Origin of the sequence: Variovorax rhizosphaerae, from assembly GCF_037889975.1 — a bacterium.
Classification (GTDB): domain Bacteria; phylum Pseudomonadota; class Gammaproteobacteria; order Burkholderiales; family Burkholderiaceae_C; genus Variovorax; species Variovorax rhizosphaerae.
This window is the reverse complement of sequence record NZ_JBBKZT010000002.1, coordinates 567,511-615,297: the sequence shown is the minus strand read 5'-3', so window position 1 is coordinate 615,297 and position 47,787 is coordinate 567,511. Positions and strand designations below refer to the sequence as shown.

At 66.1% G+C, this 47,787-nt stretch carries 34 protein-coding genes (1 of these 34 only partly in view); 12 read left to right on the top strand and 22 right to left on the bottom strand.

Annotated elements, in window-relative coordinates; all coding sequences use genetic code 11:
* Positions 1 to 164 precede the first annotated feature (164 nt).
* Both nirD and nirB read right to left on the bottom strand, forming a co-directional pair.
* The gene (gene nirD, locus WKW82_RS06630) at positions 165 to 590 is read right to left on the bottom strand and encodes a nitrite reductase small subunit NirD (protein ID WP_340341451.1); all 426 of its coding nucleotides are present in this window, start codon (positions 588 to 590) and stop codon (positions 165 to 167) included.
* 31 nt (positions 591 to 621) lie between these two features.
* On the bottom strand, positions 622 to 3,075 hold the full coding sequence (gene nirB, locus WKW82_RS06625) for a nitrite reductase large subunit NirB (RefSeq protein ID WP_340341450.1): 2,454 nt from the start codon (positions 3,073 to 3,075) through the stop codon (positions 622 to 624).
* A gap of 65 nt (positions 3,076 to 3,140) precedes the next feature.
* Between nirB and WKW82_RS06620 the strand changes: the two genes are divergently transcribed.
* The gene (locus WKW82_RS06620) at positions 3,141 to 4,850 is read left to right on the top strand and encodes a bifunctional protein-serine/threonine kinase/phosphatase (RefSeq protein WP_340341449.1); all 1,710 of its coding nucleotides are present in this window, start codon (positions 3,141 to 3,143) and stop codon (positions 4,848 to 4,850) included.
* Between the two features lie 26 nt (positions 4,851 to 4,876).
* Here the strand turns inward: WKW82_RS06620 and WKW82_RS06615 are convergent, their stop codons facing one another.
* Complete coding sequence (locus tag WKW82_RS06615; RefSeq protein ID WP_340341448.1) at positions 4,877 to 6,142, bottom strand: MFS transporter; 1,266 nt, start codon at positions 6,140 to 6,142, stop codon at positions 4,877 to 4,879.
* Between the two features lie 227 nt (positions 6,143 to 6,369).
* Between WKW82_RS06615 and WKW82_RS06610 the strand changes: the two genes are divergently transcribed.
* Both WKW82_RS06610 and WKW82_RS06605 read left to right on the top strand, forming a co-directional pair.
* A complete protein-coding gene (locus WKW82_RS06610; RefSeq protein ID WP_340341447.1) occupies positions 6,370 to 7,656 on the top strand; it encodes a type IV pili methyl-accepting chemotaxis transducer N-terminal domain-containing protein in 1,287 nt (428 codons plus the stop codon).
* A gap of 296 nt (positions 7,657 to 7,952) precedes the next feature.
* Entirely contained in the window at positions 7,953 to 9,239 is a 1,287-nt protein-coding gene (locus WKW82_RS06605; protein WP_340341446.1) for a porin, read from the top strand.
* Positions 9,240 to 9,258: 19 nt separating this feature from the next.
* Here WKW82_RS06605 and WKW82_RS06600 read toward each other — a convergent pair whose 3' ends face one another.
* From WKW82_RS06600 to WKW82_RS06565, 8 genes are all read right to left on the bottom strand, one after another.
* A complete protein-coding gene (locus WKW82_RS06600; RefSeq protein ID WP_340341445.1) occupies positions 9,259 to 10,266 on the bottom strand; it encodes a dienelactone hydrolase family protein in 1,008 nt (335 codons plus the stop codon).
* The gene (locus WKW82_RS06595) at positions 10,263 to 12,242 is read right to left on the bottom strand and encodes a tetratricopeptide repeat protein (RefSeq protein WP_340341444.1); all 1,980 of its coding nucleotides are present in this window, start codon (positions 12,240 to 12,242) and stop codon (positions 10,263 to 10,265) included. Before WKW82_RS06595 ends, WKW82_RS06600 begins: the two co-directional genes overlap by 4 nt.
* 171 nt (positions 12,243 to 12,413) lie before the next feature.
* The gene (locus tag WKW82_RS06590; RefSeq protein WP_340341443.1) at positions 12,414 to 15,158 is read right to left on the bottom strand and encodes a winged helix-turn-helix domain-containing protein; all 2,745 of its coding nucleotides are present in this window, start codon (positions 15,156 to 15,158) and stop codon (positions 12,414 to 12,416) included.
* Positions 15,159 to 15,447: 289 nt separating this feature from the next.
* Complete coding sequence (locus WKW82_RS06585) at positions 15,448 to 17,334, bottom strand: acyl-CoA synthetase (protein ID WP_340341442.1); 1,887 nt, start codon at positions 17,332 to 17,334, stop codon at positions 15,448 to 15,450.
* 12 nt (positions 17,335 to 17,346) lie between these two features.
* Positions 17,347 to 18,486, bottom strand: a complete 1,140-nt coding sequence (locus WKW82_RS06580) for a DUF5938 domain-containing protein (RefSeq protein ID WP_340341441.1) — start codon at positions 18,484 to 18,486, stop codon at positions 17,347 to 17,349.
* A gap of 36 nt (positions 18,487 to 18,522) precedes the next feature.
* A complete protein-coding gene (locus WKW82_RS06575) occupies positions 18,523 to 19,290 on the bottom strand; it encodes an SDR family NAD(P)-dependent oxidoreductase (RefSeq protein ID WP_340341440.1) in 768 nt (255 codons plus the stop codon).
* A 58-nt stretch (positions 19,291 to 19,348) separates the two neighbouring features.
* Positions 19,349 to 20,110 (bottom strand): SDR family NAD(P)-dependent oxidoreductase, encoded by a 762-nt coding sequence (locus WKW82_RS06570; RefSeq protein WP_340341439.1) that lies wholly within the window; start codon positions 20,108 to 20,110, stop codon positions 19,349 to 19,351.
* A gap of 209 nt (positions 20,111 to 20,319) precedes the next feature.
* Positions 20,320 to 20,844: a nucleoside deaminase gene (locus WKW82_RS06565; protein ID WP_340341438.1), complete on the bottom strand. Its 525-nt coding sequence runs from the start codon at positions 20,842 to 20,844 to the stop codon at positions 20,320 to 20,322.
* Between the two features lie 868 nt (positions 20,845 to 21,712).
* Between WKW82_RS06565 and WKW82_RS06560 the strand changes: the two genes are divergently transcribed.
* Positions 21,713 to 22,339, top strand: coding sequence for a hypothetical protein (locus WKW82_RS06560; protein ID WP_340341437.1), 627 nt, complete (start codon positions 21,713 to 21,715; stop codon positions 22,337 to 22,339).
* Positions 22,340 to 22,367: 28 nt separating this feature from the next.
* Here the strand turns inward: WKW82_RS06560 and WKW82_RS06555 are convergent, their stop codons facing one another.
* From WKW82_RS06555 to bglX, 3 genes are all read right to left on the bottom strand, one after another.
* Entirely contained in the window at positions 22,368 to 26,216 is a 3,849-nt protein-coding gene (locus WKW82_RS06555; RefSeq protein WP_340341436.1) for a COR domain-containing protein, read from the bottom strand.
* Positions 26,217 to 26,322: 106 nt separating this feature from the next.
* Entirely contained in the window at positions 26,323 to 26,958 is a 636-nt protein-coding gene (locus WKW82_RS06550; RefSeq protein WP_340341435.1) for a DNA-3-methyladenine glycosylase I, read from the bottom strand.
* The gene (bglX, locus tag WKW82_RS06545; protein ID WP_340341434.1) at positions 26,955 to 29,255 is read right to left on the bottom strand and encodes a beta-glucosidase BglX; all 2,301 of its coding nucleotides are present in this window, start codon (positions 29,253 to 29,255) and stop codon (positions 26,955 to 26,957) included. The genes WKW82_RS06550 and bglX overlap by 4 nt, the downstream gene beginning before the upstream one ends.
* 263 nt (positions 29,256 to 29,518) lie before the next feature.
* Between bglX and WKW82_RS06540 the strand changes: the two genes are divergently transcribed.
* The 6 genes from WKW82_RS06540 (at position 29,519) to WKW82_RS06515 (ending at position 35,400) form a co-directional block, all read left to right on the top strand.
* A complete protein-coding gene (locus WKW82_RS06540) occupies positions 29,519 to 31,195 on the top strand; it encodes a glucan biosynthesis protein G (protein ID WP_340341481.1) in 1,677 nt (558 codons plus the stop codon).
* A gap of 14 nt (positions 31,196 to 31,209) precedes the next feature.
* Complete coding sequence (locus WKW82_RS06535; protein ID WP_340341433.1) at positions 31,210 to 31,818, top strand: sulfite oxidase-like oxidoreductase; 609 nt, start codon at positions 31,210 to 31,212, stop codon at positions 31,816 to 31,818.
* Positions 31,815 to 32,576 (top strand): FAD-binding oxidoreductase, encoded by a 762-nt coding sequence (locus WKW82_RS06530; RefSeq protein ID WP_340341432.1) that lies wholly within the window; start codon positions 31,815 to 31,817, stop codon positions 32,574 to 32,576. Before WKW82_RS06535 ends, WKW82_RS06530 begins: the two co-directional genes overlap by 4 nt.
* 26 nt (positions 32,577 to 32,602) lie before the next feature.
* The gene (locus tag WKW82_RS06525) at positions 32,603 to 33,001 is read left to right on the top strand and encodes an OsmC family protein (RefSeq protein ID WP_340341431.1); all 399 of its coding nucleotides are present in this window, start codon (positions 32,603 to 32,605) and stop codon (positions 32,999 to 33,001) included.
* 29 nt (positions 33,002 to 33,030) lie between these two features.
* The gene (locus WKW82_RS06520) at positions 33,031 to 34,179 is read left to right on the top strand and encodes an aromatic ring-hydroxylating oxygenase subunit alpha (RefSeq protein WP_340341430.1); all 1,149 of its coding nucleotides are present in this window, start codon (positions 33,031 to 33,033) and stop codon (positions 34,177 to 34,179) included.
* 153 nt (positions 34,180 to 34,332) lie between these two features.
* A complete protein-coding gene (locus tag WKW82_RS06515; protein ID WP_340341429.1) occupies positions 34,333 to 35,400 on the top strand; it encodes a hypothetical protein in 1,068 nt (355 codons plus the stop codon).
* 92 nt (positions 35,401 to 35,492) lie between these two features.
* On the opposite strand, the gene WKW82_RS06510 is transcribed toward WKW82_RS06515, so the two are convergent.
* From WKW82_RS06510 to WKW82_RS06495, 4 genes are all read right to left on the bottom strand, one after another.
* Positions 35,493 to 35,981: a nucleoside deaminase gene (locus WKW82_RS06510; RefSeq protein WP_340341428.1), complete on the bottom strand. Its 489-nt coding sequence runs from the start codon at positions 35,979 to 35,981 to the stop codon at positions 35,493 to 35,495.
* A gap of 131 nt (positions 35,982 to 36,112) precedes the next feature.
* Positions 36,113 to 36,877 carry an ABC transporter permease gene (locus WKW82_RS06505; RefSeq protein ID WP_340341427.1) on the bottom strand — a complete coding sequence of 255 codons (765 nt, stop codon included), beginning with the start codon at positions 36,875 to 36,877 and terminating at the stop codon, positions 36,113 to 36,115.
* On the bottom strand, positions 36,874 to 37,737 hold the full coding sequence (locus WKW82_RS06500; RefSeq protein WP_340341426.1) for an ABC transporter ATP-binding protein: 864 nt from the start codon (positions 37,735 to 37,737) through the stop codon (positions 36,874 to 36,876). The genes WKW82_RS06505 and WKW82_RS06500 overlap by 4 nt, the downstream gene beginning before the upstream one ends.
* Positions 37,737 to 38,771 carry an ABC transporter substrate-binding protein gene (locus WKW82_RS06495; protein ID WP_340341425.1) on the bottom strand — a complete coding sequence of 345 codons (1,035 nt, stop codon included), beginning with the start codon at positions 38,769 to 38,771 and terminating at the stop codon, positions 37,737 to 37,739. Before WKW82_RS06495 ends, WKW82_RS06500 begins: the two co-directional genes overlap by 1 nt.
* A 246-nt stretch (positions 38,772 to 39,017) precedes the next feature.
* On the opposite strand from WKW82_RS06495, the gene WKW82_RS06490 reads away from it, so the two are divergent.
* Positions 39,018 to 40,076 carry an alpha/beta fold hydrolase gene (locus WKW82_RS06490; protein WP_340341424.1) on the top strand — a complete coding sequence of 353 codons (1,059 nt, stop codon included), beginning with the start codon at positions 39,018 to 39,020 and terminating at the stop codon, positions 40,074 to 40,076.
* A 173-nt stretch (positions 40,077 to 40,249) separates the two neighbouring features.
* Here the strand turns inward: WKW82_RS06490 and WKW82_RS06485 are convergent, their stop codons facing one another.
* Together WKW82_RS06485 and WKW82_RS06480 are read right to left on the bottom strand one after the other, a co-directional pair.
* Positions 40,250 to 41,365, bottom strand: a complete 1,116-nt coding sequence (locus WKW82_RS06485) for a zinc-binding metallopeptidase family protein (RefSeq protein WP_340341423.1) — start codon at positions 41,363 to 41,365, stop codon at positions 40,250 to 40,252.
* A gap of 296 nt (positions 41,366 to 41,661) precedes the next feature.
* A complete protein-coding gene (locus WKW82_RS06480) occupies positions 41,662 to 43,962 on the bottom strand; it encodes an NADP-dependent malic enzyme (protein ID WP_340341422.1) in 2,301 nt (766 codons plus the stop codon).
* 176 nt (positions 43,963 to 44,138) lie between these two features.
* On the opposite strand from WKW82_RS06480, the gene WKW82_RS06475 reads away from it, so the two are divergent.
* Positions 44,139 to 45,509, top strand: coding sequence for an NAD(P)/FAD-dependent oxidoreductase (locus tag WKW82_RS06475; protein ID WP_340341421.1), 1,371 nt, complete (start codon positions 44,139 to 44,141; stop codon positions 45,507 to 45,509).
* Positions 45,510 to 45,568: 59 nt separating this feature from the next.
* Here the strand turns inward: WKW82_RS06475 and WKW82_RS06470 are convergent, their stop codons facing one another.
* On the bottom strand, positions 45,569 to 47,338 hold the full coding sequence (locus WKW82_RS06470) for a CocE/NonD family hydrolase (protein ID WP_340341420.1): 1,770 nt from the start codon (positions 47,336 to 47,338) through the stop codon (positions 45,569 to 45,571).
* Between the two features lie 79 nt (positions 47,339 to 47,417).
* Positions 47,418 to 47,787: the end of a Bug family tripartite tricarboxylate transporter substrate binding protein gene (locus WKW82_RS06465; protein ID WP_340341419.1), read on the bottom strand. The gene runs 584 nt beyond the window's last position; the window shows 370 of its 954 coding nt (coding positions 585-954); the start codon falls outside the window, past its right edge — the gene reads right to left on this strand; its stop codon occupies positions 47,418 to 47,420.

Here is a 47,787-nt window from a genome sequence, read left to right as displayed (position 1 = left end):
GCTGTTTGAGCGAAGCGAGTTCATGTGGACCCCGCCGAACGCGAGCACTGCAGGGGAGTCGCGAAGCGACCTGCGCAGTAGGGTCGGCCGGCCCGTACCGCATGCCGCCCGCCGACGCGCCCCCGGCCACGGATGCATCAGACGCCCTAGCCACAGTGACCGGATCAAGCACCATGCGGCGCCTGCACATCAAAAGTCTCATCGCCGATCGCCCCCGCGGTCGCTGCACCGGGTCCTGCACGCGGCGCAACGAGATCCAACGCATGCGTCGCCAACTCGTGCGCATCGAGCAACACATGCCCACCTTCGACTCGACATGCAAACCTCGGCGTGCACCCTTCGTCGGGTTGCTTCGCGCATCCGTCCTCCAGCCCGATCGTCCAGTTGTGCAACGGACAAGCCACGCTGTTGCCGAACACGATCCCCTGCGACAGCGGCCCACCCTTGTGCGGGCAGCGGTCGAGCAAAGCGAACACCTCGTCCTGGCTGTTGCGGAACACCGCCACGGCCACGCCCACCGGACGCGCCACGCGGCGCGAACCGAGCACGGGAATTTCATCGACGCGGCAAATCTTTTTCCATTCAGTCATATGGCAATTCCTTGTTGCGCTGCGGATCGGATCAGGTGGTGACCTCGGCCACGGGCGTGAACTGGCGAACGTCCACGGACGCCTGCACCGATTCGAACCACGGATCGGGCTCGCCATCGAGAGCGAACTGCAGGCGCTCCCACAACGCCTTGCGCCCGGCAACGTCTTGCAGGATCTTCTTCTTCACGTAGTCCAGCCCCACTCGCGAGATGTAGTGCACCGTGCGCTCCAGGTACCAGCCTTCCTCGCGGTACAGCTGCAGAAACGCGCCTGCGTACTCCATCACTTCCTCGCTCGTCTTCAGCTTCACGAGGAACTGCGCCACCTCCGTCTTGATGCCGCCATTGCCGCCGACGTACACCTCCCACCCCGAGTCCACGCCGATCACACCCACATCCTTGATCCCGGCCTCGGCGCAGTTGCGCGGGCAGCCCGAGACGGCCAGCTTCACCTTGTGCGGCGAATACATCGCCCACAGCGCATGTTCCAGGTCCTTGCCCATCTGCGTCGAGTCCTGCGTGCCGAAGCGGCACCACTCGCTGCCCACGCAGGTCTTCACCGTGCGCAGCGACTTGCCATAGGCGAAGCCAGAAGGCATGCCGATGTCCTTCCACACATCCTGCAGGTCTTCCTTCTTCACGCCCAACAGGTCGATGCGCTGCCCGCCCGTGATCTTGACCGTCGGGATCTTGTACTTGTCCGCCGCGTCGGCAATGCGGCGCAGTTCGTCCGGCGTCGTGTGCCCGCCCCACATGCGAGGGATCACCGAATACGTCCCGTCCTTCTGGATGTTCGCGTGGCTGCGTTCGTTGATGAAGCGGCTCTGCGGATCGTCCTTCGCCTCCTTCGGCCAGGTGCTGATCAGGTAGTAATTGACGGCCGGGCGGCAGCTGGCGCAACCGTTCGGCGTGGTCCATCCCAGGCCCGCATACACGTCCGCATGCGTGAGGTACTTCTCCTTGCGGATTGCGTCGCGCACGTTCTGGTGGCTCGCGTCAGTGCAGCCGCACATGGCCTTCTTCTTCGGTGCGGCCGAATAGTCGCCGCCGGCCGTGAACATCAGGATCTGCTCGACCAATCCTGTGCAAGAGCCGCATGAAGCACTCGCCTTGGTGTGCTTCTTCACCTCGTCCAGCGTGAACAGGCCCTTGTCCTTGATCGCCTTGCAGATCGTTCCCTTGTTCACACCGTTGCAGCCGCAGACCTCGGCCTCATCGGGCATCGTCGCCGCGCTGTTGTGGCCTTCATGGCCGGTGTCGCCGATGTTCGACTCGCCGAACATCAGCTTCTCCCGGATGTCGTGCACGCTGCGGCCGTCGCGCAGCAGCTTGAAGTACCAGCTTCCATCCACCGTGTCGCCGTACAGGCAAGCGCCTACCAGCTTGTCGTCCTTGATCACCAGCTTCTTGTAGACCCCGCCGAAGGGGTCGCTCATCACGATCTCCTCGGTGCCTTCGCCGCCCATGAACTCGCCCGCGCTGAACAGGTCGATGCCCGTGACCTTGAGCTTGGTCGACGTCAGCGAACCTTGGTAGCGCCCGATTCCGAACTGCGCCAAATGATTCGCCGCGACCTTGGCCTGCTCGAACAACGGCGCCACCAGCCCATAGGCAATGCCGCGATGCGCCGCGCATTCGCCCACCGAGTAGATGCGCGCATCGGTCACCGTCTGCATCGTGTCGTTGACCACGATGCCGCGGTTGCAATGCAGGCGCATCGACTCGGCCAGTGTGGTGTTCGGGCGGATGCCCACCGCCATCACGACCAGGTCGGCCGCTACCTCGCTGCCGTCCTTGAAGCTGATCGCCTTCACGCGGCCATCGTCACCGCCGATCAAGGCCTGCGTCTGCGCACCGATCAGGAACTTCAAGCCACGGTCTTCCAGCGACTTCTGCAGCAGCTTGCCCGCCACGTTGTCGAGCTGGCGCTCCATCAGCCAGGGCATCACGTGCACCACCGTCACGCTCATGCCGCGCAGCATCAGGCCGTTGGCCGCTTCGAGGCCGAGCAGCCCGCCACCGATCACGACCGCATGCTTGTGCGTCCTGGCGGTCTCGATCATGTAGTCGGTGTCGGCGATGTCGCGGTAGGCGATCACGCCCTTCAGGTCCTTGCCCGGCACCGGCAGGATGAAGGGGTTGGAGCCGGTGCACAACAACAGCCGGTCGTACGCGGCTTCGACGATGCTGCCGTCGGCGCCCTCGGCACGCACGATGCGCTTGACCCGATCCACCTCGGTCACCATCTTGCCGGCGTGCAGCGTGATGTTGTTTTCCGCGTACCACTCCCAGCTGTTGAGCACGATCTCCTCGACGGTCTGCTCGCCGGCCAGCACGGGCGAGAGCAGGATGCGGTTGTAGTTCGGATGCGGCTCGGCGCCGAACACGGTGATGTCGTACATCTCGGGTGCGAGCTTGATGAGTTCCTCGACCGCCCGCACGCCGGCCATGCCGTTGCCTACCAGCACCAGTTTCATCTTTTTCATGACGCGAAGACCTTTCGTGGAATCAAGCAAACGTGTTGCGCATGCCGCGTATGGAGAATCGGGCCATGAGCTTTGAAGTGGATATCGGCTTCAGCAGCCAGCGCGGGCCGCGCGAGGCGAACGAGGATTTCGCCGGTGCGGTGCATGCGCCCCGCGGGGAAGAGGCGCGCGGCCTGATCGCCGCCATCTCCGACGGCGTGTCCACCGGCGGCGGCGGCCGCGAGGCGGCGCAGACCACGGTCATGGGGCTGCTGTCCGACTACTTCGCAACGCCCGACACCTGGGAACCGACCGTTGCGCTGGACCGCCTGATCAGTGCCCAGAACACCTGGCTGGCGTCGCAGAACCAGCGACGCCACGGCGCCGTGACCGGCCTCGCCACCCTGACGGCGCTGGCCCTGCACGGCCACCGCTACACGCTCGCGCATGTGGGCGACACGCGCGCCTGGCGTGTGCGGGCCGACGGTGCGCCCGCGGTGCCGCTGACGCACGACCATGCGCTGGACCATCCCGACCTCAAGGCGCAATTGACGCGCGCCGTCGGCCTGGACGACCAGGTGCGCGTCGACTACGAGCAGGGCGAAGTGCAGGTGGGCGACTGTTTCGTGCTGACCACCGACGGTGTCCATGGCGTGCTCAAGCCCGCCCAGATCGCCGAGCTGGCCCTTGCGGGCAGCGCGGGGCAGGCCAGCGATGCGATGGTGCAGGCCGCGCTCACCGCGGGCACCCGTGACAACGCGACGGCACTGGTGTTGCGCGTGGTCGGCCTCGATGCCCGGCAACTCGCCGATGAACTGTTCGATGGCCGCCGGCTGGCGCCGCCCCCCGCGCTGAAGGTGGGCGACAAGCTCGACGGCTACGTGATCACCGCGCGCGTGGCCGACACCGGCGTGCACCTGCTCTACCAGGCGCGCGATGCCGCCACCCGCGCATTGGTGGCGCTCAAGACGCTGCATCCCTCGCGCGCCAGCGATGTGCAGGAGCGCGCCATGCTGGCCCACGAGGCCTGGCTCGGCCTGCGTGTCAGCGCGCGCGGCGAGCCGGGCTTCGTGCGCGTGCACGAACGCGACCCCGGTGCGACCGCCCTCTACACCGTGTTCGACTGGCATGGCGGACGCACGCTGGAGCAGATGCGCAGCGCCAACTTGCTCACGCCGGTCGCCGACACCGTGGCCGCGGCCATCGAATGGACGCGTGCGCTCGGTCGCCTGCACCGGCACGGCGTGGTGCATCGCGACATCAAGCCCGGCAACCTGCACTGCGGCGACGATGGCCACTGGCGCATCCTCGACCTCGGCGTGGCGCTGTCCGGCCGCGAAGACCCGGCCGCGCGCGAACTGCATGCCGGCACGCCCAGCTACATCAATCCGGAACAGTGGGAGGGCGCGCCGGCCGATGCCGGCAGCGACCTGTTCGCGCTCGGCGTCACGCTGTACCAATGGCTCACCACCCGACTGCCCTACGGCGAAATCGAGCCCTATCAAGCGGCCCGCTACCGGCGCGACCCGGTGGCCTTGTCGCGCATCCGGCCCGACGTGCCGATGTGGCTCGACAACCTCGTGCGCAAGGCCGTGGCCCGCGATCCCCGGCAGCGCTTCGAAACGGCGGAGGAACTTTTGCTGGCGCTCGAACGTGGTGCGTCGCGCCCCATTGCCGCGCCGCCCGCCACGCCCCTGATCCAGCGCGACCGCGCCTTGCTCATGCGCATCGCGCTGGTCGTGTCGCTGCTGTTCAACGCGGTGCTGCTCGTGTGGCTGCTGTTCCTGCCGCGTTGAGGCAGCCCCGGCGGGGCGCGCCGTGTTCATGGACGGGCGGCCTTGCGGGCGGTGTTGAATGCCGGTGCGGCTGCATGCGGGGTCGTCCGTGCACGGCCGCCTTTTTCAGCCCAGGTGCGCGTCCACCGGATCTGCATCACACGCATCACGCCGAGCATGATCACCGACAGCATCGCGAAGAAGACGAAGCCCCAGAGATAGCTGCCCAGGTACTGCTTGGAAAGGCCCATGGCATTGGGCACCAGCCCGCCGCCGAGGGCGCCGATCTCGCCGATCATCGAGCCCGCGACTGCCGTGCTGGCCGGCCAGCGCAGCGGCACCAGTTGGAACAGCGCGCCATTGCCGGCGCCCAGCGCCGCGAAGCACACGATCAGCAGCAGCGTGGTCAACGCGAGCGACGAGGAGCTCAATCCGACCAGCGTCAGGCCGACGGCCACCACCACCAGCACCAGCGTCAGCGTGTTGACGCCGCCCCAGCGGTCCGAGATCCAGCCGCCCACGATGCGCACCGCGGCGCCCATGAACGCGGCCAGCATCGTGAGCTGGCCGGCCTGCACCTTGCTGACGCCGAACTGGTCGTAGTAGTAGGAGGGCAGGAAGGTCGTGAGGCCGATGAAGCCGCCGAAGGTCACGCCGTAGATCAGGCTGAACACCCAGCCGTCCTTCTCGAACAGGCAGGCCACGTGCTCGCGAAAGCTGGCGTGGCTGTCGACGTCCGGCGGTTCTTTCGCGAACACGACCATCACCACCATCGGGATCAGGATGGCGACGGCAGCCACGCCATACACGCTCTGCCATCCGAGCCACTGGGCCAGCGGCGGCGCCACCAGCACCGACACGGCCGTGCCCACGTTGCCCGCGCCCACCAGGCCCATGGCCAGGCCCTTGTGCTGCGGCGGAAACCAGCCCGAGCCCAGCGACAGCGCCACGCCGAAGCTCGCACCGGCAATGCCCAGCAGCACGCCCATGGCGATCAACTCGCTGAAGCTGTGCACGAAGAAGAAGCCGAACAGCATGGCCACCGCGATGAGGCCCATCTCGACCAGCGTGGCATTCTTGCGGCCGATGTATTGCGACAGGATGCCCAGCGGAAAACGCATCAGCGCGCCCGCGATGATGGGCACCGACAGCATCAGGCCCTTCTCGGCCGGCGTCAGGTTGAAGGTCTCGCCGATGAAGGGCGCCATCGCGCCGTTCAGCACCCAGATGCAGCACGAGAACGCGAAGTACAGGAAGGCGGAGAACAACGTGGGCGAATGGCCCGATTTCAGGAAGCTCTTGAAAGTCGACATGGCAAGAACCAATGCAAATGCGGCAACGCAGCCATGGCGGGGGCCGCATCGTCGTGGGGTTTACAGGGAGGTTGCCGGCGGCGGTGCCAGCGGACGGGTGTCATGCGCGCACTGCGCCATGAAGCCGCGGGAACCGCGGAGAATCACACCAATGCGGTGCTTCGTTACACCGCTTGCTTCCACCCATGCACAGACCGTGCCAGCTTGACCGACGCCACGCCCATCCGATGATTCGCCTGCACGTCGTCCTGCTTGATCCACCCGGTGCGCCCGCCTTGTCGGAAGCCGTGCGGGGCGCGCTGCAGGGGCCTGAAATAGACCTGGTCGTCCATGCCAGCCTGGCCGCAGCCGCTGCACATGAACTGGCAGGGCCGGGCGCGGAGCAGCTTCTGGTGTGCACCACGACGGCGAGCATCGATGCGAACGCGCTGGCGCCGCTCGCGATGCTGTCGGGCCTCCCGCGCTGGCCGGTGAGTGTGTTGAGCCGCCCACTCGATGCCTCGACCCACGCCGACCTGGTGAACGCCGGTGTCCATGCCTGGGGCGACATCGATTCGGTGGACGCGATCGGCCTGCTTGCATTGCTGGCCCGTGCGAACGCCCGCTGGCAACGCGAAAGCGCGCTGAAGTCGGAACTGGTCCAACTGCAGAAGCAGATGGACGAGCGCAAGTGGGTCGACAAGGCCAAGGGCCTGCTGATGATGGCGCGCGGCATGGGCGAGGACGAAGCCTTCGCGTTGCTGCGGCGCACGTCGATGCATGCCAACCTGCGCCTCGGCGAAGTCTCGCGCTCCGTCGTCGATGCGGCGCAATGGGCCGAGGCCATCAACCGGGCCGGTCAACTGCGGATGCAGGCGCAACGGCTCGGCCGGCTTGCCGCGCAAACGCTTGCGGGCGTCGACGTGCCGCGCAGCCGCACGCAGCGCAAGCAATCCTCCGAACGGGTTCAAGCCAACCTAGGCTACCTGGCCGGCCTCGATCTCGATGAAGCGGCGGCCGCGGAACTCGACCGTACGAAGGCCGCCTGGCAATCCTTGTCCGATGCGTGGACGCCGCGCGTGACCCGCGAGGCGATGACCGCGATCGATGCCGCTGCCGAAGTGCTGCTGGCGAGCGCCGAGGCGCTCACGCTGTCGCTTGAAAGCGCGAGCGGACGCAGGGCGCTGAAGATCATCAACCTGTGCGGGCGACAACGCATGCTGTCGGAGCGGCTGGCCAAGGAGGCGCTGCTTGCCTTGGCGCTTCCGGCCAGCAGCGCGCCGGCGCTGGCCTCGACGGCGGACGAGTTCGAGAAGGCCCTGCTGGAACTGGAGCGCGCGCCGCTGACCTCCCCCGAGATCCGCGAGGCGCTGGCGGGCGCCCGCGACGAGTGGCTGCGCTTCGCACGCGGCGTGCAGGGAATCAGGCAGCCTCGCGGCAGCGTGGCGGTCGTGCGCTCCGCCGAGGCGCTGGTGGACACGTTCGACCAGCTCGCCGCGCAGTACGAGCACAGTCTTCAGGTCATCATGTCTTGAGTCGACGTCGCAATCCAACGCATCACTGCGTTGGATCTCGAGCGCCGACGCGACGAACATGCCACCGGGCCGACGCCACTCTCTCCTGGCATGAGCGCGCCTGCGAGGTGTGGCTCCCCCGCAAAGGGCCTCGATGTGTCCGTAAAACGTCGGCTGGCAGGCGATTGGAAAGATTTCTTTTGCCCACATGCGGCACGTCTGGTGCAATGGCGCAGCTGCCCGACAGAGGTTGGCTGGGTTCCGGTGGGAGCAAAAGAAAGTGCCAGTCACGGTGCTTTGACCTCGGAGGAGCTTGCATGAAAAGGTCCATCGTTGCCCTTGCTACCCTTGCTACCCTTGCTGTTGCAGGTGCGGCTTCGGCTCAGTCGTCCGTGACCTTGTTCGGTGTGGTCGACGCGGCCGTCGCCTACATCCAGACGACGAGCTCATTCGTTGGCATACCCGGTACGCCAGGTCTCAACTTCATTGGCGCGCGCGACCTGAAGCAGAGCCAGTGGTCCATGACCAACTCGGGCTACCACGCGAGCCGCCTCGGCTTCCGTGGGACGGAAGACCTCGGCGGTGGCCTGGCTGTCGCCTTCTGGCTCGAAGCCGGCATCTCGAATGACGACGGTGCTGCCGGCCTTGCGTCCATCGAACGTCGTTCGACGGTGAGCTTGTTGAGCAACTACGGGGAGATCCGCCTGGGCCGCGACTTCGTGCCGACGTTCTGGAACGACACCGTGTTCGATCCGTTCGGCACCAATGGCGTTGGCGACAGCCTGATCTACCGGATGAACTCCGGTCCCCGCACCACCAATTTCGGTGCCTCGAACCGTGGCCTGTTCGGCAACAGCAACGCCGTTCGTGCGTCGAACAGCATCGGCTACTTCCTGCCGTCGCAGCTCGGTGGTTTCTACGGTCAGCTCATGTATGCGTTCAACGAGGCCGTCAAGTACGACCCGGGCAGCACAACCCCGGTGGCACCCAACAGCCAACGCACTGGCCGCTACGTCGGCGGCCGCTTCGGTTATGCCTTCGGCCCGCTGGATATTGCGGCCTCCTATGGCGAGAGCACCACCGGCGACAACTATCAACAGGGCATCACCACCAAGGTCGAGATTGCCAACCTGGGCGCGTCCTATGACTTCGGCGCCGTCAAGCTCTTCGGTGAGATTTCACGCACCCGGAACACGAACGACTATGTGATCCCGCCCCTCATCGGCACGGGCGACTTCAAGGGTGACGGCTATCTGCTCGGCGCCACCGTGCCGGTTGGCGTTGGCCTGATCCGCCTGGCCTACTCGCGCGTCAAGGTGAACTACACCTCACCGCCGACGGGTGTGGCTGCGGTCCTGAGCGCGGCGTCACCGGACCCATCGGCTGGCAAGTTCGCCGTCGGCTATGTGCATAACCTGTCGATGCGCACGGCGCTCTACGCGACGGCTGCCTACGTCAAGGAGAAGAACGGTGCTTCGTTCCTCATGTTCGGCGGCAATGCCGGGCCGCCGCCTGCCTTCTTCAACAACTACTTCACCACGGGTTCCGGTTACAAGGCCGATCACGTCATGGGCTACAACTTCGGCATCCGTCACGCTTTCTGATGCAGCGCTGGCGTTGTCGCTAGTGGCGGAAGTTGGCGTCCAGGAACTCGATCAGATCGAAGGTCACCGCTGCCTTCTGCGTGAGGTCGGTCCAGCCGGATCCGCCGCGCTTGATGCATGACTTGCGCATTTCCCCGATGAGCGCGGCCGTGTCGCTTTCGGCGAAAAACTTGCCGTTGTACGAGGATCGTCCATCCGGTTCCACCGCAACACTGCAATTCACGAAGGTCTCCATGAAGGGATCCCTGGTGACTCTCTGGACGTCAGGGTGGCCGTCGAAGCCGCTGGACGCACCCGGGTACACCTTGGCGTCGATGCGTCCGCCGGCGTTTGCGAAATCGCTCGCAAAATCCTTGCAGGGCTGGACCCCGGCGACGTCGTCCTTGGCGCCGATCGCGATGAACACCCTGGATGCGGGCTTGGGTGTCTTCGGACGGAAGATGCAACTCGCGCTGATCGCCATCGCCGCCGCGAAGCGTTCGCTTTCGTTCTGGACGAATGTCCGGTCAGCGACGAGGAGGGCGATCGTTCCACCCCGGCCCGTGCCCATGACTGCCATCCGATCCGCTGGATAGCCAGTGGAAACCAGATACCTTCGCGCCGCGAGCGCATCGCGCGCTTGCGCAAGGGTTCCCAATCTCGCATTGTCTGTCTGGGTCCCCGCAATGCCGCGCGGACCATAGGTGTCGATCGTGAGCACGGCGTACCCGGCCGAGCTCAAGGCCCTGGCGTACTGGCCCTCCCGAAAGTCGCTCCAGCCCGGCGCCGCATTGACGATGACCACGGCGCCCCGCGCCGCGGTCTCGGGCTTGTAGAGCACTGCATTGATGGAGAGATCGGGGGCATCCGTCTGAGGTGACATGAACGTCACATGCTTGCCCCCTTGGGGCTGCTCGTTGGTGGGTACCGTCACGCCAGGACGCGCGCCGATGGGTGGTGGAAGCTGCGGCTGGCCATGCAAAGTGGTTGTCAGAAGCACCGCCAGGAGCGCGACGGCGGTCGATTTCAGTGTTGTCGTGCTCGTCATTTGTCTCCCTCCGGCAGCCCCGCCGTGCGCAGAGCGCCGACCAACCTCTCACGCTGAGTCAGAAAGCCAGGGTTGGTCGACGGGTAGGTCAGGACCACATAGGAGACGGTGCTGAGCGGCAGCATCTGGCGGTGTCTCGCCATGTTGGCCGCGGCCTCGGCGTCGCGACCCCGCAGGACATCGATCGCTGCCATCATCAGGTAAGGCTTGCCGTTGTTGGGGAACTCGGCGGTCCAGTTCCTGAGGATCTCGTAGGCTTCATCGTCACGACCTTGCGAGAACGCAGCATCGGCAAGGCCCTGGAACAGTAGCTGCTGCCGACGCATCTGGTAGGGGCGCAGGTCTGTGACGCGTGCGAGATGGACGCGAGCATCCGCCAGTCGGCCCTGGTTGATCAGTCCGCTTGCCATGCGAACGTGTGCATTCTGGGAGTCCGGTGCGATTTCAAGTGCCTTGCGCCAGACCCTCAGGGCGTCTTCCGGCCGCTGCCGCAGGAAAAGGATGTCCGCCCAGGCGACCAGACTCTGCGGACTGTCCGGTGCCAGGTCCAGCGCTCGCCGAACGGCTTTTTCAGCCACATCGAGCTTTTCGCGCGGCGAATCGCTGCACAGGCAATAGAACTGCGCGAGATGCGCCAGGCCCAGGCCGGTGGATGCCGCCACCGAGTTCGAATCGGCATTCACGGCGAACTCGAATTGATTGCGCGCGCGTTCCAGTTCTTCCCGCGTGTTCGCTCGATCCAGATCCCGCCAAGCCAGGGCGAGTACGTCGACGGGATCCTTTTCATGACCCGGCAGCCTGGCTCGCACGGTCTCGATGTCGTAGAAGCGCGCGTTGAGCGCGCGCGCCACCGCACTTCCGTAGCCGGAGCGCATGGCTTCCTCCTCGCTCTTGAATTCGTCTTCATGCAACCTGAAGACGGCACCCGATGCGATCTCGGTGAGGTAGGCGTCGACCTGGATGCTGTCGGACTCGCGTCGGATGCGGCCGGCCAGTACGAAGCGCACATGCTGCTCCTGGCCGATGCGAACGAAGTCGGGCGCAGACGAGTCCTGGTGCATCGTCGCCGCACGCCCGATCACGCGCTGTCCGTCCCGAAGCAGGCGGGCGGCGACCGCGTCGGCCAGGTCATCGCCCAGCGTGGAACTTGACTTCGCCCCCTGCTTGTCGACGAAGGCGAGCACCGCGGTCGCGCGCCTGATCATGATCTCCTGGTCGATGTTCACGATCGATACGAGGCTCGCGGGCGGCGGTTTCGCGCCATCGGACCGGAAGCCTTGCGCGACCAGCAAGGCGCCCGCGACGATGCACGCACCAATCAGACCCGACAACCAGACCCGCCATCGCTTCAACGATGCGAATTTCCCTGGCCGGTTGGCATCGCTCCCGTGCCCGGCATCTTGGGTCGGGTCGGTCCTGCGTTCCTTGCCGTCCGCATTGACGGGAATGTCTCGCAGACGGACCAGGCGAAACGCACGGACGGGCTTGGCGATGTTCTTGACGCGCTGCTGGCCAATGTCCTCGAAGGCAGCGCCCAGGTGATCCGCACACGTATCCTGGATGGACTGGGACACGATCACGCCGCCCGGCTCCGCAATTGCCTGCAAGCGCGCGGCGATGTTCACGCCGTCGCCATAGACGGTGCCGTCCGCCTTTTCGATGACATCGCCCAGATGGATGCCGATTCGAAAGCGCAGCGAGAGGCCCGTCGAATCGTTGTGCGCCTGCGAGAGGCGGTGCTGGATGGCTGCTGCAGCGCGTACGGCGCCAATGGCCGTTTCAAAGACCAGGAGCACGGAATCGCCGGCCGTGTCGACAACCCGCCCGTCGCTTTCCTCGGCCTCCGTCCTGAAAACCTGTCGCGCAATGTCCAATGCGCTCAGTGTCGCGAGGTCGTCCACGGACATCCAGCGCGAGTAACTCGCGGCGTCCGCGGCCAGGATGGCCAGAAGTCGATGTCTGACGCCAGGGGACACCGCGACCTTTCGCTACGCAGCCTTGCGAATCGCTGCACGTTGTGCAAAGTTGGAAACGGCAGGCGAGAGCTTGCCGAAGGATTATCTGCCGCAATCCGGCCTGCGGTTTCTCGATTTTCAAAGGCGCCAGGGTTGCCGTCCAGAGTCTTTGGGGTGCGCCCCCACGGTGGGCTACAGCAATGAGATTTCCTGCGCCCGCGCCAACGCACTGGTCCGGTTCTTCACGCCGAGCTTGGTGAAGATGTTGTGCAGGTGCCATTTCACCGTGGCCTCCGACAGGAACAGGCTCTGCGCGAGTTCGCGATTGCCGAGGCCGGCCTTGAGCAGGCGCAGGATCTTCATTTCGCGCTCGGTCAGTTCCTCGGTTTCGGTGCGTGCGGCGGCGGCCCGTTGCGGCAGCGGCTTGGCGCGGCCGGCGGCTTGCAATAGTTGCTCGATGTAGGCGAGGGGCACCAGCTTGTCGCCGCCCGTGCTGCGCAGGTCGCCGCGGCTGGCGTGGATCGTCTCCGCCATGTCGAGCAGCAGTGCATCGCCGTCGAGCCAACTCCGGAGCAGGCCGCAGCGGGCGCCGAGTGCCAGTGCCTCGTCGAGCGTGCGCAGTGCTTGCGTGCGGTCGAGCGCGCGGTGCTGGTGCATGGCCTTCAATGCCAGCAGCCGCGCGAGCTGGGCCTGGTGGCCGTCGCGCTGAGCCCGCCGGATCGCATCGTTGAGCGCACCCGTGGCGCCCGCGCCTTGCTGGGTCGCGAGCCGCAGCCGCAGCGTGAACAGGCAGACGCTGTCGTCTTCATCGACCGCCACGATGGCGGTGGGGCCGACCAGCCCGTAGGACTGCGCGAGCTTCAGCGCCTCGTCGAGCGCACCGGCCTGCAGGCGAAGGGTGCAGCGCTCCGCCGCGAGGATGCGTGCCAGTCGCGGCAACTTGAGACGATGGCCGAGCGATTCACCTTCGAGCAAGCAGGCATCGGCCGCGGCCAGGTCACCGGCTAGCCGCGACAGCCGTGCCCGCGTCAGGTAGCCGGCGGTCGTCATCTCCACCAACCCATGCTCGTCGATGAAAGGCAAGCCCAGGTCGACGAAACGTCGGGCCTGCTCCAAGTCGCCTTGCTCATGGCAGACCTCCGCGGCCAGCAGCGTGAGCATGGAGCCGGCGTACGAGGCGAGGCCCAGGCTGCGCTCCACGGTCGCGATGCCGATGCGGGCCTGCGCCATCGCATCGTTGTAGTCGCCGCGGCGCATCGCCAGCATCATGGCCAGCGCCGAGGCCCAGGCCAGGCCGTAGTCGGCATCGCATTCCTCGAAGGCACGGCGCGCGATGGCGAGCGCCTGTTGGCCTTGTTCGAAGGCATCGGAGGCGCAGCAGCCGCTGGCCAGCACGTTGGCCACCACGCCGGTGCGGAAGGCGTTGGCCGATGGCCGGGACTTGAGCCAGGTCTCGCTGCGCGACTTGGCCAGCAGGGGCTCCCCAGTGTGTGCCCAGTAGACGCAGCGAATCATCTCGACCACGCAGCGCAAGTCATCGTCACCGTCTTCGGCACAGGCGCTTTCGAGCGCGCGCAGTTCCTGCTCGGCCTCCGGGTAGCGTCGGGTCAGCACCAGCGACCACGCATGGCCGGTGCGGATCTTCGGCCGCCCCTGCACCAGCGACTGCGGCAGGCGTGTGAGCCAGGCCAGCAGGGTCGCGTGCTCGCCCCGGTGCTGCACCAGTTCGGCCGAGAAGTCGGCGACCAGGTCGGCCGCGCGCTCCAGGTCCTGCCCCTCGAAGGCATAGCGCACGGCCTCGTGCGGCAACCGATGGCGCTGGAACCAATGGCTCGCGCGCAGGCTGATGGCGCGCGCCGCATCGCCTGCGCGCTCGCGGCTGCGGCCACGCAGGTAGTCGGCGAACAGGTGGTGGTAACGGAACCAGGTGCGCGAGCGGTCCAGGCCCGAGAGGAACAGGTTGCGGCTCTGCACCTCGGCCAGCATCGCGCGGCTGTCGTTGCGGCCCAGGACATCGTCGCAGAGCTCGGCGCAGAAGCGTTCAAGGCCCGCGGTGTCGAGGAGGAAGTCGCGCAGGTCGGGCCGCAGGCTGTCGAGCACCTGCTCGCCCAGGTAGTCGGTGATGTCGCGGTCGGTGCCGGAAAAGTCGGCGAGGAAGGCGCCGCGGTCGTCGCTCTCGCGCAGGGCGAGCGAGGCCAGTTGCAGGCCGGCGATCCAGCCTTCGGTGAGGTCATGCAATGTCTTTACTTGCGCCCGGTCCATCGGCGCGCCGCTGACGCGCCCGACGAAATCCGCGGCTTCATCGAGGCCGAGGCCGAAGTGCGCGGCATCCAGTTCGAGCAGCTCGCCGCGCAGGCGCAACTGGCTCACCTGCAAGGGCAAGCGTGTGCGGCTGGCGATCACCATGCAGACGTTCTGCGGCAGGTGTGCCAGCAGCCATTCGAGCTTCCGGTGGACCGCCTGCTGCTGCACGAGGTGGAAGTCGTCCAGCACCAGCAGCAGGCGCCGATCGTGGCCGACCAGGTCGTGCAGCAGCGAGGCCACGATGGCATCGGGCGAGGCCATGCTGCCGCCATCGGCCTGGGCGATTGCGTGACGGCCGAGGCGCGCGTCGGCATGGTGCAGCGCGGCGGCCAGGTAGCGCAGGAAACGCAGTGGGTCGTTGTCCTCGGCATCGAGGCTGAGCCATGCGGTGGTGATGCCGTGCGCATCGAGCTGCGAAACGAACTGTGCGAGCGCAGTGGTCTTGCCGTAGCCGGCCGGCGCGGTGACGCTCAGCAGGCGGCGCGTAAGGCCGGCATGCAGCAAGGCGGAGAGCTGCGAACGTGCGAGAAGCCTCAACGAAAGTTGCGGCGGCGCCAGTCGCGATTCGACCAGCACCGCGGCCGATGCCTCGGCGGCGCCTGTGTTGCCTGTCGCGCTGCTGCCTGGCGCCATGCGTGGTTTGTCTCTTGGTTGAGCTGATGCTTGGTCAGCGTTGGAACGTGGAGTTTGCAGGTGTTCGCCGGTTCCTGGAATGCGGACTTGACCGTACGCGAAGGACGCGAAGGTTCCGCGAAGGACGCAAAAGGAATACCAAGAAATCCTCTCCGATTTTCTTTCTGACTTCTTTGACTTCCTGACTTTTTCGCGTCCTTCGCGAAACCTTCGCGTCCTCTGCGTATGCCAAGTCCGATCCCGTATTCCGAACCTCGGATCGATAGCGCCGTATCGCGAGCGCCGACCGTTACCTCACCTTCCAGTGCATGGTCCAACGCACCGGCAGGCGACCCAATTCGGCCTCGGCCTGTTTCATGACCTTCTCGCTGTCAGCACCTGCGGGGCGGGGCGCGACGATCTGCGCCTCCAGTCCATGCTTGGGATGCGGCGCCACCGCGACCTCCACATCCACATCGCCACACACCTTGCGCAGCGTTTCGCGCAGCGCCTTCTCGATCGCCAGTTCCCGCAACTTCGGCTTGAAGATCTTGTTCACCGCGGTGAGCGGCAGCGCATCGAGCACCACCACGTCCACCGGCACGGCAGCACGCTCGGTGATCACCGAACGCGCATGTGCCAGCAGTTCAGCTGCATCGCAGCTCGCGCCCTTGCGCAAGGTCACATACGCCATCGGCAGTTCACCCGCATGGCCATCAGGCTTGCCGACCGCCGCCGCCAACTCGACAGCAGGATGCCGCATCAGCCCTTCCTCGATCATTGCGGGATCGATGTTGTGCCCGCCACGAATGATCAGGTCCTTGGCCCGTCCGGTCAGCCAGAAATAGCCTTGCGCATCCTGCCGCCCGAGGTCGCCGGTATTCAGCCAGCTATCGGCCAGGCAGATTCCCTTGTTGTCGCTCTCCTTCACGTAGCCGGAGAACACATACGGCCCGCGCAGCAGGATGGTGCCGATCTCGTCCGTGGCCGCCTCTCGCTGCACGTTGCCATCGGCGCCAAGCTGCACCACCTTCATCTGCTGGTAGGGCAGGCGCAGGCCGATCGAACCGATCGCACGATGCCCATCGCGCGGGTTCAGCGAACTCACGCAGGTTGCCTCGGTCATGCCGTAGCCTTCGAGCAGCTTGAGCCCGGTCGCCGCCTCGAATCGGTTGAACAACTCGATCGACAGCGGCGCAGCGCCGCACACCGCGAAGCGCAACGAGCTCACATCGACGCCCTCGCGCGGCACGTTGAGCAACGCCGACAGCACCGTCGGCACGGAGCTGAACAGCGTCGCCTTGTAGCGTTCCACCGAGCGCCAGAAGCCGCCGATGGTGCGCGCATCCCGGTAGCCCGCGCTCGACAGCATCACCACATGGGCACCGACGCTGAAGGGTGCGAGCCCGGTGATCAACATCGCGTTGGAATGGAACAGCGGCAGGCCGCACAGCAGCGTGTCCTGCGGGCCCATGGAGAGCGCCGTCGATACGGCCCAGGCATTGGCCGCCTCGTTGAAGTGCGTGCGGCGCGCGAGCTTGGGCGTTCCTGTCGTGCCGCCGGTGTGGAAGTACGAGGCCACGTCATCGCCCTGCGGCGGCGCGGTGCCCACCAGCGCGTCGCCGGGTTGCTGCGACAGCAGCGCGTCGAAGTCCAGCGCCCAGGGTGGGCAGGGGCCATTGCCGCCCACACGCACGACGGCACGCAGCGTCGGCACGCGGTCGCGCAGGGCTTCGACCTTTTCCCAGATGCCCGGCTGCTCCTGCCGCCCGAGCGCAACGATCACGACCGTCGCCGCCGCGTTCAGGATGCCGACCATGTGATCGACTTCGAGGAAGGGATTCACCGGGTTCACGATGCCCGCCGCCTCCGCACCCCAGAGCGCGAAATGCGTCTCCGGCAGGTTCGGCAGCAGGTAGGAGACGACGTCCCTGCGACCCACGCCCAGGCCGATGAAGGCATTGGCCGCCTGCGTGATGCGGCGGTACAGCGTGGCGTAGTCGTAGCGTGTTTCCCCGTCGGCCGCGTCGCCGGTCGGCACGAAGGTCAGCGCCGGCGCATCGGGCGTAGCCTCGGCCTGCCGCGCGATGGCGGCATGGCTGGAGACTGGTTGCTCCAGCCGGGTCTCGATCGGCAACTGCTCCAGCGCCTCGACATCGGCCAGCGTGCGCAGCGGCGCGTGCGCGCTTGTGCTCATCGATGCACGCCTTCAGTTCTGCACGGTCAGCTCGGGCTTGGCCACGAGGCCGAAGCTGCGCAGCACGCCCAGCAATTCATGGTGCCCGAAGGCCTGGCAGCCCGATGCAAAGCCGACCCGTTTCGGCGGCTGTTGAAGCAGCGAATGCGCCGCATAGGCCTGCAGCAAACCGGTCTGCTTGTAGTTGCAGTTGCCGAAGATCACGCAGTGCGCGCGGCCCAGCGGCCCGGTCGCATGCACCGAGTCGACCGACTTGTTGAGGCGCGGGTTCTCGCGCGGCGGCATGCTGTTCATCACGCTCGCCGCCGTCTGCGCCAAGGCGGCATAGCGGTCATCGGGGTTCATGCCTTCGGTAGCCTTGAGCGCCGCGGCGACGATCTGCGGCACGCCCAGCATCAGCGGCTTGTTGAACACGCCGCCCAGCACCTTGACGTTGGACACGCGCGGGTCCTTCTTGAACCACACCGGGTGCGAGGTGCCGCCCCAGGGCAGCGCCAATGCCATCTCGTGCTGGCCCGGGATCGCCAGGCTGTAGAGGCCCGCATCGGGCTGCCATTCGACGTACTGGTTCTGGTAGAGATGGAAGGCCTTCGACGTGGCCGCGTTGACGAGGATGGTCTGCGTCGACGCGATGGTCGGGCTGCCGCCCCAGAACACGGCGATGTCCAGAGTGTCCAGGCCCGGCGTCTCCAGGCAGAGCTGCGCGGCAATCTCGCCGGTGGTGTACATCTGCGCGAGGCCAGGCGACAGCAGCAGACCGGCCTGTGCGAACTTGACGCCGTACTGTGCTTCGAGTGTGATGAGCCAGTCCTGCTCGCCGGTGGTGTCGGTGTAGTGGCACTTCGCGGCCAGGCAGGCGTCCACCACCTCGGGGCCGAACTTGGCGAAAGGGCCCACGGTGTTCAGCACCACGGAGGCACCGGTGAAGAGGGCGGTCAGCGCCTCCACCGTGTGCGCCACTTCGACCACTTCATACGTCGCCGTTTCGATGCCTGCCACGTTGGACTTCATAGCAGCGTTGAGCTTGTCGGCGCTGCGGCCGGCCGCGATGAAGGGGATGCCGAACTCGCGCAGGTACTCGCAGACCAGCCGGCCTGTGTAGCCGCTCGCGCCGTAGACGATGACGGGCTTTTTGGTGTTGTTGTCGCTCATGTTGTGCTTCCTCGCTATGTGACAGGGATGGAAAAATCAGAGCAGCGACGAACTCACGCCGCCGTCCAGCACGAAGCCGCTGCCGTTCGAAAAGCTTGCGCGTTCGGATGCCAGGAACACGGCCAGGTTCGCGACCTCCTCGGGCGTGCCATAGCGGCCTTGCCTTTGCGCGACCACCGCGTCGAAGTCGGGGATGTTGAGCATCTGCTCGAACTCCTTCTTGCGCGGCTTGACCATGTCGGTCTCGATGAAGGCCGGCAGGATCGCGTTGACGCGGATGTTGTGTGCGCGCAGTTCGACCGCCGCCGTCTGCGTGAGCGACATGACACCCGCCTTGGCCGCGGCGTAGCTGCCGATCAGCGGGACCGCGCCCTTGGCCGTGACCGAGGCCATCGTGACGATGGCGCCGCCACCCGCCGCGATCAGCGCAGGGGCGGCGTAGCGGATGCAGAGGAACACGCCGTCGAGGTTGACGGAAGTGACTTCACGCCACTGCTCGTAGCTGGTTGCGGCCAGCGGCGACAGCGTGCCGACACCCGCGTTGGGCACCATGATGTCGAGCCGGCCATGTTGCTTCATGGCGGCTGCCACGAGTGCCTCGACCTGCTCCGGCACGCGCACATCGCAAGTCACGGCACTCGCACCAGGCAGTGAAGCGGCCACCTTCTGCGCCGCAGCGGCATCGATGTCCGACACGATGACCTTAGCGCCCTCGGCCGCATAGGCCCTTGCGATGGCTTCGCCAAGCCCACGTCCCGCGCCGGTGACGATGGCGACCTTGTCTTTGAGAAGTTGCGTGCTCATGGGGAAACCTCCGCGCTGCGCGCTGTGGTGCGAGCGCCTTCGGGCGGCCGGGCGGTGCTCATAGCAATCCGGCAGACAGGCCGCCGTCCAGGATGTAGTGGGAGCCGGTCGTCCAGCTGGCGGCGTCGGAGGCGAGGAAGGCGGTCATCTCGGCCACCTCCTGCGGCGTGCCGAGGCGCAATTGCTTCACCGCGACCAGCGCACTGAAGGGCACGCCGACGATCGCCTCGACCGTCGGAATCAACCGGTCGACCATCGCCGTGCCGATGAAGCCCGGGCACACCGCGTTGACGCGAATGCCGGTCGGCCTCAACTCGGCCGCTGCCGTGCGCGTGAGCTGCAACACAGCCGACTTCGACGCCGCATAAGAGCCGAACAGGGGCACGCCATTGGTCCCCGCCAGGGAAGAGATGTTGACCACCGAGCCCTTGCCCGAGGCCACCAGTGGACCCAGTGCGGCCCGCATGCCGAGGAACACGCCCATCACGTTGATGTTCATGAGCCGGCCGATCTCTTCCTCGGTCTGGTCGAACAGCGGCTTGACGATCTCGATGCCGGCGTTGTTGATGAGGGTGTCGAGGCCGCCGAAAGCGGTGGTGGTGGCGTCGACGGCATTGGTCCAGTCTGCGGCCTTGGTGACGTCGCAGCGCACCGACTTCGACATCGGACCCAGTTCGGCGGCAGCTTTCGCGGCGCCCGCTTCGTCGATGTCGGCGAGCATCACCTGCGCGCCCCGCTCGACGAAGAGCCGCGCGATCGCAAGGCCAAGCCCCTGCGCCGCGCCGGAGATGAGGGCCTTGCGGCCCTGCAGTTCGATCATGGTCGGGCCTCCCGACGAGCCGCCGCCAGGGAGGCACGCGCCCCCTCGGGGGGCGGCGAATACACGAAGTGATGAGCGTGGGGGTTCACGTGAATGTCTCCTGTCCGCCTGTGTCGGCGGTGGAGGCATTCGAACAGCGGCGGCTGATCACGCCGCCAAACTAAAGGTTGGTTTTTTGTGCTGCGATGCAGCAGGGTGTCCGCGGAAGATCAGGTCTTCCAAGCCCCCACATGCGGCGCACTCGCCTCATCCACCAACGCCGGCCCGATGCACTCGATCGCGTGCGGTGAGGACTCGAACACATCGCGGCACGACAGTTCCGCATCGCGCTGGTCCTGCCGCTCCCCACGGAACAAGCGCAGCCGCGCCGCATCGATGCCGAACACCACGCGCCCGATGTTCGACCAGAAGATCGCGCCCGCGCACATCACGCAGGGCTCACCGGACGAGTACAGCGTGGCGCCCGCGAGGGCCTCGCGCGTGAGGCCGCGGCCGGCCAGCGCGCGAACGGCGTTGGTCTCCGCATGGCCGGTGCAGTCGCCGGTCTCGGCGGTGTTGTTGTAGGCCTCGCAGATCACCTCGTTGCTGGCCGAGACGATGACGGCGCCGAAGGGCCGATTGCCGCGGCGGGCGGCCGCGTGCGACCAGCCGATGGCCTTGCGCAGGTAGCGGCCGTCGCGCTCGTCGAGAGGGGTTTCGGGGGGATACGTGGTGTTGTTGTCGCCGGGATTCATGCGTTCGTGGCTGGGCGATTCGATGGCTTCAATATGCCATGCATGGCGCGTGCCCGGGGAACCGGCTGCACGCGAGCGAGCCTCGTGTTCCAGCGAGGCACAACAAAGTTCACATCTCGCGCATCCAGGTCACGGCGAGGCCGGGCGAGTTTGCAAGCTTGCCCAGCGGCGTCTGCGCCTGGGTGCACGAGGTGGTCCCGCTGCCCGATGGCCGTTCGCGCAGGCCGCCGACGATTTGTGTGATTTCTCCTTGGCGCAGGCGATAGCGCCAGAGACACTCCCCCGCCGCGGCGCCAGATCGCGTTCAGGGAGTGTTTGTGTTTCGTGAGATTCGTGTCCCGGCTTGCGCCACGCAAGCCGCTGCTTTTCGCCTGCTTGCTGTTGATCGCTTCGTTCAGCGCGCAGGCCCGGAGCAGCCCGCCGGTTCCCAAGCCATTCATCCCGGGACTGCGCGAGCAGGAGCGCGGCGTCGGCACGCGCCTGCGAAGCGAAGCAGCTGGAAGACAAGCGGCGGCCCGTCCAAGGTTGCCCTGCTGTCGCATCGAGCCGCCCGTCGCTCTCGGGCGAGCGCTCGCCTGCCCGTCTTCACTTCAACTTTCGTGAATCCATGAAACACAAGATCTTGCTTTCCCTGTCATTGACGTCGCTGTGCGTGCTTCAGGCGTGCGGAGGAGGAGGAGGGGGTGGTGGCGGCGGATTCCCGGTTGTTGCGCCCGTCGCCGTCGATTCAGCATCGACCGCACCCCCTGTGGCCGCGGAACCCGTTGCAGCCGCGATACCCGCCACGAAGGCCGCGCCGGCTACGTCAGCGACGGGAAACGCCGACTCGATCCCGTCGCCTTTCGTGCCCGGACCGACCGCCCGCGACATGGTCCTGGGACCCAACGCGCAGACCTTCGGGAACCAGACGGACACCCAGCAATTGACCAGCGGCGCCATGATGAAGATCGGTACCTACGCCTTGTCAGGTGCCAGCGCGACCCGAGAGATCTCCGGTGACGCGGACTTCGCACTCGGCCGCTGGGCCGCCGGCACCGTCACGAGCGCGTGGGGCGCGGATACCCTGACCCTAACCGACCGGCGGTCCTACCACTACGTCGTCCTCAACGGCCTGGCCGCATGGCCTGCCGACAGGAGCACGACAACCTGCGACCACGGCGTGTTCACCAGCCCCACGTACCTGAGCGGCACCGGTACGAAGGTTCCGGGTACGACCACCGGCACGCCCACCCTCGAGTTCTACAGCAGGGGTGCCCGCGTGGGCGGCAATCTGACGGTCACGGTGGAGGGCACCCCGGTCAGCGTGGACCTGGATTCCAGGTTGCCGTCACCCACGAGCAGTCCCATCACCGGCGGGTTTCTCAGCGGCGGGACGGGTGCAGCGATCATGCTGGGTACAACCGGGACGAACGCCTACGTGCTGGCCGTCGGCTATGCGGTCGTGTTGCCCTCGGGCTCGCGCTACCAGGGGGTGGCCAAGTTCAGCTGTGCCTGACGAGTGAGCCTCAATGGCGTCCGCTCGCTCAGCGCAACGACGCGATGCGCTCCTCGATCGCGTCGAGCAGGCGCTCGAAGCTGTTCTCCTCCAACAGCTCCGGGGACAGTGAGTTCCAGTCGTTGAGCAGTGCCGTCATCCTGGCGATGTTCTCGAAGACGGTCTTGTAGTAGCGGTCGTAGTTGCCGAAGAAGTCGCCCGGCAGGTTCTCGAAGCCGATCGCGCGGACCTTCTCCTCGATTTTCCGTTTCTGCTGCTGCCAGAAGAGCACGTAGTCGAGTTGGTCGGACATCTCGCGAATCTTCGCGTCGGGCAGCACGATCGGGAAGAGGCGCTCGCGCATGTCGCCGTGGCGCTTGATCTCGAGGAGTTCGAACATGCAGTACGGAGAACGCAGGTACTTGTCCGAGATGACCGCGACGACAAGCTCGCCTCGCCCGATGCGCTGCATGAACTCGCTGATCACGGCGCGGTAGCCGGCATCCTTGCGGTCGCGCACGACGCGCTGTCCGCGTTCCACGAGTCGGTCGTAGAGGCGGTCGACGATGGCCTCGCGGCTTTCTCCGGCCTCGGCCTTGTCGCCCCAGGCGTAGGAGATGAAGATCTCGGGGCGCTTCGGGTCGGTGCGCGCCGTGGCCGCGCTCTTTGCGGAAACGCTGAACCGTCCTGCCTGCAGGCCGCTGCTATCGCCTCCGCCGCCGAAGCCCGCCAAATCGGCCACCGGCACGATGCGCTGCCCTTCCGACACGACTTGCACCGCGCCGGCCTTCGCGAAGCGCACCAACGCGTCGAGGTCGACCCAGTCGGCACCGCCATCGGCGGAAACAAGGGTCTTGAACTCGAAGCCGGTGTGCAGCGAATCGAACTCGCCCTTCACCGCCATCAGCAGCGCCGGCGCCGCGGGCCCGCGCGCGCGGACGATGATGCGGCCGTTGTCGGCGTCGGCCACGACCATCGCCTCGCTGGTGCCCGACTTGTCCAGCACGACGATGCCGTTGCGCCAGATCTCGGGCTCGTCGTCTGCACCGAGGCGGCCGGCACGGACCAGGAAGCGGTCGATGATGGCGCGGTGCAGGAAGCGATAGCGGATCTCCAGCGCGTGTGGCGGTGCCGTCGCCCAGCGCAGCGCGACGCGCTTGGGCATTTCGTCAGGAAGCAATTGCGGCACGTACCAGCGGCCGTCACCGAACGCGAAGCACAGCTCGCAGCGCTGCATGAAGTCGAGCAGCAGCTTGTGTTCGTCGGGTGCGAAATGGCGCCAGACCTGGTTCTGCAGGATCGACAGGGTCAGGCCATTGCGACCCGCGGCACACAGGCTGCGGTAGGCGGCGCCACGGCGGTCGAGCAGGGCGTAGACGGCGTCAATGGCCCACTTCTGGTCGAGCACCAGGCGATCGCCGAACTGGCCCGGTTCATAGAACAAGTCGCCCACTTCGTGCAGGAACAGGGCGACCGAATGCGCGTGGCCGGGAATGCCGGCATCGGCGCATAGCGCGTCGAACTCGCTGCGTTCCAGCCAACGCCGGTCGATCCTGGCGACCTGCTCGCGCACCGCGACCCACTGCGCCGGCAACTCACGGCCGATCTCCGGCATGCCGGCGAGCGCTTCGCGCACCCGGGCCGCCAGCGAGGCCATGCCGGAATCGGCGTCGCGACGTGCGCTCACGTGCTCGAAGTCGACGATGCCGCGCGGCGGCGGGTAGATCGGCAGCAGGTCGACGCCGTAGGCCAGGTCCTTGTCGGCCGCGCTGTCGACCTTGTTCTGCACGACGATCACGGGTGAACCGCCGCTCAGCGCCTTCACGTAGTCGATCCAGTACGGCAGGCCGAAGTTTTCATAGCGTTCGCTGAACTCGTCCAGGCTCCAGCGCTCGTGTTCGGTCTTGTGGTCCCAGACGAGCAGGAACAGCGCCCGGGTGCGCATGAAGATGCGGTGCGTCGCGTGGTAGATGTCCTGGCCGCCGAAGTCCCAGACGGTGACACGCAGCGGCCGGCCATCGAGCTTGTCGTCGGCAACGTGCTCGAGCTGCCATTCGCGCAACTGGATGCCGTGCGTGGACGGCTGGTTGTCGTCGAAGCGGTTGTCCAGCAGCCGCGAGACGATCGATGTCTTCCCGACGCGGCCGTTGCCGACCAGGACGAGCTTGACGTGGTCGTGGCGCACGCTGCCTTGGGCGAGGCCGGCGCAGTAGTCGCGCAGGGAACGCAGTGCGCGGCCGCCGTCGCTCATCGCAAAGATCTCCGGGTCGATGTTTCCCACAGGGTTGTCTTCGATCCGCAGCCAACGCAGTCGCGGCATGCCCTCGATGAATTCGCGCGTGATGTGATGGATGCGATTGCCCGACAAATCGACGTGCCTGATGTGTGGGAGTTCGAGCAGCGGCTCTGCGGCACTGATCCCGTTGTGCGCCGCTTCGAGTTCGGTGAGGTTGCGCAGCCGTTTCACTCCGTCGAGGTCGGTGAGCCCGATGCGATTCAGGCGCAAGGTCTCGAGTTGCTGCAGCGCCCCGACAGTCGACGCGTCAACCGCCTCGTTGCCACTCGCGTCCAGCGTCGTCAGCGCAACGCACTGCGCCAGCGGCGCAAGCGTCGCGACCGCATTGGCCGAGACGTCGAGCAACTCGAGTTGCGGCAGTGTGGCCAGCGGCGACAGGTCCGCAATCTTGTTGTCGGCAATGAACAGCCGCTGCAGCCGGCCCATGCCGCCGACGAAGCGGATGTCGCGCAAATCCTGTTTCGGCAGCGCCAATACACGCAGCGCAGTGCAGGGCGCAAACATCACGGCCGCGTCGCCCAGCGGTTCGTCTCCACCCTCCCACTGCAGATGCGCCAGCCTTGGAAGGCGCAGTGGCCGCGCTTCGCGCGGCGCCGGGTTGCCCGACAGGTCGAGAAACTCGAGGCGTTCATTGCCCTGCAATGGCGCAAGGTCGCGGATGGTCGCGTCTCTCAGCGCGAGGTGCCGAAGGTGCGGGAAGCGTGCGAGCGCTGCCAGGCTCTGGCTTCCGCCGCCGCCGATCTGCAACGCTTCGAGCATTGGCAAATCGGGCAGCGCTGCGAGGTCGCAGATGGTGGAGTCCAAGCCGAGGGTGCGCAGCCCGCGCACCGTGCCCAGGCCCGCGATCGCGGCCGCATCGAGCGCTCCTTCAAAGTACAGCGAGCGCAATCCACTCATGCCGTCGAAGGCTCCGGCGGTCGGGCCGAACGCTACGGCGGTCGTGCCTGTTGTGCTCGGGGCCGACCTGATATGCAGCGACTCGAGGCGGCTCGTGCGCAACCCGTCCGCGGCGGCATGGAAGCCCGACGGCGTCAGCGACAGGTGGCGCAACTGGCCACAGCGCGCGAGTGCGTTCGCGTTCACGAGATCGTCGCCCACCGTACCGAAGCTGCGCAGTTGCTGAAGACCCGCGAGCGGCTCGAGGTCAAGCGCTTCGGTGCCAACGCGGCGGATCACCAACAGCCCTTCGAGCGACGGCGCGCTGCAGGCTTCGGCGAACGCCGCGCTGGCGTTTTGTCCGAACGAGAGCCCGAGCAGCCGCAGTCGCGGCAGGGCGGCGATGCGGGCGATGCTCGCCAGCGGCACCGGGTCTTCGAACGCGAGCAGTTCGAGGTCGGTCAGCGCAGCCAGCGGCGCGAGCATGTCGTCGGTGCAGTCGGGCGGGATGTCGGGCAGGAACAGGGCGGTGATGCGGGCTTCCGCATCCATCAGGTACGCCGCGCTCTCCTCGTACCCGGTCGCCTCCGCCAGTTCCTGGATGCTGATGGCATTGATGCGCGCAATGAACTGCGACAAGAGATCGAAAAGAACCGGCCGCACTTCCTTGCGAATGTGCAGGTTCAAGTTCGACGACAGCGCCTCGATGGCTTGCAGCGGGGTCATTGCGCGATGGTGGGCAGCCCGCGGCGCGGGGGCCAATCAGCGTAGCGCAGATCGATCCGCGCTCCTGTATTCCGAAAGTACTACGCGCGCAACCTGTGCGAACGGTCTACTTCGGCACCACCAACCCGGCCCGTGCCTTCAACGCCTTCTCCCGCGCATGGCACCCGTCGAAGTGGTCGTTGACCAGGCCCATCGCCTGCATCAACGCATACATCGTGGTCGGCCCGACGAAGGTCCAGCCCTTCTTCTTCAGGTCCTTCGACAGCGCCACCGATTCGGGCGAGGTGGTCATGGCCTTCACGTTGGCCAGCGTGATTTTCTTCGGTCGCGTCTTCGGGTCCGGCTCGAAGCCCCAGCAATACGCCGCCAGCGAGCCATGTTGTTCGCGCAGTTCCAGCACGCGCTTCGCATTGTTGATGGCCGATTCGATCTTGCCCCGGTGTCGCACGATGCCGGCATCGGCCAGCAGCCGGGCCACGTCCTTCTCGCCGAAGCACACCATCTTCTCGGCCTCGAAATTGGCAAACGCCGCGCGGAAGGCCTCGCGCTTGTTGAGGATGGTGAGCCAGCTCAGCCCGGCCTGGAAGCCCTCCAGGCACAACTTCTCGAACAGGCGCCGGTCGTCCGTCACCGGAAAGCCCCATTCCTCGTCGTGGTAGCGCTGGTAGAGCGGCGTGGCCGCGCACCAGCTGCAGCGCATCTGGCCGTCGCCGCTGTCGAAGAGGCCTGCGGTTTGCGTCATTGAAGTTCGAATTCTTGCTGCTTCACGGCCACCGAGTCCAGTCCGATCTGCACGTTGAACTGGCCCGCTTCCGCGACGAACTTCAGTTGTGCGTTGAAGAACTTCAGCTTGTCTTCGTCGATGGTGAAGCGCACGACCTTCTCCTCGCCCGGCTGCAGCATCAGCTTGCGGAAATCCTTCAGTTCCTTGACCGGACGCACCACCGATGCGGCGATGTCCTGGATGTAGAGCTGCACCACCGTCTCGCCGGCGCGCTTGCCGGTGTTCTTCACGGTCACGCTTGCATCGAGCTTGCCGTTGCGCGCCATCGTCTTGCTCGACAGCGTCACGTCGGAGAGGCTGAAGTCCGTGTAGCTGAGCCCGTAGCCGAAGGGATACAAGGGCCCGGTGATTTCCTCGAAGTACTGCGAGGTGTAGTTGCCCGCCTTGCCTTCGGTGAAGGGACGGCCCAGGCGCGGCTTGTTGTAGTAGGTGGGGATCTGTCCGGTCGAGCGCGGGAACGAAATCGGCAGCTTGCCGGAGGGGTTGTAGTCGCCGAACAGCAGGTCGCTGATCGCGTTGCCGCCTTCGGTGCCGGTGTACCAGGTCTCGAGGATGGCGTCGGCCTCCTTCTGCTCGCGCGCCAGCGCCAGCGGGCGGCCGTTCATCAGCACCAGCACCAGCGGCTTGCCGGTGGCCTTCAATGCGGTCAGCAGTTCGCGCTGGCCCGGTGGCAGGTCGATGCTGACCCGGCTCGACGATTCATGCGACATGCCGCGGGACTCGCCCAATGCCACGACGACCACGTCTGACTGCCTCGCGACCTTGACCGCCTCGGCGATCATCGCTGCCGGGGTGCGCTTGTCCTGCGTGACTTCCGGCTTGTCCCAGTTCATGAAGTTCAGGTACTCGACGATCTTCTCGTCGGTCGTGACGTTGGCGCCGCGCGCGTAGACGACGCGCGCCTTGTTTCCTGCCGCGTTGCGCATGCCTTCCAGCAGCGTGACCGATTGCGCCGCCACGCCGGCGGCCGACCAGCTCCCCATCATGTCGATCTTCGCGTCGGCCAGGGGACCGACCAGCGCGATGGTTCCGGCCTTCTTCAACGGCAGCGTCTGCTTCTTGTTCTCCAGCAGCACCATCGACTTGCGCGCCACATCGCGTGTCTCGGCGCGGTGCAGCCGGCTTTCGGCGTTGACGTCGGCCGGGTCGTCCGCGGGTTTGCCGATGCGGCGGTACGGGTCGTGGAACAAGCCCATGTCGTACTTGGTGCTCAGCACTTCACGCACCGCGTTGTCGATTTCCTTGTCGCTCACTTCCCCCGACTTCACCAGTCCGGGCAATTCCTTGAGGTAGAGCTCGTCGGCCATGCTCATGTCGATGCCGGCCTTGATCGCGAGCTTGGCGGCTTCCCGCTCGTCCTTGGCCACGCCGTGGCGGATCAGCTCGACGATGGCGCCGTGGTCGCTGAAGGTGACGCCCTTGAAGCCCCAGTCCTTGCGCAGGAGGTCCTGCAACAGCCAGGTGTTCGAGGAGGCCGGCACGCCGTTGATGGAGTTCAGCGCCACCATCACGCCGCCCGAGCCCGCATCGATCGCGGCCTTGTACGGCGGCAGGTACTCCTGGTACATGCGCATCGGACTCATGTCGACGGTGGCATAGTCGCGCCCGCCTTCGACGGCGCCATAGAGCGCGAAATGCTTGACGGCGGACATCACACTGTCGGCGTTCTTCGGCGACGAGCCCTGGAAGCCCTTGACCGCCGCGCGCGCGGCAGCGGACACGAGGAACGGGTCCTCGCCAAAGCCTTCCGAGGTGCGGCCCCAGCGCGGGTCGCGCGAGATGTCGACCATCGGCGCGAAGCTCATGTCGACCGCATCGTTGCTGGCCTCGATGGCGGCGGTGCGCATGGTCAGCGTGATCGCGTCCATGTCCCAGCTTGATGCCAGGCCCAACGGGATCGGGAAGATGGTGCGATGGCCGTGCACCACGTCGTAGGCGAAGGACATCGGGATCTTGAGCCGGCTGCGCTGGATGGCGGCGTCCTGCAGCGGGCGGTTGTCCTTGCGCGTGACCGAGTTGAAGGTGCCGCCGACGCGGCCGGCCGCGATCTCGTCGGCCAGCCGAGTGAGGGGCATGTCGCCGCCGATGCTGATCAGCCGCAGCTGGCCGATCTTCTCGTCCAGCGTCATGCGCGACATCAGGTCCGCGATGAAAGCGGGCTTGTCGTTGATCGACGGTGCGGTGCTGCTGGTTTGGGCCTGGACCGAATGGCAGGCGAGGCTGGCAACGAGACCCAGCACGAACAGGTTTTTCATTCGATGGATTGGTGGACCCGGCGGGTCGGTAGGTCGATGGTGTCGCAGAAACGCGGAGTCTACTGTCAGCCATCGCCGCGCCTTGCCGCGTCGGCACGGGATGTGCGTGGCACGGCGCTACATTCGGGGGCAATGGTGAACAAGGGCCCTCGTGCGTCGCGCATTCGGCGCGCGCCTCCACAGGGGACTTGCCCATCGCTGCCACTGTTCCAAAGGAGAGATTCGTGGTTCCTCTTAGCACCCGGCGCCGCGCGCATCGCAAGATGGTGGTCGCCTTGCAGTGCCTTGCCGCCGCCTCGCTGATGCTTTGTGCTTCACAAGCGAGCGCCTTCTCGCTCGACGACGTGGTTGCCAAGGCGCGCTACCTGCAGGCAACGCCCTACGCGGCGCCGCAAAGCAACCTGCCGCCCGCCTTCGCGCAGATGCAGTACGCCGACTACGCGAAGATCCAGCCGCTGCCGGCCAAGTTCGGCTGGCGCGACCAGCCCACACCCTTCAAGCTCAACTTCTATCACCAGGGCATGCAGTTCAATGCGCCCGTGACCATCAACGAGATCGTCGGCAACGACGTGAGCGAGATCAAGTACGACGCGCAGCGCTTCGACTTCGGCGGCCTGCCGCTGGACAAGAGCGCCACCCAGAACCTCGGCTATGCCGGCTTCCGCGTGCTGTACCCGATCAACCAGCCCGGCAAGGACGACGAGATCATGAGCTTGTTGGGCGCGAGCTACTTCCGCGTGATCGGCAAGGGGCAGGTGTATGGGCTGTCGGGCCGCGGGCTGGCCATCGACACCGCGCCGCCGGGGGGAGAGGAGTTCCCCAACTTCCGCGAGTTCTGGGTGCAGCGTCCCGCGGCGCAGGACCGGCAACTGGTGATCTACGCACTGCTCGATTCGCCCCGCGCGACCGGCGCTTTCCAGTTCATCCTGCGGCCTGGCGCCGACACCATCCTCGACGTGCAGGCCCGCATCTTCATGCGCGGCAAGGTCAACCTGCTGGGCATTGCGCCGCTCACCAGCATGTTCCTCTACGGCCCCAACCAGCAGACCGACAAGCGCAGCTACCGCCCGGCCATCCATGACTCCAACGGCCTCGCCATCCACACCGGCAGCGGCGAGTACCTGTGGCGCCCGCTCAACGATCCGCTGGCCGTCGCGATCAGCACCTTCAGCGTCGAGAACCCGCGCGGCTTCGGCCTGCAGCAGCGCGGCCGCGAGTTCTCGCGCTACGAGGATCTCAAGGACCGCTACGACCTGCGGCCGACCGCATGGATCGAGCCCAAGGGCGACTGGGGCAAGGGCAAGGTCGAACTGGTCGAACTGCCCACCGCCGACGAGACCAACGACAACATCGTCGCCTTCTGGACGCCCGACGTGCAGCCTGAAGCCGGCCAGGCACTCTCCTTCGACTACCGCATGCACTGGACGATGGACGAGGCCGCGCTGATGCCGCGCAACCTCGCATGGGTGCGCCAGACCATCCATACGACCGGCGAGCAGACCCAGGCCAACCTGATCCGCCAGCCCGACGGGACCACCGCCTTCCTGGTCGACTTCGAAGGCCCGTCGCCGATGGCGATGCCGATGGATGTCGCCGTGACGCCGCAGGTGAGCGTGGACAAGAACGCCGAACTGATCGGCAGCACGCTGGAACGCAACCCTGCGATCAAGGGCTGGCGCGTGACCATCCGCATCAAGGTGAAGGACGCGAAGCTTCCTGTCGAGATGCGCGCCGCGCTGGTGGCCGGCGGCAAGGCGGTCAGCGAGACGTGGAGCTATCAGCTGACACCTGCTGTCGTCGCCGCTGCGGCCGCGCCGGCACCCGCGGCCTCTACGGCTTCTCCGGCTACTCCGGCTACTCCGGCGCCAGCCGCCTCTGCTGCGCCACCAGCGCCTGCGCCCGTCGCGCCCGCAGCACCCGTGGCTGTACCGGCGAAGTAAGCAGGGAGGGCTCGATGGCCACGCGCGGATTCACTGGAAGACGGCCCGGCAGCGCATTCGCGCGACGCCTGCCGCCTGGCCAGTTCGAGACGGACGACTTCCCGGTGCTTGCCAAGGGCCCGACGCCACGCATCGACATCGCGACCTGGCGCTTCACGTTGAGCAACGGGCCGCGCCCGCTGGCCAGTTGGAACTGGGCCGAGTTCAATGCCTTGCCGCGCACGCGCTGGCAGGGCGACATCCACTGCGTCACCCAATGGTCGAAGTTCGACACGCTGTGGGAAGGCGTGAGCATCGACGACCTGCTGGCCGCCGCCGGGGTCGCGCCGCCGAGCCCCTGGCTGCTTGCGCTTTCCTACGACGACTACGACACCAACGTGCCCGCAGCCGACCTGCTCAGTGGCCGCGCGATGGTCGCGACGCACTTCGACGGCAAGCCGCTCGCGGTCGAGCATGGCGGCCCGGCGCGCCTGCTGGTGCCGCATCTCTACTTCTGGAAGAGCGCCAAGTGGCTCAAGGGCCTCAAGTTCACGGCGCGCGACGAGGCCGGCTTCTGGGAACTGCGCGGCTATCACATGTACGGCGATCCGTGGCGGCAGCAGCGCTACTCGGACGATCCGTGAGCGCGCCTGCCGGGTCGCCCTCCACGCATTGGCACGAGGGCCGCATCGAGCGCATCGAGCAGGTCACGCCGCGCATGCGCAGCTTCTTCTTCTCCTCGTCGATCACCGCGCATGTGGCAGGCCAGCACGTCGATGTGCGGCTCACGGCCGAGGACGGCTACGCGGCGCAGCGCAGCTACTCGATTGCTTCGGCGCCGGCCAGCGCACAGTTGGAGTTGCTCATCGAAAAACTCGACGACGGCGAGGTGTCGCCGTTCTTCCATGAGGTCGCGCAGGTGGGCGACACCATCGAACTGCGCGGCCCGATCGGTGGCCACTTCATCTGGCGCGTGCAGGACGGTGGACCGCTGGTGCTGGTTGCCGGCGGGTCCGGCATCGCGCCGTTGATGGCGCTGGTGCGGCATTGGCACGCCTCGGAATCTCAGACTTCAGTTCGGGTGCCGCTGTTGCTCGCATATTCCGCGCGGACTTGGGCAGACCTGGCCTATGTCGACGAACTGACGATGCTGCAAGCCGCATTGCCGACGTTCACCTTCATCGCCGTCACCACGCGCGAGCCGGCGCGCCGCAAGGGCGATCTGGACCGGCGCATCGACGCGGCCCGACTGGCCGCAGTCCTTGCGCAATGGGGCCATGCGGCGCGTCATGTGTATGTCTGCGGCTCGAATCGCTTTGTCGAGGCAGCAACCAACGGCTTGCTCGATGCGGGTGTCCCCGCTGGCGCCGTCCGTACGGAGCGCTATGGTGGGGCCGACTGATTCACATGCTTGGAAAAGGAATCCCCATGAGCATCACGGTACGTCGCGACGACATGGCCGGCACGCGCCATATCCTGAAGATCCGCAACCACGAGATCGCCGTGGACGCCTCGCCCGCGGCCGGCGGCAAGGACGAGGGGCCGGAGCCGCACGACCTCTATGACGCTTCGCTCGCCGCGTGCAAGGCCTTGACCGTGCTGCTCTATGCACGACGCAAGCAGATGCCGCTGGAGGACATCGAGGTGGCGGTGGACCGCGACAGTTCCCAGGAGCGCCAAGGCACCTATCGTCTCAAGGCTTCCTTGAAGCTCACCGGCAACCTCAGTGAAGAGCAGCGCGCCGAGTTGCTGCGCGTGGCCGGCAAGTGCCCGTTGCATCGGCTCATGACGGAGGTCACCACGGAGATCGAGACCGTGCTGGCCTGACAGAATTCGGGAGGAGGAGACGAGAAGAAATGAACCACGAAGAACAGATCGCGATGATCCGGCGCACCCTGGCGCTGATCGATGCCAAGGACAGCGAACGCGGCGAGCCGGCCATCAGCCCGGTGTCGCGCTACCTCGATACGGGACGCTACCAGCAGGAGGTGGAGAAGATCTTCCGCCAGTACCCGCTGGCCGTGTGCCCATCGGCATCGCTGGCCAAGGCTGGCGATTCATTCGCCATCGACGTGGCGGGCATTCCGCTGGTGATCGTGCGCGCGGAGGACGGCGAGATCAATGCCTTCGTCAATGCATGCCGTCACCGCGGCGCGCGCATCAAGGCGCCGGGCTTGTCGAGCCAGCGCGTGATGGTCTGCCCGTACCACAGCTGGACCTATGGCCTCGATGGCGCACTGCGCGGCAGGCCGCATGCCCATGAATTCCCGCATGCACCCGCGTCGGATTGCGCGTTGGCACGCGTCCCGGCGGCGGAGGCACTGGGGCTGGTGTGGGTCGTGCCGCGCGTGGTCAAGGAGGGCGAGAGCGCGGCGCTCGACATCGCCGAATGGCTGGGTCGCTTCGGCGCGGACCTGCGCGGCTGGGGCTACGACAGCTGGAAGCCGGTGAGCGAGCGAGAGTTCATCAACGCGACCAATTGGAAGATCCCCTTCGAGGGCAATCTCGAGTCGTACCACTTCCAGTACGCGCACCGCAACAGCATCGCGCCGATGTTCTACGACAACCTGCTGGTGGCCGACCATGACCGGCAGCACCAGCGCATGTTCCTGCCCAAGCGCAGCATCGAAGGCCTGCGTGAACGGCCCGTGGCCGAATGGCAGGTCGGCCCACACGCCAACATCATCTACTTCTTCTTCCCGGCCACCTTCATCCTGCACGAGGGCGACCATGCCAACGCCTTCACGGTGCTGCCGGAGGCCGTGGACCGCTGCCGCGTGATCGGCAGCACGCTGGTGCCCGAACTGCCGGCCACCGAGAAGTCCGCGAACTACTGGCGCAAGAACGTGGCCTCGTTCTGGGGCGCGCTGGACGAAGACTTCGCGCTGGGTGTGTCGGCGCAATCCACGCTGGCGAGTGGTGCACAGGAGGCGCTGTACTTCGGCGCGACCGAATGCGGCGCGGCCCGGTTCCACCGCGACGTCGAGGCCGCCATCGCGGCCTGAGGCAGGACTGCCAAGCGGCTGGGGCGGTGCAGCCTGCCATATCGTCGCGCGGCGCTTGACCGGCGCCACACCTCCGTTCAAGATCGCGCGCAACAAACGCGAACGAGCATGTCGCCCGGCGCTGCGCGGGGGCCGCACCGCGAGGAGCAACGCATGATCCTGTCCGACCGCAGGCGATTCCTGACGGCGCCGCTATGCCTCGGCGCGCTGTCCCTGGCCGGATGTGCGGCCGTCGGTCCTCCCACCGTCTCGCGTGACCGCTTCGACTACAACGGCGAGATCGCGCGCTCCTGGAAAGAGCAGACGCTGCTCAACATCGTGCGTGCGCGCTACGCCGACATGCCCTTGTTCCTGGAGGTCTCGCAGGTGGTCAGCGGCTACACGCTGGAAAGCACGGTCTCCGCGGGCGGCATCCTGGCAAAGAACAACGCGGTGGCGCCGCCGGGCAGCAACCTCAGCTTCGGCGCGCAGGGCAAATGGACCGACCGCCCCACCATCACCTACACGCCGCTGACCGGCCAGCAATTCAATCGCAGCATGCTGACGCCGATACCGCCGGCGGCCGTGCTGTTCGCGATGCAGGCCGGCTGGCCGATCGACCTGGTGTTCCGGGTCGTGGTGCACAGCATCAACGGGCTCAACAGCACGGGGCGCGGGGCCGCGGGTTATGAACGCATGGTGCAGCTGATGCGCATGCTGCAGGACTCCGAGTTGCTCGGCATGCGGGTGCGCGGCGGCGCGAGGGAAGACCACGATGTGGTGCTGTTCTTCAACACGCGTTCATTGGTGCCGGAGGAAACCGCTCGCGTCGAGGAGTTGCGCGGACTGCTGCGCCTGGGCCCGGGGCGCAGCGAATACCAGGTTCGCTTCGGCGCCGCCGCGGCCGGTGAGGGCGAGATCGCCATGCTCACGCGTTCGATGCTGCAGATCCTGATCGACTTGGGCGAGTACGTGGATGTGCCGCAGGCCGACGTGCAAGATGGCCGCACCACCGAGAGCCAGGCGCCATCGAGCGCGGTGCTGGGGCGTCTGCTCAAGGTGAAGGTCGCGCAGGAGCGGCCCGCCGATGCGCTGGTGTCCGTGCAATACCGCAACGGCTGGTTCTGGATCGACGATCGCGACATCGCTTCCAAACGCACCTTCGCGATGGTGATGATCTTCTCGACGCTGGCCGATTCGGGTGCGCGCGAGGGCATGCCGCTGGTGACCATACCAGGCTGACTTGTCGCTTTGCAGCCATGTCACGCCTTGCAAAGTGACAACGGCAACACCCTGGGCTTTCTGCACCTGGGCTTGATCAAGGACTAGAAGCGTCAGGCGTCCGTGCCGCGGCTTTCCCAGAAGCCGCGGTGCGTGGCGATCATTTCTTCCTCGACGGCGGCGACTGGGCCGATGACCTCGATGTTCTTCTGCCCGCGCGCGAACACCTCGCGGCAGGGCAGGGACAGCGTCGGGTTCTCCGGATGATCACCGGTGAGCGCGAGCAAGGCGGCTTCTTCCGCACCGTAGACGACGCGGCCGATGTTGGCCCAGTAGGTGGTGCCGGCGCACATCGCGCAGGGCTCGAAGGTGGTGACCAGCGTGCACTGCCAGAGATAGTCGGCCGGGTAGTTGAGCGAGGCAGTGCGCGCGAGCGTGGCTTCGGCGTGATGCACGGTGTCGATGTTGCCTTGCTCGGCCAGGATGGTCTCGCCATCGGGTGCGACGAGGACGGCGCCGAAAGGGTGGCGGCCCATGGCCATGGCGCGCTGCGCGACTTCGTTGGCGCGGCGAAGCGCGCGGAGGATCTGGTCTTCAGTCATCAGCGAATTTTGCTCCCTCTCCCTCTGGGAGAGGGTTGGGGTGAGGGCTCCGGACGGTGGACGGTGTGCAGCCAGTGCCATCGCCGCTGCCCCTCACCCCGGCCCTCTCCCCAGAGGGGCGAGGGAGCAATTCAATTCGACCCGCGGTGCGCCCAGGCGGTCGTGTGCTTCTCGATCGCGCTGAACACCTCGTACATCGCCATCGCCATCGCACCCACCACCACCAACCCGGCAAAGGCCAGCCCCATCTGCATGGCAGAGCCGGCCGAGATCAGCAGGTAGCCGATGCCCTCGTTCGCCGCCGTCATCTCGCTCACCGTCGTCCCCACGAAAGCCAGCGTGATCGCCACCTTCAACGACGCATAGAAGTACGGCATCGAACGCGGCAGGCCGATCTTCATCAGCACATCCCAGCGCTTCGCGCCCAACACGCGCAGCACGTCTTCCAGTTCAGGCTCCAGCGTCGCCAGCCCGGTCGCGATGTTGACCATGATGGGGAAGAAGCTGATGAGGAAGGCGGTGAGAATCGCCGGCCCGGCGCCGATGCCGAACCACACCACCAGGATCGGCACGAAGGCCGCCTTCGGCAGTGCGTTGAAGGCGGTCATCAACGGATACATCGCCGCATAGGCCAGGCGTGAACTGCCGACCACGAAGCCCAGTAGCACGCCCACCACGATCGCCAGGCCGAAGCCCGCCATCGTCACCCAGAAGGTGCGCCACGCGTGCCCCGCGATGATGAGCTTGAACTCCCAGAACTGCGTCCAGATGCGCCATGGGCTCGGGAAGATGAACTCCGATACGCCGAAGCCGGCGCAGATCACCTGCCACAGCACCAGCACCGCGACCAGCAGGATCCACGGCGACCAGCGCTCGATCTGCTTGCTGTTCTTCATGCGGATGCTCCTGTCACTGCCGTTGCCTGTGTTGCGCCGATGCCGGTGTTGCGGATCGCGCCGATATGTCCGCGCAGTTCCAGCACGATGTCGGTGAATTCCTTGGTGTAGGTCAATTCCAGTTCGCGCGGACGCGGCAGGTCGATCTCGCGCTTGACGACGAAGCGCCCCGGGCTCTTGCTCATCACATACACCGTGTCCGCGAGGAAGGCCGACTCGCGCAGGTCATGCGTCACCAGGATCACGTTGAACTGCTGCTCCGCATGCAGGTCGCGCAGGATGCACCACAGGTCCTCGCGCGTGAACGCATCGAGCGCGCCGAAAGGCTCGTCGAGCAGCAGCATCTTCGGCTCATGGATCAGCGCGCGGCAGATGCTCGCGCGTTGCTGCATGCCGCCGGACAGCTGCCATGGAAACTTGTCCTCGTAGCCAGCCAGGCCCACCTTCTGCAGCAGCTTGCGCGCACGCTCGATGTATTCCTTCCGCTTCGCCTTGAAAGAAGAGCGATAGGGCTCGACGATCTCCAGCGGCAGCAGCACGTTGTCCACCGTCGTGCGCCACGGCAGCAGCGAAGGCGCCTGGAAGGCCATGCCCGAGATCTTCAGCGGCCCGGTCACCGGCGCACCGTCGATGCGGATGCGCCCCATCGACGGCATCCTCAGCCCCGTCGCCAGCTTCATGAAGGTCGACTTGCCGCAGCCCGAAGGCCCGACGATGGCGATGAACTCGCCGCGCTTCACCTTCAGGTCGATGGCCTCGACCGCGAAGTGGTTGGCGCGCAGCAGTTCCTCGTTGTAGGCGAGCCAGACGTCCTGGAAGTCGACGAAGGGCGCTTCCTGCGTCGCGTTGGCGGCGCCCATCACTTGCGAAGGATGTTCAGCTCGGCGGCGGGCGGCAGCAGGGCGGCGGTCCACACGGCGTCCGGGTTCACGCGGCTCTTGGTGTTGAAGGCGTCGGACACCTGCGACGCCATCAGCGACAGGCGTCCCGCGTTCACCACACCGAAACCTTCGGCACGCGCATCCGGGCTGTTGATGACGGTGTCGATCGCGAGCTTGAGGCGCTTCGTCTCCAGCGTCTGGTCGATGATGCCGTCGCGCGCCTTCACCGATTCGATGGCGACTGCCGGGTTCGCGATGACTTCCTTCGCGCCCTTGGTGAAGGCTGTGAGGAAGGCCTTGATCGCGGCCGGGTTCTCCTTGATGAGCTTCGGCGAGGCGATGATCACGTTGCCGTAGAGCTTCACGCCGTAGTCGGGGTAGGGCAGCACCACCACGTCGGCCGCCTTGGTACCGCGCGCCTCCAGGTTCAGCAGCGAGGTGAAGGTGAAGCCGGTAATCGCGTCGACGTCGCCGCGCATCAGCATGGTCTCGCGCAGCGTCGGGTCCATCGTGGTCCAGTTGAGCGTGCCGAGGTTGTTGGCCTTGGCAAAGATCGGGAAGGCGCGGCGGCCGGCGTCGAACACCGGCGCGCCCATCTTCTTGCCCACCAGGTCCGCCGGCTTGGTGATGCCGCTCTTCTTGAGCGCCATGACCGAGGCGGGCGTGTTGTTGTAGACCATCATCACGGCCACCGGCTTGTTCGGGCTGTCCGGGTTGTTGGCGTGGAACTCCATCAGCGCGGCCAGGTCGGCGAAGCCCATGTCGTAGGCGCCCGAGGCCACGCGCGTCACCGTGCCGCCGGAGCCATTGCCCGCGTCGATGGCCACGTCGAGCCCGGCCTGCTTGAAGTAGCCCTTGGCGGCGGGGTGCAGGAAGAGGGCGGCCGGGCCTTCGAAACGCCAGTCGAGCTGGAACTTGATGGGTGTCACGCCCTGCGCGTGGACGGTGGCGCCGATGCCCAGGGCAAGGGCCGAGACGGCGAGGAAATTCTTGATCAACTGGCGCTTGTTCATTCGTGAATCCGATGGGGAGCAGTGCGAGGATTCAAGCAAAAACGGGGCCGCACGGAAATGGTGCGAACCCGCGACCATGCCTTGCGGCGGTGCGGCCGCCTGCGTGCACGCCCCGATGGGCAAAGCGCCCCTGTTGTGCCTAAAGTGGGCAGGCAGCGACCGCGGTGGCATGGAGCCTCGACGTCCAGGCGGCTGGCCCGGCGTCCAGCGTGATCACTGCCTTTCCAAGCTCAACGGAGACACCCCATGACAACACTGCGCAAGGCCTGCGCCGCCCTGTTCCTTGCATCGGTCGTGCTCGCCGCATCGGCCGCCGGCCTGCCCCCCGCAAGCGAAGGCGACTGGATCGCCAAGGACTTCCGCTTCAGCACCGGCGAGGTGCTGCCGGAGGTGCGCCTGCACTACACCACGCTCGGCTCGCCCACCAACCCGGCGGTGCTCGTGCTGCATGGCACGGCGGGCTCGGGCGGCAGCATGTTGTCGCCGGCCTTCGGGGAGGAGATGTTCGGCCCGGGCCAGCCGCTCGATGCCGCGAAGTACTTCATCATCCTCCCGGACGCGGTGGGTCACGGCAAGTCCTCCAAGCCATCGGACGGGCTTCGCATGAAGTTCCCGCGCTACAACTACGACGACATGGTGCAAGGCCAATACCGCATGTTGACCGAAGGGCTGGGCGTGAAGCACCTGCGCCTGGTCATCGGCAATTCGATGGGCGGCATGCAGGCCTGGATGTGGGGCGAGCAGCATCCCGAATTCATGGATGCCCTGGTGCCGATGGCGTCGCAGCCCGCCGAAATGTCGGGCCGCAATTGGATGATGCGGCGCATGGTCATCGACTCGATCCGCAACGACCCGGCGTGGAGCAACGGCAACTACACGGCGCAACCGCAGGCGGTGCGTGTGGCCAATGCCTTCTTCGGGATCGTGTCCATCGGTGGCACCCTGGCCTACCAGGACCAGGCGCCGACCCGTGCGGCCGCCGACAAGCTCCTCGACGCGCGCCTCGCGGCACCGTTCACCGCGGACGCCAACGACTTCCTCTACCAATGGGACTCATCGCGCGACTACAACCCGTCGCCGCAGCTGGAGCGCATCCGCGTGCCGGTGCTCGCGATCAACTCCGCCGACGATGAACGCAACCCGCCGGAGCTGGGCATCATGGAACGCGAACTCAAGCGCCTGAAGAACGCGAAGCTGTACCTGATCCCGGCCAGCAAGGACACGCGTGGGCACGGGACGACGGGCATGGCGAAATTCTGGAAGACGCAGATGCAGCAGTGGCTGGAGGCGTTGCCGGCGCCATAGGGCGCGACGCATGAGGCGGCCGGTGCGCGCGCCGAGGACATCGGGCATTCCCCCTCCGGGAATGTCTCGCGGCCTGAGGTCACCTCCTGATATTGTGGATTCCGCTCCTGTAGCGCCAAAGGGAGCCCCCTGGAGGGAGAGGCGTCGCAGGCGCATCGGGGGTGGGCTTCATTTCAGGCCGTTGCGGCCACCAGCGGCACGGGCGCCACTTCGGGCACGAAGCTCATCGGCATGTCGCCCCGGCGCGCCGCATGCACGACGCGGTGGATGAAGTCCAGCTTGGCGACCACCGGCGCGACGATCACGAACGGAGAGCTGTCCTGCGAGCCGAGGCTGCGGTCCATCGCGTTGATGAACTGCGACGTGGGCAGCCATTGCTCGATCACCGCCTGGCCGATGCCCTGGCTCTGCGGGTCGAGCGGCTGCACCGTCAGCGCGGGACCGGACGGGATGGCATGCGCAAGGTGCAGGCCCCATGATGCGGCCGTCTCCAGCCCGTCCACCATGTGCAGGTAGTGGGCCCAGGTCTCGGCCCAGTCCTCCCAAGGGTGCGAACTTGCGTAGACGCTGATGTGGCTCAGCGGCCAGTCGGCCTTGGGGTTCGCGTAGTGGTGCTTCAGCGACTCGGCATAGTCCACCGATTCGTCCCCGAACAAGGCGCGGCATTCCTCGAGCCACGACGATTCGCGGATCAGGCGGTCCCAGTAGTAGTGGCCGATCTCGTGGCGGAAATGGCCGAGCAGCGTGCGGTAGGGCTCGTGCATCGACAGGCGGACCTTCTCGCGCATGGCATCGTCGGCCTCGGCGATGTTGAGCGTGATCACGCCTTCGTCATGGCCGGTGAGCACGCGTGCCTTGGGGTCGACCTCTTCCAGGAACTCGAAGGACAGGCCGTTGGCCGGGTCCTCGAGCTTGTTGGGCACGGGCAGGCCCAGCTCGATGAGCGTGTAGAACAGGCGGCGCTTGGCTTTTTCGAGTGCGGCCCAGTAGCCGACGTTCTCGGGCTTGCTGAGGGCCGGGATGGTGTGCGTGGTGCGGCACGAGACGCAGTGGCGATGCGCGCTGTCGAAGGGCACCAGCCAGTTGCACACGCCCTGCGAGGTGTTGACGCAGGGGCGGTAGGCCGGGCCTTCGGCGCCGGCGCGGTACCAGTCGCCATCAGGGTTCACGTCGAAGGCGAGCATCGTCTGCTCCTCGGCGGAATAGCCGAGGGTGCGCTTGCATCTCTCGCAGCTCAGGTTCTCGAAGAACACGCGGTTGCCGCAGTGGGTGCAGTTGAAGAGTTTCATGGGTCGGGGATCGGTGGGCGGATGTGCGCGGCACGCTGCCGCGGCGGACGCGAGAGCCTCGGGGACGCTGCGCGGGGCGCATGTGGGACGGGGCCGCGCCGGGCTGTGCGACGTGGAGGCGAGCGCCGCGCCGATGTTGTGCGCGGGGCCGACGCGGCGAGCCGGGCGGGCTGCCGACTCGAGATGCTTTTGGATCGTGGCCGCGGTCGTGGCCGGATGCGGCGCGGCTCACCGGAGCCGCGCGACCGCGCGGACTGGCCTGCCCGAATCCCGGCAGCGCCAGCCTGTGTGCAGGGCTACTTGTGGCTTCCGGCGTTGGCCACGGCCAGCGCCGTCATGTTCACCACGCGCCGCACCGTCGCCGACGGCGTCAGGATGTGCACCGAGCCGGCCGCGCCCATCAGGATCGGGCCGACGGTCACGCCGTTGCTGCCCGTCATCTTGAGCACGTTGAACAGGATGTTCGCGGCATCGAGATTCGGGCAGATCAGCAGGTTGGCCTCTCCGCTCAGTGAGCTTTCAGGCAGGGCCTTGTAGCGCACCTCTTCCGACAGTGCCGCGTCGCCGTGCATCTCGCCGTCGCACTCGATATCGGGCGCCATCTGCGAAAACAGGTCACGCGCGAGGCGCATCTTCTTCGCCGAAGGCCGTTCCGACGAGCCGAAATTGGAATGCGACAGGAAGGCCACCTTGGGCGGCATGCCGAAGCGGCGCACTTCCTCGGCGGCCATCACCGCGATGCTGGCCAGCATTTCTGCGCTCGGGTCCTCATGGATGAAGGTGTCGGCGATGAACAGCGTGCCCTTGTCCAGCGTCAGTGCATTGAGCGCGGCAAAGCCCGGCGCTCCGCGCTTCACGCCCGTGACTTCCCGGAGGATCTTCAGGTGGCTGTCGAATCGGCCGACCAGCCCGCACAGCATCGCATCGGCATCGCCCAGGTGCACCATCAGCGCGGCGATGGTGGTGTTCGACCGGCGCACCATGGCCTTGGCGGCGTCGGGCGTGATGCCGCGGCGGCCCATGATCTTGTGGTACGCCTCCCAGTAGTTGCGGAAGCGCGGATCGTTCTCGGGGTCGACCACGTCGGCGTCCTCGCCCAGGCGCAGATGCAGGCCGGCCTTCTTGACGCGCGCCTCGATGATGCCGGGGCGGCCGATGAGGATCGGCCGTGCCAGGCCTTCGTCCACCGCGAGTTGGGCGGCGCGCAGCACGCGGTCGTCCTCGCCCTCGGCGTAGGCCACGCGTTTGTGGATGGCGACTTTGGCGGCGCTGAACACCGGGCGCATGAACATGCCGGTCTGGTAGACGAAGCGCGTCAGGTGCTGGCGATAGGCCTCGATATCCTCGATGGGCCGCGCGGCCACGCCGGAGTCCTGGGCCGCCTTGGCCACCGCTGGCGCGATGCGCAGGATCAGGCGCGAGTCGAAGGGCTTGGGGATGATGTAGTCGGGGCCGAAGGCCAGTTCCTGGCCCTCGTAGGCCGTGGCCACTTCCTCGCTGATGTCGGCCTTGGTCAGGTCGGCGATCTCGCGCACGCAGGCCAGCTTCATTTCTTCCGTGATCTTGCTGGCGCCGCAATCGAGCGCGCCGCGGAAGATGTAGGGGAAGCACAGCACGTTGTTGACCTGGTTCGGATAGTCCGAGCGGCCGGTGGCGATGATGCAGTCGGGCCGCACGGACTTGGCCAGTTCGGGGCGGATCTCGGGTTCGGGGTTGGCGAGCGCCAGGATGATCGGCTGCGTGCCCATGGTCTTGACCATCTCGGCCGTCATCACGCCGGGCGCCGAGCAGCCGAGGAACACGTCGGCGCCATTGACCACGTCGGCCAAAGTGCGCGCACCCGTATCTTTTTGCGCGTAGCGCTTCTTCGATTCATCGAAGCCGCCCGCGCGGCCCTCATAGATCAGGCCCTTGGAATCGACTGCGTAGATGTTCGCGATCTTCGCGCCCAGGCCCACCATCACGTCGAGGCAGGCGATGGCCGCCGCACCCGCGCCGGAAACCGCGATCTTCACGTCCTCGATCTTCTTACCGACCAGTTCCAGCCCATTGAGCAACGCGGCGGCGGAGATGATCGCGGTGCCGTGCTGGTCGTCGTGGAACACCGGGATGTTCATGCGCTCGCGCAGCTTCTTCTCGATGTAGAAGCACTCGGGCGCCTTGATGTCCTCGAGGTTGATGCCGCCCAGCGTGGGCTCCAGCGCGGCAATGATGTCGACCAGCTTGTCGGGGTCGTTCTCGGCCAGTTCGATGTCGAACACGTCGATGCCGGCGAACTTCTTGAACAGGCAGCCCTTGCCTTCCATCACCGGCTTGCTGGCCAGCGGGCCGATGTTGCCGAGGCCGAGCACGGCGGTGCCATTGGTGATGACGCCGACGAGGTTGCCGCGCGAGGTGTACTCGGCCGCCATTGCTGGATCAGCCTCGATGTCGAGGCAGGGATAGGCCACGCCGGGCGAATAGGCCAGCGACAGGTCGCGCTGGTTCATCAGCGGCTTGGTCGGCGTGACGGAAATCTTGCCCTTGACGGGGCTGCGATGGTATTCACGGGCTGCTTCGCGCAGCGCTTCTTCTGCCGGTGACAGGGGGGCGGCCATGAAAATGCTCCTTTGTTCTCTGGGCCCGGAAGGCTACTCCAAAAGTGCTCGTGCTTCGCGTAGTGGAAGCACGGTGGCAGGTTTTTGTCGTTTCGCGGGGGCGCGCCGGTCGATAAACTCCAGCCCGCAATCAGGGAGGGGCAGACATCAACATTGCGCCGGAGGTGGCGCTTTTCATGGCAATGCAGAAACCTGATGCGGCATCACCCGATGTCGTCGTGATCGGCGGAGGCCCGGCAGGCTCGACGGTGTCGACCCTGCTGGCGGACAAGGGGTACGACGTGGTGCTCCTGGAGAAGGCGCAACACCCGCGCTTCCACATCGGCGAGTCGCTGCTGCCGATGAACATGCCCTTGTTCGATCGCCTGGGTGTGCGCAAGGAAGTCGAGGCGATCGGCATCCAGAAGCACGGCGGCGAGTTCGTCTCGCCATGGCACGACCACACCAGCCTGTTCCTGTTCGGCGAGGCGATGGACAAGTCCTTTCCCTATGCGGTGCATGTACGGCGCTCCGAGTTCGACGAGTTGCTGTTCCGCCATGCCGGCAAGCGCGGCGCGCGCACCTTCGAAGGCCACAAGGTCACGCATGTCGACATGAATGCCGGCAAGGGCACGCCCGAGAACCGCGCGCTGGTCAAGGTGAAGGCGGGCGATGGCGTGGAGACGGAATGGCGCCCGCGCTTCGTCATCGATGCGAGCGGACGCGACACCGTGCTGTCGAACCAGCTCGACGCCAAGAAGCGCAACCCCAAGCATGCGAGCGCCGCGATCTTCGGCCACTTCGCGAATGCGAAGCGTACCCAAGGCAAGTACGAGGGCAACGTCACGCTGTTCTGGTTCGACCATGGCTGGTTCTGGTTCATCCCGTTGCGGGACGGCACCACGAGCGTGGGCGCTGTTGCATCGCCAGCCTACTTCAAGCGGCGTACCGGCACGCTGACCGACTTCCTCATGGAGACGATCGCACTCGCGCCCAAGCTGGCCGAGCGTCTCAAGGATGCGACGCTGCTCGAAGGCGCGACCACCACGGGCAACTACGCCTACGACTCGAAGTTCTGCCGCGGTGACCGTTTCGCGATGATCGGCGACGCCTATGCCTTTGTCGACCCGATGTTTTCGTCGGGCGTGTACCTTGCGATGAACAGCGCCTTCGCAAGCGCCGCCGCGGTGGACCTGTGGCTGAAGGGCGAAGCGAAGGAAGCGGAGCGGGCCTTCCGCCAGTTCGAGAAGACCATGCGGCACGGGCCGAACATGTTCTCGTGGTTCATCTACCGCATCACATCGCCGGTGATCCGCAACATGTTCATGAACCCGCGCAACATCTGGCGCATGCAGGAGGCGCTGATCTCGATCCTGGCCGGCGACCTGTTCCGCAAGACGCCGATCTGGCCGCGGCTGATGGGTTTCAAGGTCATCTACTACATCTCGTGCCTGACGATCCTGAAGCAGGCTTTCGGGACGTGGTCGTGGCGGCGGAAGAACCTGAAGGCGTCGCTGGACGCGTCGGGGCTGGAGGCGCCGAGGGACGCTGTGTACGAGAAGGGTTGAGAGGGGCAAGCCTCTCAATCTTCAACCGGCCGACTCGCTTTTGTCGCTGGACATTTCGATCAAGCGTCCCGGGACGGGATGATCGGAAGAAGTACAAACGGCTCGTTGCCGGTGATGAAGTGAAGCGTATTCACACCATCGAAGACCTCCGGAGGCCGGTCTGCTGGCTCGGCATGCCGGAATGGCCCGACCCCGGTCATCTGATACGGCGCATTGGCGAAAGCCGCGTCGCCAAGTCCATGGTTGAAGTCACAGCCACGAATGTTCAGCGCCAACGTGTAGCCCGGCGGAACGACGATGCTGGTCGGCAGGATCTCGATGTCCAGGGTCACCGGCTCGCCGGGCGTCAAGGGCTGCAACTCGTCGTGCGCGTGAAAGGGCCGGTAGGGTAGTGATCTGGAGACATCCAGCTTTCGGTGCGAGGCACGAAGCCAGCCCAATCCAACTGGCACCCGAGGATCATTGGATCCGATGAACAGGACTTCCTTGTCGTCCGGCGCGAACAGACGCAGGGCCACAAAGATGTCGGCATCGATTGTGCGAGAGGACACCACGAGCCGCGCTGCGATAGGGCCGGTGACCTCGAGTTCTTGCGATGCGGGTGGCAGCGAGAACGTGATCCCACCATCTGTCGTTTGATAGGAAATGCTGTCGCCGCTGCGTGGCATCGTTCCCAGTGTGCGCGACTGAGGGTCGAGGTAGTAGCGAGTCCATCGCGTCCGCGCCAACGGCCACTCCTGCTCGTCCCTTGTCGTGAAATGTTCGTCGGGACGGCGGATCTGCAACTGCACCGGCGGCTGCTTCGCCCACCCCGTGTCCTTGCCAAGAAGAAAGTGACCTAGGAATCTCTTCTGCAAGTCGATGCCGGCATCGCAGTAGAACGGCGTGAAATGAGAGCCTCCATGCACTTGGAGCCATTTCTCGGAAGAGCCGGCGGCAAGATAGCCCTCGAAGTTGCCGCGCGTATGCAGCCCCATGCCACCCCAATTCCCGGCGGACAGCAGCGGTACCCTGATCCTGCTGACGTCAGGCGTCCGGCCTGCGTAGTACTGGTCCACCAGCGGACGATCGAGGACTTCGTTGGCTGGCTGCGTCGCGCGATTCGCCGCGAGCTCTTCATCCGTCAAGGTTTCCGGTCCGCTGACCAGTTCGCCCGTGTTGGGGTTGCGCGAACCACGTTCCCCATAGCCATGCTGAAGTGGAAGCACCTGCCGACTGAACCAGCTTGCTGAAAATTCCGAGTAGATGCCACCATGACGCGCTGCATCGCGGTAGCGGTCGACAGCGCCTTCCCAAACGCAGATGGCCGCAAGGTGTGGCGGCTGTAACGCAGCGACATGCCACTGGTTGATCGCATAGTAGGAGATGCCATTCAAGCCGACTTTCCCGTTGCTCCACGGTTGTACCGCCGCCCACTCGATGCACTCGAACAGGTCTCGTGTTTCCGTCGCAGAGGCCAGGTCGAGTACGCCCGGCGAGCGCCCGGCGCCGCGGCTGTCGATGCGGATGCAGGCAAAGCCATCGGGAACCCATTTTTCCGGATCCACCACTTCCCAGTTCTGGTACTTGTTCGACGAACCTTGGGCAATCTCCGGGTTGGAAGCGACCATTCGATCCCATGCGCTCTTGAACCCTTGCTGGAGGGGTAGCCCCTTGCCGTAGGGGCCGTAGGTCATGACGACGCCATATCGGCCAGGTGCCTGGGGAAGAAAAATGTCGGCCCGCAGTACGATCCCGTCGCTCATTGGAATCGGCGCATCCCAGATGATGCACATGCCATCCGCGTGGACCTCCGAGACCATCTCGTCGCCACCAAAGTGTTCAGCCATAGGGCCCCTCGATTTCATGCAAATAACTTTCGTGAGTAGCCATTCGCGATGGCTTGTGAAGGCGCGCTGTCCGCGGCGCTCAGGTGACCTGAATGCCAAGAGGCGGCAGGACCTTTTTGTATCGGTTGACCTCGGACTCGACGTAGCGCCTGAAGTCCTGCGGCGGCATCATTTCGACGGTCCCGCCCCCGTCCTTGACGAGCTGACTGAATCTTGTTTCCTGACCCGCGCGGACAAGCATGGTGTAGAGCGAACCGACAGTCGCATCGCTCATCCCCCGTGGCCCCCACAGTCCCGACCACGCTGGAATGTCAGGGACATTCAGACCCGCCTCATTGAACGTGGGCGTATCCGGCAATAGGGCGGATCGCACGGAGCCGGAGATGCCGAGCCCGTGAAACTGTCCCGATCGAATCCATGACGCTGCTAGCGACGGCGCAATGAAGGCG

Coding starts and splice junctions, on each gene's coding strand:
- nirD (WP_340341451.1), bottom strand. CDS start 590: ATGACTGAATGGAAAAAGATTTGCCGCGTCGATGAAATTCCCGTGCTC.
- nirB (WP_340341450.1), bottom strand. CDS start 3,075: ATGAAAAAGATGAAACTGGTGCTGGTAGGCAACGGCATGGCCGGCGTG.
- WKW82_RS06620 (WP_340341449.1), top strand. CDS start 3,141: ATGAGCTTTGAAGTGGATATCGGCTTCAGCAGCCAGCGCGGGCCGCGC.
- WKW82_RS06615 (WP_340341448.1), bottom strand. CDS start 6,142: ATGTCGACTTTCAAGAGCTTCCTGAAATCGGGCCATTCGCCCACGTTG.
- WKW82_RS06610 (WP_340341447.1), top strand. CDS start 6,370: ATGATTCGCCTGCACGTCGTCCTGCTTGATCCACCCGGTGCGCCCGCC.
- WKW82_RS06605 (WP_340341446.1), top strand. CDS start 7,953: ATGAAAAGGTCCATCGTTGCCCTTGCTACCCTTGCTACCCTTGCTGTT.
- WKW82_RS06600 (WP_340341445.1), bottom strand. CDS start 10,266: ATGACGAGCACGACAACACTGAAATCGACCGCCGTCGCGCTCCTGGCG.
- WKW82_RS06590 (WP_340341443.1), bottom strand. CDS start 15,158: ATGGCGCCAGGCAGCAGCGCGACAGGCAACACAGGCGCCGCCGAGGCA.
- WKW82_RS06585 (WP_340341442.1), bottom strand. CDS start 17,334: ATGAGCACAAGCGCGCACGCGCCGCTGCGCACGCTGGCCGATGTCGAG.
- WKW82_RS06580 (WP_340341441.1), bottom strand. CDS start 18,486: ATGAGCGACAACAACACCAAAAAGCCCGTCATCGTCTACGGCGCGAGC.
- WKW82_RS06575 (WP_340341440.1), bottom strand. CDS start 19,290: ATGAGCACGCAACTTCTCAAAGACAAGGTCGCCATCGTCACCGGCGCG.
- WKW82_RS06570 (WP_340341439.1), bottom strand. CDS start 20,110: ATGATCGAACTGCAGGGCCGCAAGGCCCTCATCTCCGGCGCGGCGCAG.
- WKW82_RS06565 (WP_340341438.1), bottom strand. CDS start 20,844: ATGAATCCCGGCGACAACAACACCACGTATCCCCCCGAAACCCCTCTC.
- WKW82_RS06560 (WP_340341437.1), top strand. CDS start 21,713: ATGGTCCTGGGACCCAACGCGCAGACCTTCGGGAACCAGACGGACACC.
- WKW82_RS06555 (WP_340341436.1), bottom strand. CDS start 26,216: ATGACCCCGCTGCAAGCCATCGAGGCGCTGTCGTCGAACTTGAACCTG.
- WKW82_RS06550 (WP_340341435.1), bottom strand. CDS start 26,958: ATGACGCAAACCGCAGGCCTCTTCGACAGCGGCGACGGCCAGATGCGC.
- bglX (WP_340341434.1), bottom strand. CDS start 29,255: ATGAAAAACCTGTTCGTGCTGGGTCTCGTTGCCAGCCTCGCCTGCCAT.
- WKW82_RS06540 (WP_340341481.1), top strand. CDS start 29,519: ATGGTGGTCGCCTTGCAGTGCCTTGCCGCCGCCTCGCTGATGCTTTGT.
- WKW82_RS06535 (WP_340341433.1), top strand. CDS start 31,210: ATGGCCACGCGCGGATTCACTGGAAGACGGCCCGGCAGCGCATTCGCG.
- WKW82_RS06525 (WP_340341431.1), top strand. CDS start 32,603: ATGAGCATCACGGTACGTCGCGACGACATGGCCGGCACGCGCCATATC.
- WKW82_RS06520 (WP_340341430.1), top strand. CDS start 33,031: ATGAACCACGAAGAACAGATCGCGATGATCCGGCGCACCCTGGCGCTG.
- WKW82_RS06515 (WP_340341429.1), top strand. CDS start 34,333: ATGATCCTGTCCGACCGCAGGCGATTCCTGACGGCGCCGCTATGCCTC.
- WKW82_RS06510 (WP_340341428.1), bottom strand. CDS start 35,981: ATGACTGAAGACCAGATCCTCCGCGCGCTTCGCCGCGCCAACGAAGTC.
- WKW82_RS06505 (WP_340341427.1), bottom strand. CDS start 36,877: ATGAAGAACAGCAAGCAGATCGAGCGCTGGTCGCCGTGGATCCTGCTG.
- WKW82_RS06500 (WP_340341426.1), bottom strand. CDS start 37,737: ATGGGCGCCGCCAACGCGACGCAGGAAGCGCCCTTCGTCGACTTCCAG.
- WKW82_RS06495 (WP_340341425.1), bottom strand. CDS start 38,771: ATGAACAAGCGCCAGTTGATCAAGAATTTCCTCGCCGTCTCGGCCCTT.
- WKW82_RS06490 (WP_340341424.1), top strand. CDS start 39,018: ATGACAACACTGCGCAAGGCCTGCGCCGCCCTGTTCCTTGCATCGGTC.
- WKW82_RS06485 (WP_340341423.1), bottom strand. CDS start 41,365: ATGAAACTCTTCAACTGCACCCACTGCGGCAACCGCGTGTTCTTCGAG.
- WKW82_RS06480 (WP_340341422.1), bottom strand. CDS start 43,962: ATGGCCGCCCCCCTGTCACCGGCAGAAGAAGCGCTGCGCGAAGCAGCC.
- WKW82_RS06475 (WP_340341421.1), top strand. CDS start 44,139: ATGGCAATGCAGAAACCTGATGCGGCATCACCCGATGTCGTCGTGATC.
- WKW82_RS06470 (WP_340341420.1), bottom strand. CDS start 47,338: ATGGCTGAACACTTTGGTGGCGACGAGATGGTCTCGGAGGTCCACGCG.